This is a genomic window from Leuconostoc rapi (assembly GCF_016908715.1).
Taxonomy (GTDB): domain Bacteria; phylum Bacillota; class Bacilli; order Lactobacillales; family Lactobacillaceae; genus Leuconostoc; species Leuconostoc rapi.
This window is the reverse complement of the sequence record NZ_JAFBEK010000010.1, coordinates 1-53,347: the sequence shown is the minus strand read 5'-3', so window position 1 is coordinate 53,347 and position 53,347 is coordinate 1. Positions and strand designations below refer to the sequence as shown.

General features: G+C 37.4%; 48 protein-coding genes, 1 tRNA gene and 3 pseudogenes. 17 read left to right on the top strand and 35 right to left on the bottom strand.

Features of this window, described 5'->3' with window-relative positions; all coding sequences use genetic code 11:
- From JOD28_RS08585 to recG, 13 genes and pseudogenes are all read right to left on the bottom strand, one after another.
- Positions 1 to 298 (bottom strand): annotated as a pseudogene (locus JOD28_RS08585) (signal recognition particle-docking protein FtsY); the annotation flags it as partial.
- A 1-nt stretch (position 299) separates the two neighbouring features.
- Complete coding sequence (gene smc, locus JOD28_RS08580) at positions 300 to 3,854, bottom strand: chromosome segregation protein SMC (protein ID WP_204770407.1); 3,555 nt, start codon at positions 3,852 to 3,854, stop codon at positions 300 to 302.
- Between the two features lie 3 nt (positions 3,855 to 3,857).
- The gene (rnc, locus tag JOD28_RS08575; protein WP_204770406.1) at positions 3,858 to 4,559 is read right to left on the bottom strand and encodes a ribonuclease III; all 702 of its coding nucleotides are present in this window, start codon (positions 4,557 to 4,559) and stop codon (positions 3,858 to 3,860) included.
- Positions 4,560 to 4,645: 86 nt separating this feature from the next.
- Positions 4,646 to 6,010 (bottom strand): phosphoglucosamine mutase, encoded by a 1,365-nt coding sequence (gene glmM, locus JOD28_RS08570; RefSeq protein WP_204770405.1) that lies wholly within the window; start codon positions 6,008 to 6,010, stop codon positions 4,646 to 4,648.
- A gap of 18 nt (positions 6,011 to 6,028) precedes the next feature.
- Positions 6,029 to 7,099, bottom strand: coding sequence for a CdaR family protein (locus tag JOD28_RS08565; protein WP_204770404.1), 1,071 nt, complete (start codon positions 7,097 to 7,099; stop codon positions 6,029 to 6,031).
- A complete protein-coding gene (gene cdaA, locus JOD28_RS08560) occupies positions 7,096 to 7,911 on the bottom strand; it encodes a diadenylate cyclase CdaA (protein ID WP_204770403.1) in 816 nt (271 codons plus the stop codon). Before cdaA ends, JOD28_RS08565 begins: the two co-directional genes overlap by 4 nt.
- 75 nt (positions 7,912 to 7,986) lie before the next feature.
- Positions 7,987 to 10,080, bottom strand: a complete 2,094-nt coding sequence (locus JOD28_RS08555) for a Na+/H+ antiporter (protein WP_204770402.1) — start codon at positions 10,078 to 10,080, stop codon at positions 7,987 to 7,989.
- A gap of 3 nt (positions 10,081 to 10,083) precedes the next feature.
- A complete protein-coding gene (gene murB, locus JOD28_RS08550; RefSeq protein ID WP_204770401.1) occupies positions 10,084 to 10,962 on the bottom strand; it encodes a UDP-N-acetylmuramate dehydrogenase in 879 nt (292 codons plus the stop codon).
- A 103-nt stretch (positions 10,963 to 11,065) separates the two neighbouring features.
- Positions 11,066 to 11,479: a nucleoside-diphosphate kinase gene (ndk, locus tag JOD28_RS08545; RefSeq protein WP_204770400.1), complete on the bottom strand. Its 414-nt coding sequence runs from the start codon at positions 11,477 to 11,479 to the stop codon at positions 11,066 to 11,068.
- A 64-nt stretch (positions 11,480 to 11,543) separates the two neighbouring features.
- Complete coding sequence (locus tag JOD28_RS08540; protein WP_204770399.1) at positions 11,544 to 12,059, bottom strand: YehS family protein; 516 nt, start codon at positions 12,057 to 12,059, stop codon at positions 11,544 to 11,546.
- Between the two features lie 42 nt (positions 12,060 to 12,101).
- Positions 12,102 to 14,075, bottom strand: coding sequence for a DNA mismatch repair endonuclease MutL (gene mutL, locus JOD28_RS08535; protein WP_204770398.1), 1,974 nt, complete (start codon positions 14,073 to 14,075; stop codon positions 12,102 to 12,104).
- Between the two features lie 28 nt (positions 14,076 to 14,103).
- Entirely contained in the window at positions 14,104 to 16,698 is a 2,595-nt protein-coding gene (gene mutS, locus JOD28_RS08530; protein WP_204770397.1) for a DNA mismatch repair protein MutS, read from the bottom strand.
- Positions 16,699 to 16,738: 40 nt separating this feature from the next.
- Positions 16,739 to 18,769, bottom strand: coding sequence for an ATP-dependent DNA helicase RecG (recG, locus tag JOD28_RS08525; RefSeq protein WP_204770396.1), 2,031 nt, complete (start codon positions 18,767 to 18,769; stop codon positions 16,739 to 16,741).
- Between the two features lie 243 nt (positions 18,770 to 19,012).
- Between recG and JOD28_RS08520 the strand changes: the two genes are divergently transcribed.
- On the top strand, positions 19,013 to 19,582 hold the full coding sequence (locus JOD28_RS08520; protein WP_204770395.1) for a recombinase family protein: 570 nt from the start codon (positions 19,013 to 19,015) through the stop codon (positions 19,580 to 19,582).
- 42 nt (positions 19,583 to 19,624) lie between these two features.
- Here JOD28_RS08520 and JOD28_RS08515 read toward each other — a convergent pair whose 3' ends face one another.
- From JOD28_RS08515 to JOD28_RS08505, 3 genes are all read right to left on the bottom strand, one after another.
- The gene (locus tag JOD28_RS08515) at positions 19,625 to 21,031 is read right to left on the bottom strand and encodes an NAD-dependent succinate-semialdehyde dehydrogenase (RefSeq protein ID WP_204770394.1); all 1,407 of its coding nucleotides are present in this window, start codon (positions 21,029 to 21,031) and stop codon (positions 19,625 to 19,627) included.
- Between the two features lie 171 nt (positions 21,032 to 21,202).
- Positions 21,203 to 21,676 (bottom strand): DUF1440 domain-containing protein, encoded by a 474-nt coding sequence (locus JOD28_RS08510; RefSeq protein WP_204770393.1) that lies wholly within the window; start codon positions 21,674 to 21,676, stop codon positions 21,203 to 21,205.
- A 95-nt stretch (positions 21,677 to 21,771) separates the two neighbouring features.
- Positions 21,772 to 22,590, bottom strand: coding sequence for a VanW family protein (locus JOD28_RS08505; protein WP_204770392.1), 819 nt, complete (start codon positions 22,588 to 22,590; stop codon positions 21,772 to 21,774).
- Positions 22,591 to 23,077: 487 nt separating this feature from the next.
- Between JOD28_RS08505 and JOD28_RS08500 the strand changes: the two are divergent.
- The 3 genes and pseudogenes from JOD28_RS08500 to JOD28_RS08490 all read left to right on the top strand — a co-directional run bounded on the left by JOD28_RS08500 (position 23,078) and on the right by JOD28_RS08490 (position 24,366).
- Positions 23,078 to 23,419 (top strand): annotated as a pseudogene (locus tag JOD28_RS08500) (ribonuclease G).
- Positions 23,420 to 23,497: 78 nt separating this feature from the next.
- Entirely contained in the window at positions 23,498 to 23,749 is a 252-nt protein-coding gene (locus JOD28_RS08495; protein WP_204770391.1) for a hypothetical protein, read from the top strand.
- A 68-nt stretch (positions 23,750 to 23,817) separates the two neighbouring features.
- Positions 23,818 to 24,366 (top strand): ClbS/DfsB family four-helix bundle protein, encoded by a 549-nt coding sequence (locus JOD28_RS08490; RefSeq protein ID WP_204770390.1) that lies wholly within the window; start codon positions 23,818 to 23,820, stop codon positions 24,364 to 24,366.
- Positions 24,367 to 24,591: 225 nt separating this feature from the next.
- On the opposite strand, the gene JOD28_RS08485 is transcribed toward JOD28_RS08490, so the two are convergent.
- Positions 24,592 to 24,840 carry a hypothetical protein gene (locus tag JOD28_RS08485; protein WP_204770389.1) on the bottom strand — a complete coding sequence of 83 codons (249 nt, stop codon included), beginning with the start codon at positions 24,838 to 24,840 and terminating at the stop codon, positions 24,592 to 24,594.
- Between the two features lie 276 nt (positions 24,841 to 25,116).
- On the opposite strand from JOD28_RS08485, the gene JOD28_RS08480 reads away from it, so the two are divergent.
- On the top strand, positions 25,117 to 25,707 hold the full coding sequence (locus JOD28_RS08480; protein ID WP_204770388.1) for a hypothetical protein: 591 nt from the start codon (positions 25,117 to 25,119) through the stop codon (positions 25,705 to 25,707).
- A gap of 116 nt (positions 25,708 to 25,823) precedes the next feature.
- Positions 25,824 to 25,976 (top strand): hypothetical protein, encoded by a 153-nt coding sequence (locus JOD28_RS08475; protein ID WP_204770387.1) that lies wholly within the window; start codon positions 25,824 to 25,826, stop codon positions 25,974 to 25,976.
- A gap of 394 nt (positions 25,977 to 26,370) precedes the next feature.
- Here JOD28_RS08475 and JOD28_RS08470 read toward each other — a convergent pair.
- A tRNA-Glu gene (locus JOD28_RS08470) sits at positions 26,371 to 26,442 on the bottom strand.
- 108 nt (positions 26,443 to 26,550) lie between these two features.
- On the bottom strand, positions 26,551 to 26,760 hold the full coding sequence (locus tag JOD28_RS08465) for a P8 family protein (RefSeq protein WP_204770386.1): 210 nt from the start codon (positions 26,758 to 26,760) through the stop codon (positions 26,551 to 26,553).
- A gap of 149 nt (positions 26,761 to 26,909) precedes the next feature.
- Here JOD28_RS08465 and JOD28_RS08460 point away from each other — a divergent pair, with 149 nt between their 5' ends.
- From JOD28_RS08460 to JOD28_RS08440, 5 genes are read left to right on the top strand one after another with little or no spacing between them, the layout of a single operon-like run.
- Positions 26,910 to 27,119, top strand: coding sequence for a helix-turn-helix transcriptional regulator (locus tag JOD28_RS08460; RefSeq protein ID WP_013103724.1), 210 nt, complete (start codon positions 26,910 to 26,912; stop codon positions 27,117 to 27,119).
- Positions 27,112 to 27,588, top strand: coding sequence for a hypothetical protein (locus tag JOD28_RS08455; RefSeq protein WP_204770385.1), 477 nt, complete (start codon positions 27,112 to 27,114; stop codon positions 27,586 to 27,588). Before JOD28_RS08460 ends, JOD28_RS08455 begins: the two co-directional genes overlap by 8 nt.
- 10 nt (positions 27,589 to 27,598) lie before the next feature.
- Entirely contained in the window at positions 27,599 to 28,492 is an 894-nt protein-coding gene (locus JOD28_RS08450; protein WP_204770384.1) for an ABC transporter ATP-binding protein, read from the top strand.
- Entirely contained in the window at positions 28,485 to 29,711 is a 1,227-nt protein-coding gene (locus JOD28_RS08445) for an ABC transporter permease (RefSeq protein WP_204770383.1), read from the top strand. The genes JOD28_RS08450 and JOD28_RS08445 overlap by 8 nt, the downstream gene beginning before the upstream one ends.
- An 18-nt stretch (positions 29,712 to 29,729) precedes the next feature.
- Positions 29,730 to 30,203, top strand: coding sequence for a substrate-binding protein (locus JOD28_RS08440; RefSeq protein WP_204770382.1), 474 nt, complete (start codon positions 29,730 to 29,732; stop codon positions 30,201 to 30,203).
- A gap of 68 nt (positions 30,204 to 30,271) precedes the next feature.
- Here the strand turns inward: JOD28_RS08440 and JOD28_RS08435 are convergent, their stop codons facing one another.
- The 3 genes from JOD28_RS08435 to JOD28_RS08425 form a co-directional block, all read right to left on the bottom strand.
- A complete protein-coding gene (locus JOD28_RS08435; RefSeq protein ID WP_204770381.1) occupies positions 30,272 to 31,267 on the bottom strand; it encodes an aldo/keto reductase in 996 nt (331 codons plus the stop codon).
- Positions 31,268 to 31,553: 286 nt separating this feature from the next.
- Positions 31,554 to 33,260, bottom strand: a complete 1,707-nt coding sequence (locus tag JOD28_RS08430) for an ABC transporter permease/substrate binding protein (protein WP_204770380.1) — start codon at positions 33,258 to 33,260, stop codon at positions 31,554 to 31,556.
- Positions 33,253 to 34,443 carry a quaternary amine ABC transporter ATP-binding protein gene (locus JOD28_RS08425; RefSeq protein WP_204770379.1) on the bottom strand — a complete coding sequence of 397 codons (1,191 nt, stop codon included), beginning with the start codon at positions 34,441 to 34,443 and terminating at the stop codon, positions 33,253 to 33,255. Before JOD28_RS08425 ends, JOD28_RS08430 begins: the two co-directional genes overlap by 8 nt.
- 183 nt (positions 34,444 to 34,626) lie before the next feature.
- Here JOD28_RS08425 and JOD28_RS08420 point away from each other — a divergent pair, with 183 nt between their 5' ends.
- From JOD28_RS08420 to JOD28_RS08410, 3 genes are all read left to right on the top strand, one after another.
- Positions 34,627 to 35,247, top strand: coding sequence for a GntR family transcriptional regulator (locus JOD28_RS08420; protein ID WP_204770378.1), 621 nt, complete (start codon positions 34,627 to 34,629; stop codon positions 35,245 to 35,247).
- A gap of 183 nt (positions 35,248 to 35,430) precedes the next feature.
- Positions 35,431 to 35,976: a biotin transporter BioY gene (locus JOD28_RS08415; protein WP_204770377.1), complete on the top strand. Its 546-nt coding sequence runs from the start codon at positions 35,431 to 35,433 to the stop codon at positions 35,974 to 35,976.
- Positions 35,969 to 36,271: a CHY zinc finger protein gene (locus JOD28_RS08410; RefSeq protein WP_204770376.1), complete on the top strand. Its 303-nt coding sequence runs from the start codon at positions 35,969 to 35,971 to the stop codon at positions 36,269 to 36,271. Before JOD28_RS08415 ends, JOD28_RS08410 begins: the two co-directional genes overlap by 8 nt.
- 62 nt (positions 36,272 to 36,333) lie before the next feature.
- Here the strand turns inward: JOD28_RS08410 and JOD28_RS08405 are convergent, their stop codons facing one another.
- Entirely contained in the window at positions 36,334 to 37,179 is an 846-nt protein-coding gene (locus tag JOD28_RS08405) for a bifunctional 5,10-methylenetetrahydrofolate dehydrogenase/5,10-methenyltetrahydrofolate cyclohydrolase (RefSeq protein ID WP_204770375.1), read from the bottom strand.
- A gap of 73 nt (positions 37,180 to 37,252) precedes the next feature.
- On the opposite strand from JOD28_RS08405, the gene JOD28_RS08400 reads away from it, so the two are divergent.
- From JOD28_RS08400 to JOD28_RS08390, 3 genes are all read left to right on the top strand, one after another.
- Positions 37,253 to 37,735, top strand: a complete 483-nt coding sequence (locus JOD28_RS08400; protein WP_204770374.1) for a deoxycytidylate deaminase — start codon at positions 37,253 to 37,255, stop codon at positions 37,733 to 37,735.
- Between the two features lie 282 nt (positions 37,736 to 38,017).
- Entirely contained in the window at positions 38,018 to 38,986 is a 969-nt protein-coding gene (locus tag JOD28_RS08395) for a thymidylate synthase (protein WP_204770373.1), read from the top strand.
- A gap of 35 nt (positions 38,987 to 39,021) precedes the next feature.
- Entirely contained in the window at positions 39,022 to 39,519 is a 498-nt protein-coding gene (locus JOD28_RS08390) for a GNAT family N-acetyltransferase (protein ID WP_204770372.1), read from the top strand.
- A 98-nt stretch (positions 39,520 to 39,617) separates the two neighbouring features.
- Here JOD28_RS08390 and JOD28_RS08385 read toward each other — a convergent pair whose 3' ends face one another.
- The 12 genes and pseudogenes from JOD28_RS08385 to JOD28_RS08335 form a co-directional block, all read right to left on the bottom strand.
- Positions 39,618 to 40,475 carry a glycosyltransferase gene (locus JOD28_RS08385; protein WP_204770371.1) on the bottom strand — a complete coding sequence of 286 codons (858 nt, stop codon included), beginning with the start codon at positions 40,473 to 40,475 and terminating at the stop codon, positions 39,618 to 39,620.
- A gap of 81 nt (positions 40,476 to 40,556) precedes the next feature.
- Positions 40,557 to 40,766 carry an accessory secretory protein Asp4 gene (locus JOD28_RS08380; RefSeq protein ID WP_204770370.1) on the bottom strand — a complete coding sequence of 70 codons (210 nt, stop codon included), beginning with the start codon at positions 40,764 to 40,766 and terminating at the stop codon, positions 40,557 to 40,559.
- 17 nt (positions 40,767 to 40,783) lie between these two features.
- Complete coding sequence (gtfB, locus tag JOD28_RS08375; RefSeq protein WP_204770369.1) at positions 40,784 to 42,109, bottom strand: accessory Sec system glycosylation chaperone GtfB; 1,326 nt, start codon at positions 42,107 to 42,109, stop codon at positions 40,784 to 40,786.
- On the bottom strand, positions 42,102 to 43,610 hold the full coding sequence (gene gtfA, locus JOD28_RS08370; protein ID WP_204770368.1) for an accessory Sec system glycosyltransferase GtfA: 1,509 nt from the start codon (positions 43,608 to 43,610) through the stop codon (positions 42,102 to 42,104). Before gtfA ends, gtfB begins: the two co-directional genes overlap by 8 nt.
- 15 nt (positions 43,611 to 43,625) lie before the next feature.
- Positions 43,626 to 44,654 (bottom strand): annotated as a pseudogene (locus JOD28_RS08365) (sugar transferase).
- A gap of 4 nt (positions 44,655 to 44,658) precedes the next feature.
- Complete coding sequence (secA2, locus tag JOD28_RS08360) at positions 44,659 to 47,031, bottom strand: accessory Sec system translocase SecA2 (protein WP_204770367.1); 2,373 nt, start codon at positions 47,029 to 47,031, stop codon at positions 44,659 to 44,661.
- A 15-nt stretch (positions 47,032 to 47,046) separates the two neighbouring features.
- Complete coding sequence (locus JOD28_RS09790; protein ID WP_239531177.1) at positions 47,047 to 47,556, bottom strand: hypothetical protein; 510 nt, start codon at positions 47,554 to 47,556, stop codon at positions 47,047 to 47,049.
- 83 nt (positions 47,557 to 47,639) lie between these two features.
- Positions 47,640 to 48,038 carry an accessory Sec system protein Asp3 gene (gene asp3 / locus JOD28_RS09785; protein WP_239531175.1) on the bottom strand — a complete coding sequence of 133 codons (399 nt, stop codon included), beginning with the start codon at positions 48,036 to 48,038 and terminating at the stop codon, positions 47,640 to 47,642.
- Between the two features lie 7 nt (positions 48,039 to 48,045).
- Complete coding sequence (gene asp2 / locus JOD28_RS08350) at positions 48,046 to 49,587, bottom strand: accessory Sec system protein Asp2 (RefSeq protein WP_204770366.1); 1,542 nt, start codon at positions 49,585 to 49,587, stop codon at positions 48,046 to 48,048.
- Positions 49,580 to 51,166 carry an accessory Sec system protein Asp1 gene (gene asp1, locus JOD28_RS08345; RefSeq protein ID WP_204770365.1) on the bottom strand — a complete coding sequence of 529 codons (1,587 nt, stop codon included), beginning with the start codon at positions 51,164 to 51,166 and terminating at the stop codon, positions 49,580 to 49,582. The genes asp2 and asp1 overlap by 8 nt, the downstream gene beginning before the upstream one ends.
- A gap of 32 nt (positions 51,167 to 51,198) precedes the next feature.
- A complete protein-coding gene (gene secY2, locus JOD28_RS08340; RefSeq protein ID WP_204770364.1) occupies positions 51,199 to 52,467 on the bottom strand; it encodes an accessory Sec system protein translocase subunit SecY2 in 1,269 nt (422 codons plus the stop codon).
- A gap of 103 nt (positions 52,468 to 52,570) precedes the next feature.
- Positions 52,571 to 53,347 (bottom strand): LPXTG cell wall anchor domain-containing protein (locus JOD28_RS08335; RefSeq protein WP_275587495.1); only part of this gene is annotated, 777 nt, incomplete at its 5' end.

Below are 53,347 nucleotides of genomic sequence, written 5' to 3'. Positions count from 1 at the left end.
CTGTTTCTGTTTCTGTTTCTGTTTCTGTTTCTGTTTCTGTTTCTGTTTCTGTTTCTGTTTCTGTTTCTGTTTCTGTTTCTGTTTCTGTTTCTGTTAATTGTGTATTGTGCTCAGATATTTTGTCAACAACTTCTTCTGTTTTATCTGAATAAACTGACGGGGATTCTGCTACTTCAGAATCAGTCTCAGACAACACCGTTTCTGACTCGCTCTCATCTGGTCGTGTATTAGTCGTTGTTTCTGGTGTTTCGCTGGTTACGTCTGCTTTCTTTTTTCGAAAAATATCAAATAATCCCATATCACTCCACACTTTCTGTTGCTTTATCCAAATCAATCGCAATCATTTTTGAAACGCCAGCTTCCTGCATTGTCACACCATAAAGCAAGTTAGCTTTTATCATTGTTCCTTTGCGATGTGTAATCACAATGAACTGTGTATCACCAGAAAAATGGTAAAGATACTTAGCAAAACGATCGACGTTTGCCTCATCCAAAGCCGCTTCTGCTTCATCAAGTACCACAAACGGTACTGGTCGTACATGCAGAATAGCAAACAATAAGGTAATCGCAGTTAGCGCCTTTTCTCCACCTGATAAGAGACTCATTTGCTGGAATTTTTTACCCGGTGGCTGTGCCGTAATATCAATACCCGTCGTTAACAAATGTTTGGGATCTGTTAAATAGATTTCTGCTCGACCGCCACCAAACATTTGGGCAAAAACATCAGAAAACCGGGTTGCAACGGCATCAAATGTTGACTTGAATCGTGTTTGCACTTCTTGATCCATTTCATCAATTGTTTGCAATAATGTATCACGTGCCTGATTCAAATCATCACGTTGTTGTGTAAGAAAGTCAAAACGTATTTTAACTTCCTCATATTCTGTAATGGCATCCAGATTAACCGAACCAATTTCAGCCAAACTTTTCTCTAATAAATGCAATTGTGATACAATTTGTTCACGTTCCGACATATCATGTTTTGCTACAATATCTGTTATATCCACAATATCATACTGTGTCAATAATTGTGTTTGTACATTATCCAATTGTGTTTCTAATCGCGCTAGTTGTGCAGCAGTTTGACTTTGTGAACTAACATTAAGACGTAGCGTTTCCTGCTGCACTGCAAATTGACCTTCTAATGCCATGACGCGTTCAGATAGCACCTTAACTTGTTGGGTATGTTCATCAAATTGTGTTTGGGCTGTTTCCAATTTAGTTGTCATGACATTGACTTGCGCATCATTATTGGTTGTATTTTTGGCTGTAGCTAATTGCGTTTTGAATTGTGAAACTGACGCTTGCGCATCATTTAATTGTTTTTGCGCATCATCACGCTGCCCTTTTAATAATTTAAGCTGCTCAAGCAAACTATCAATTTTAGCCTGAACTGTTGCATACCCAGCCTGCACACGCGAACGCTCATCTTGGCTAGTTTGTGCTTGAATTGATATAGCCTGCAATTCTTGCTTGAAGCGTTCTGCATCAAATTCTTGTTCTTGCTGCTTGCGTTGCGATGTTGCAAGTGCTTGATTATTTATTTCTAATTGTTTGTCAAGGTCGTCTAATTGTTGATTTATATCTTGGCTTTCAAACTGTAGCGACTTTACCACGCGTGCTTGTTGCCTAACAGCATCTTGTTTACGTGATAACTCATAATCTACCTGAGCGGAAGCATTCTTTGCCGTCGACAAGGCCGCTTGAGATTTTTGTAGCGCCTCACGCAAATTATCGGTTTGTCCACGTTGAGTTTGTAATGTGTGCTCTAAATTTTTAGCGAATACCGTTAAACTATCCACGCGTTCATTTAACGCGTGGACCTCAGTTTGTCGTCTCAGTATTGTACTTCCTGATTTCTGATTAGCACCACCTGTCATTGAACCACCAGCATTAACCACTTGCCCATCTAAACTGACAACCCGAAAGCGATAGTGACCAGCGCGAGCAATTTGCGTCGCAGCATTAAGATTATCAGCAATCACTGTACTGCCTAGCAAATTAAATTTAATCCCATCCATCTCTGGTGACATTTCTACCAACTCAGCTGCAATACCCACAAATCCATCAAGTGTTCTCAAAGTTTCAACGCCTGTTAAATGCCTTGGCTTGATCGTATCAACTGGCAATATTGTCACGCGTCCTGCCCGCTTTTTCGTCAAATAACTAATTGCTTGCTTAGCTGTTGTTGTTGTGTCAACCACGACCTGTTGAAGTGCGGCGCCTAACACTGTTTCGATTGCTTGTGTGTAGTGATTCGGAACAATCATTAACTCTGCAACAACACCTTTAATTCCCGTTAATTCTTGTCTGATCTGCTTTTGCATCAAAGCACGCACACCTTGGTAAAAGCCAGCATAGTCATCCAATGATGTTAGTGCGTCACGTTGACTACGCGCTTTGTTTAAATCATCTAGAGCGTGGTACCATTTTTTTTCATCAGCTTGGTACTGTTGTGCAGCTTGATCAACCTGTCGCTGCGCATGGTCAACCTCTATTTGTAACGCATCAATATTTCCAGTCTGCCCCTGCTCTAACGTTTCGTCAGGTACATCAGCTTGACTGTTTGTTAATTTTTGTTGGGCAGCTATCAATTTTTGAGTCAAATTTGACATTTGACTCAATAATAACCGTTTTGTCTTCTCGTCATTTTTAATCGTATTATGTAATGCCGCAATCGTTTGCATGGTTTGAATATAAGCATGTCGATTGTCTTCTATTTTTTGCTGTAATGTCTGTTGTAACGCGTCTTGGCTGACCTTATCATACACCGCCATCTCTTGTTGCAACACTTTTTCTTGTGCCTGAAACACCTTCTTATCGTCAGTTAACTGATTAATTGTTGTTTTGATTCGCTCCAAACGCGATAGCCAGTCAGTCACTTGTGCTTCTTTTTGGCGCAAATTTTGTTCTAATGTTTCAATTTGTTGCGCACTTAAATTTTTAGCCCCAATTAAACGTTCACGTGATTGCGTTAACTGTAAAATATCTTGTTGTAATTCGTCACGTTTTAATTGTGTACTAACGCGCTCTTGTCGTTTTTCAGATAACACTTTATTGAGCTTATCGAGACCAACTTTTGTCTGGTTCACGCGCTTATCTTGTAATTCAACCTGAATTGTCGTATTTTTAATCTGAATTTCCAAATCGCGGTACGTTAGGGCTAATCGAGCCTTATCCAACGTATTAAAGCGTTCTTTTTGCGCAATATAATCCGTTGCTTGGGCCGATTGCTCAGCAAGAGGTTGAATACGACCTTTTATTTCATGAATAATATCAGCAACGCGTGCTAAATTATCACTCGTTTGTAATAATTCTTTTTGCGCACGTTCTTTATTTTGTTTATATTTATAAACACCGGCGACCTCTTCAATGATACCGCGCCGGTCTTCTGGTTTAGCATTAAAAATACCTTCCACACGTCCTTGAGAAATGATCGAAAAACTTTCCCTACCAAGGCCTGTGTCCATAAATAGTTCATGGATATCTCTTAAACGGCTATCAACACCGTTAATTTGATAAGCACTTTCACCAGATCGATAGAGTTTTCTTGTAATCCGAATTTCATTAAAATCTGATTTCACATAATGATCCGAATTATCAAAAGTCATTGAAACCTCAGAACGATTCAAAGCACCACGCTTGCTTGTGCCACCAAAAATAATATCTGCCATTTTCGTGCCACGCAGATCTTTAGCACTTTGTTCACCCATAACCCAACGTATGGCTTCAATAATATTTGATTTACCTGAGCCGTTTGGCCCAACGATGCCAGTCATACCGGGCATGAATTCGATAACTGTTTTATCAGCAAAAGACTTAAAGCCACTGATTTCGAGTGATTTAAGTTTCATAACTTACTTTTCTTCCAATAATTTTAGTGCTGCGCGTGCTGCAGCTTTCTCGGCGTCTTTAATAGACTTACCAGTACCACGCGTTAATTCACGATTATCTACCGAAACACTGGCTTCAAATAATTGTTCGTTACCAGCCATTTGTTTCTCACTTTCAGTACGATAGGCAATATCGACAGCACCGTTTTTTTGCAATTTTTCCTGGAGTCGACTTTTAAAATCAATAAAGCGATCAAAGAAATCAGTATCAATGGCAGCAAATAGTGTTTGATCCAAAAAAGTTCGTACAGCCTCAGGGCCTTTATCTAAATATAAAGCACCAATAAATGCTTCCCAAATATCCTCTAATAATGAATCACGATCACGCGCGCCAGACATTTCCTCGCCCTTACCCAAACGAATCCCTTCGTTCAAATGTGCAACACGTGAAAAATGTGCAAACGAACGTGTTTGCACCATTGCAATTCGCATTTCAGTCAATTGGCCTTCATGCCAACTGGGATAGCGTTTGAAAAGATACTCCGCAACGGACACTTGCATGACCGAATCACCTAAAAATTCAAGACGCTGATAATCACGTCCAGGTTCATCTGGATGTTCATTCAAATAGTTACGTTGCGTTAAAGCTTCTCGTAATAATTCTTCATTTTGGAATTGAATATTGAATTCTGATAATAAATGTTGTTTAAAACTGTCTTGTGGCACGATTTTTTCCTTTTAAATCATAGTTTTATACTCTATTATATCAAAAAAAGTGCCTGATTTTTACTAAACTTAGCACTTCTTTCACTTTATTTATCTGCTTGTTCACGCACAACTTCAGCAATCATCTCAACATACTGCGCCACTAACTCTTTTGTCGGTGCCTCAGCCATTACTCTCAAAATTGATTCTGTGCCCGAAGGACGTACAAGCACACGGCCATCACCTGCCATTAATGCCTCAACCTCTGCTATTTTTGCAACAACATCTTGATTATGTTGAATTGCTATTTTATCAGCAACTTTAATGTTCACGAGCTTTTGTGGATAAATTTGAACGGCTTCAGCTAATTCTGATAGTTTCTTACCGGTCTCTTTCATAACATATAACAACTGTAGCGCTGTTAACAAACCATCACCCGTTGTCGCCCAATCACGAAAAATGATATGTCCCGATTGTTCACCACCAAGATTATACCCTGATTTCAACATTTCTTCCATCACATAACGATCACCAACAGCAGTTTTGATGCTGGTCATATCATTTTCTGACAGTGCCTTATAAAAGCCAATATTACTCATGACTGTAGAAACAATCGTGTTGTGCTTTAATCGACCTTGCTCATTCATAAAATTACCGACAATAAACATAATTTTATCGCCGTCAACAATTTCGCCGTTTTCATCAACGGCAATTAATCGATCGCCATCACCATCAAAGGCCAATCCTGCCTGTACCCCATTGTCTTTCACAAATTCAGCCAGTGCTTCAGGATGCGTTGAACCCACCCCATCATTGATATTTAAACCATTTGGTTCCGTTCCCATTGTCACAAATTCAGCATTTAAATCAGCAAATAAACGTGCCAATAAACCACTAGTAGCGCCGTTAGCACCGTCCAATGCAATTTGCATACCATCTAGATCAGTGGGTATTGTCTTTTGTAAGAAACCCATATATTTTAAGGCGCCTTCGGGATAGTTATTAACCGTGCCTAGTCCTTCAGCACTTGGTCGTGGTAGCGTATCTGTTGGTGAATCTAATAATTGCTCAATTTCATATTCAAGCTCATCGGATAACTTCAAGCCATCCTTACCAAAAAACTTAATCCCATTATCTGCTGCCGGGTTATGTGAGGCAGTAATTTGTACACCAGAATCTGCTTCCAAATTTTGTACCAAAAATGCAACGGCTGGCGTTGTGATCACCCCTAAACGTAAAACATCAATACCAACTGATAGAAAGCCAGCAACAATTGCCTGTTGCAACATTTCACCAGATATTCTGGTGTCTCGACCAACAATAACAACTGGTTTTTGACCTTCTTCTGCATGCCGGGTTAATATTGCGCCGCCTGTTCGCCCTAGACGAAACGCTAGTTCAGGCGTTAACGTTTCATTGGCAACACCACGTACACCATCTGTTCCAAAATATTTTAATTTAATGTCTGACATGATTTCGTCCTACTTTCCTTAGTGACTACTTGAAGTTTCTGTATCGCTACTACTGCTACTGGTTGTACTTTCAGCGCTTTCACTTGTTGCTGATTCTGAAGGAGCGCTCGTACTTGCACTGCTGCTGTTACTGCTAGCGTTTATTTGAGACACCGTAGCCGTCACAGTATCAGTATCATAACGTACAATACCATCAATCTGTGGTAATTTAAGTTGAACACTGGCTTTATCTTTAATATCTTTCACATCTACCGTAACACTAATACTATTCATAGCATTAAGTATATCAGATGAGCCATATACCGTCACATTTTTTGGATCAAAAGTCACTTGATAGTCTTTACTATCACCATTTTTTATACTAGCAGATAAAGCGACTTTTTTCGAGTCTTCTGGCGCAATTGTTATCGTTGCATCAACATTTTGACGTCCTAAATTAACCTCCACTTCTCGACCATTTTTATCCAATGGCACTAATTTAACGGTTTGCGTTAATGACGACTTAGCGCCACTTGGTAGCGACATATGTGCGGCAACTGTTGTCACTGCATCTACGTTTGTTTTAGGACCGCTAATTGTAACACTCTTAGGCGTAGCAGTCGGATCACTGGCTGTGTAGCCCTTAGCAATCTCATCTTTATCGTAGCTGACGCTCACCGGTAATGTTGTGGCTGTTTTTTCAGCGATGGTCACTGTCACTTTTTGTGGGTTAACAGTTGAAGTTAACGACGCATTGACGCCTCGTAACGCAACTGTAACAACATGTTTTCCAGGCTTTAGAGAACGCAAATCTGCACTTGCTTGTATATCATTTCGACTTTGTGCAGCAGATACCAATGCACCTGAACCTTCGATATCCACTTGAACTGTTGCTGGTGCACCAATCACAACATATTTATCATTGTCAAATTGCAGATTGAGTGCCACCTTAAGTGACGCCTTTTTTTCTGGTATTAGCGTTGTAAAGTTATTAGAATTATTAGTCGTTGACGTTGTTGATTTTGTACTTAATACGTAAGATGATAGCAAAATCGCAATCACGAATGAAATGGCAATATTGACGATCTTTGATTGACCTATTCTTTTCATTGCAATCTCCCTCCTTTACGCCACCAATGATTTTTATCCACACTAGTTGCTGGTACAGGCAAAAATTGTCGATCAAAGAAGTTGAGATAACTCTCTTGATCCATATGTCTGAGCAAATCACCATTTTGAGTGATTGAAATTTCACCCGTTTCCTCAGAAACGACGACTGTAATGGCATCACTAGCCTCAGAAATACCAACTGCCGCTCGGTGTCTGGTTCCTAACTCTTTTGGTATTCTTGTGCTTTCAGATAGTGGGAGATAAGCTGCAGCGACAGCCACGCGTCCCTTACTAATAATGACGGCGCCATCATGCAGAGGGGTATTGGGTATAAACGTGTTGATTAATAATTGTCCCGTAATATTAGCATCTAATTTAATGCCTGTCTTGATGTATTCATCTAGCTGAGCATCACGTTGGATGGTAATTAACGCCCCAATTCGTCGTTTTGACATATATTGTAACGCATCATCCAAGCTTTTAATGAGTTGGTGTTCAAGCGCATTGTCAATACGGGCACGACGTATCGTCAAGCGTCTACCAACAGTTTCTAAGCCACGTCTAATTTCTTGCTGGAAAATCACCACTAGTGCAATAGGCGCCCAAGTGATTAATTGATCCATTAACCAAGACAATGTGATTAATCCAAGGTACCAACTGACGACTTTAACTAAAATAACTGTGCCAACACCAAGTAAGATTTGTAGGGCACGCGTGCCTTCTACGAATTGAATAATTTTATACAGCAAAAACCAAATAATGATAATATCCACTGCATGCATTAAATTGTTAGTCGTTAGATACGATAACATAGTTTCCCCTTTGTCTCATTTCATAACAATTAATGAGCTTAACTGTATAACGAAAAAATAATAGCAATATTGTGCTCACGATTCATCTTTTCCGGCTAATGCAGCTGTTTCAGAAAAGTTAATAAACTGCCTAATGTTAATACCAGCTTGTCGCGTAATTAATTTTTGCTCATATAAATTTTGAACTGTCTCACGTTGTGCATTTAACGCTTTTAATTCTAAATCCATTCTTAATTTATCGTCCAACTCACGTTGTTCCGGCGTATCTGCATGCTTTTCATTCTCAATGCGATACCGATAAGTCACTATTAAATTATAAGCATTTTGGCGTTCGACGCGATGTGTAATTGTGTCACCATTATACTTTTCCATATGAGCCGACAAGGCATTAATTGCTGCTTTTGAAGTTTCGCGAATAGACAATGATGTTTCAGCCTTAATTTTTTCACTAGTTTCATCAGAAAACCAAATACGAATACTTCTGAAAAAACGATGAATGAGTATCGCAAACCATTGTGATGAAAATTGATAGTGTGCATCTTCCTTGATTAAATTTTCAAGGCGTTCTAATCGACGTGATTGTGATGAAAATGTGAGCGGCGAAATTTTCTCTTCAACCAACAACTGCTGCAAACGTTCCCGTTGTGCAACCAGACCAATTAATCTTAATTCTGAATCATCAGCATGTGTATACCCTGATGTATCACCAATCAATTGTCTTTTAATATGTGCAATTGTGCCTTGTTTTCTTGTAATCAACTCATAAATAATTGCGCGATTTTCAGTGCGCTGTTGTTCCCTTAGGGTTTGAATACCAACCTGAATAGCAAAAATACGCGCCTGTGATTCTGTCATTTTTGGCTTTTTATTATCCGTATCATCTTCTGATGCATCTAATGTTTGTGGTTGTGTAAAATCGTGAGATGATCGTTCTTTAGTCATAATAGGTAGCATAATTGTAGCAACAAGCAAACTCATGATTACCACGACTGCTGCTACAAAAACTAACAATTCACGTTGCGGAAAAGCAGTGCCATCGTCAATAATCGTTGGTACAGTCATCACAGCAGCCATTGTAACAGCGCCTCTAACACCTGTCAGTCCAGAAGTCACAGCTGTGTTAAACGATGGCTTAACAGTTTTATTTTTAAAATATAAAACAAACTGATTACCATATGCCCAAAAGGTTCGTATCGCAAACACAATAAACCAGACTACGACACCATAAAGAATAGCATATCCCGTGTTCATTTGTGAATTCTGTACAACAGCAACCAATGCTGGTGGTAATTCAATGCCTAATAATACAAAGATCGTACCGTTGAGCAAATAAACAAATATTTCCCATGTTCGAATTGAAGTCACTGATATTTCTGGACTACGTGCATCGATATGTTGATCATTGAGTATTTTTGTTAAAATAGCCCCAGCGACAACGGCAATAACACCAGAAGCATGAAATACATCTTCTGCCACCCAATAAATTAGGAACGGCGCTAACAGGGTCACAACTGTGTGAAAGACAACATCGTTTAGACCGAAACGGTCAAAAAGATCTCGTAGCCAATTAATAATGCTCCCAACTACCAAGCCAACCATTAGGCCAATAATTGTCATCCAAAAAAAGTTACCAATCGCATTTCCTAACAAAAAAGTCCCTGCAACAGTCGCTTTGATTGCAGTATTGAAGCTCACCAAACCACTGGCGTCATTGATTAAGCTTTCCCCAGAAACGATATGTAACACATTTGTAGGCAACTTAACACGCCTAGCAATTGCTTGCACAGCAACAGGATCTGTTGGTGAAACAACAGCTGCTAATGCGATCGCGACTGATTTAGGAAGCTGCGGAATTAATATATGTATGAAAAATCCACCAACTAGCGTTGTCAACAACACTAAGATAATGGCATTACCTAGAATTGGTCCACGTAATTCCCACAACTCATGTTTTGGAAATCGCCAAGCATCGTTATACAGCAACGGCGCAACGAACAGCAACATAAACCAATGTGAATCAATTTCAATAAACACACCAAATGCGAGTGATAATATTAACCCGATTGCAATTTGAAACAAACTCACCGGCACATCTGGCACAAAATGAGACAACACATTTGATATCGTAACGGATATGATTAAGATAACGATTAATTCTAATACAAACATAAATTATCGTTCCCCCATAATACGTACTTCAGTTTCTAGTGTGACCCCAAATTTTATTTTGACCGTTTTTTGTACAAAATGAATCAAGTCCTCATAATCATTTCCTGTGCCGTTGCCAATATTAACCATAAACCCAGCATGTTTTTTGGAAACTTCAACACCCCCAATACGAACGCCTTGTAATTTTGAATCCATAATGAGTTTACCAGCAAAGAAACCTTCTGGCCGCTTAAATACTGAGCCATTTGAAGGATAGTTTAGTGGTTGCTTATTAGCACGTCGAAAATTATTATCGTCCATACGCGATTGTATGCTTTGCTTGTTATCTGGTACTAAGGCAAAGGTTGCACTAACGATTACCCCACCATTCTTTTGAAAAACAGATTGGCGATAGTCAAAGTCTAATGTGTCTGCAGGAAAGGATTTGACTTCACCATTTGGCATGATAGCCGTTGCTGAAGCTGTCACCATAGAGGCCTGACCACCATAGGCACCCGCGTTCATAAAAATTGCGCCACCAACAGAACCAGGGATACCTGCAGCCCACTCAAGTCCAGTTAAGTCATTTTCCATCGCGGCTTCAGCCACTAAAATCAAGTCAGCGCCTGCATCTGCAGTTATCGTATTTTGGTCAACGTGAATATCGCGTAACTCATGTAATAAGATTGATAACCCTTTAAGGCCACCATTGCGTACAACTAAATTAGATAAGCGCCCAAAAATATGAATGTCATGCCCATTTGATTTGGCCCAATCTAATAACTTTTGTAGCGCCAACAGTGTCTTTGGTATGGCTAAATATTCTACCACGCCACCGACTTGCGTGTGTGCATAAGGTGCTAAAGCTGTCTGTTCAAATATCGTTATATCATCTAATTTCATTATTATGCTCCGAGTCTATAGTTACTATTCTACCAAACTTTTAGCTAGACCACTTGAATTGCACAAAAAAAGCTTGATTTTATGAAATCAAGCCAATAAAAAACTAATCAAACCACAGACTGATTTCACGTTGTGCTGATGCAACGCTATCTGACCCATGAACCACATTCATCATAGCTTCTTGAGGCCATTCACGTCCAAAATCACCACGAATTGTACCAGGAGCTGCTTTTGTGGGATTCGTTTCGCCCATCAACGTACGCCATCCCGCTACAATATTTGTCCCTTCGCCAATCATCACAACAACCGGTCCTGAAGTCATATAATCGACAAGTGACGGGTAATAAGGTTTACCAACATGTTCAGCATAATGCACATCTAACAACGCTTTCGTTGGCGTGAGCATTTTCATATCTACAATTTGGTACCCTTTATTTTCAATACGTTGTATAATTTCGCCCACTTTAGCGCGCTGTACACCATCTGGCTTAATTAACATTAATGTCTTTTCGGTCATCTTGTCCTCCAATAAAGTCACTTAACACCTTCATTATACATGATTATGAAGCCACTGATTCGACTTATTTTCGAGCTGTTTTTTTAACATCGGCTGGCCGGTATTCTAATGCCATTCCTTTTAGAATGTTTCGTAAATAGCGATCTCCTGCTGGTTTATAATTACGATGATCTGGTCGGCGTAACACAGCACTCAGCTCGTTGTTTGAAATCACGACACCTGCTGATTTTAGAAAACTCATGTAATCATCACTTGTATAAGACATCGCAATTTTGAGTTTTTTCATGACAACATTATTAATGTCTGTTTCTTTATGCATATCAAATGTTGGTGGTACAGGTTTTAAGTCTGCCCCAAATTTTTGACCACGTTGAGAAATAATCAAGCCATTCATAAATGATTCAAGTTGATGCATGTCGACTTGTTCATCACGAGGACTCTCATCATTTTGTTTGGTCGACAAGGTATGAAGTTGTGTCTCATCAATAGACACCCCACCTAATTGAAAAATTTTAAGCATATCTTCATTCTGAATATTTAATGCGTACCTTAAGCGAATAATAATATCATTGTTGTTCATCTATTGATCTCCTGTGTAAAAAATAGCATTTCTAACGTTTTTTTAATAAGGGTGATTATCATAAGTTTCCCATTTTTCATGAGCATCTTGAATGCGTTTAAACATTTTTTCCATCTCTGTTAGTGTCAACTGTGTCAATACTGGTCGACCATGTGGACAGTTATAAGGGTTTTTAGCCAACGCCAAACGTTGCAGCAATGCTTTAGCTTGAATATCAGATAAATGCATATTTGCTTTTATTGCGCGTTTACAGCTCATCATAATTGCTGCTCGTTCTCTAAATTCCGCAACAGTTAACGAACCATCACGTAGTATCCAATCAATCATTTCACGAATAATCGCTTCTTCTTGACCACTTTCAAACCAAGTTGGGTGTTCACGGATAATCACTGTTGTTGGTCCAAATTGCGTTACCGTTAACCCAACATCAGCTAATTCTTGTTCATGATCTGCAATTTTCAGCATATCCGAAGCCGTGTAATTAATCGTAATCGGTACTAAAAGTCGCTGTTTATCAGCACTGACTTCCCCTATTTTTTGACGATAGTATTCATAATTAATGCGCTCTTGGGCAGCATGCTGGTCAATTAAAAATAGACTATCCGCACTTTGAGCAAATAAAAACGTGCCATGCATTTGCCCAATATATGACAAATCCGGAAAACCACTTGGCCTTTCTGGCGTAACATCTAATGTTTCTTGTTGCGCTACAATCTCATCGTGAGCAGATGATTGGTACGCCGTCACCGGTTCTGTGACATGCGTCGTCTCTTGTTCATTAAAGACTGGTAGGGTAGCTTCATGAGTGTATTTATTAAAAAAGGTCTGTACCGAATTTTGTGATAGTTGCGTACGCTTTGTGATGCTAATACCATCAATTTCTGAACCTGTGTTGGTACTCACATTTGGTCGGTCTTTAACTGTTGATTGCACATCTTTTGGTACCCAAGGTGCTGTTTGTGTTGGGCGTATGGACTGAGGTGCTTGTGTTTTCCCGTATAAATTCTCATAGGCATCAGGAATTAAATTTTCTTCAGCTAGTCGTTCTTGAATGGTTTTAACAATCAACGCAGAAAGTTCAGTTTCTTTGGATAGACGTATTTCTGATTTCTGTGGATGCACATTGACATCAATTAAAAGTGGATCTGTACTGATATTAATCACGCCCATCGGAAAACGTCCAACCATCAACTTTGACCCGTAGCCATGAATAACTGCATTAGACACCGTAAAATTTTTAATAAAACGACCATTAACTAAAATTGTTAGATATTCACGTGATCCACGTGTTAATTCTGGTAATGAAACGTATCCCGTAATATTAAAATCATCATCTTCACCTGTAATTGGCAACATTTTTTGTGCTGATTCACGCCCATAAATTGCAGCAATAACTTGTTGTTGATTACCATTACCAGTTGTTTTGAGCAATGCACGCCCATCAGCAGTAACTGTAAAAGCAATATTAGTATAAGATAGAGCCAGTCTATTCATAATATCGGCAATTTTGGATAATTCAGTTTGTGGTCGCTTAAGATATTTAAGGCGTGCGGGCGTATTATAAAACAAATCACGAACGGATACGACAGTGCCAAAACGACCATTTGCCGGTGTCGCACTGACTTGTTTTCCCCCTTTTATGTGATACATTAAGCCTTCCGGTGCATCGTGCGTCGTTGTGTTTAATGTCACATCAGCAATGGCTGCAATTGAAGGCAAAGCTTCACCTCGAAATCCAAGCGACACAATATTAAATAAATCATGTCGATCGACAATTTTACTGGTCGCATGACGCGTAAATGCCAGTGGAACATCTTCAGGATCAATACCCGCGCCATTATCAACCACGCGAATTAATGCTTCACCAGCATCTTCAACAACCACTTCAATTTGGGTTGCACCTGAATCAATCGCATTTTCAACCAGTTCCTTAACAACACTTGCCGGCCGTTCGATCACTTCACCTGCAGCAATTTGGTTAGCTAATAAATTTGAGAGTTCATGTATTTTTCCCATATTGTCAACGCGCTCAAGCGCTTGCCTCCTAATTTCTCAGCTTTTTTAATGTGTTTAAAGCATTCATAGCATCTACTGGTGTCATCGTTAAAATATCAAAGTTATCCAAAGTGTCAAGTAATGTCTTCACCTCTGGATTGATCGTATCGACATTAAATAACGCGACTTGTTCAGACAATTGATCCATTTTTTGTGCTGGTTGTGATTCTGGTTGATCATGTGTCACAATGATTGATTTTTGCGCTTCCAGTTCAGTTAAAATAACTTTAGCCTGCGTAATTAGCGTCTCAGGTAACCCAGCTAATGCCGCAACATGAATACCATAAGATTTGTCCGCTGGGCCTTTTTTAATTTGGTGCAAGAAATGCAATCGACCCGACTCATCCTCAACAGCGCCAACATGAACATTTTCAATACTATCGTGTTGATCTGCCAGAACTGTTAATTCGTGATAATGCGTTGAAAATAATGTTTTAGCATGCACATGAGCATCTAAAAATTCAATGATTGCCTGTGCCAACGCCATACCATCATAAGTTGCCGTTCCTCGACCTAATTCATCAAATAAAATGAGTGAATGTGCCGTTGCCTCTTGTAATGCGTGATTGGCTTCCGCCATTTCAACCATAAACGTCGATTGGCCCATTGCCATATCATCATTAGCGCCAATACGTGTAAATATTTGATCAAAAATAGGCAACTCTGCTGCATCTGCGGGTACAAAACTACCCATTTGAGCAAGAATGACAATTAACGCTAACTCGCGCATATAAGTTGATTTTCCGGCCATATTTGGTCCAGTAATTAACTGCATCGTGGTATTTTCGTCAAGCAACACGTCATTGGCAACAAATTCGCCTGCTTCTAGTAATGATTCGACAACAGGGTGACGACCTTGTTTAACGAAAACACGATTATGTGTGGTAAATTCTGGGCGAACAAAACGGTGATTATCGGCAACATCAGCCAATGTTGATAACACATCTAAACGTGCAATCTGTTGTGCTAAGTTTTGCACGCGACTAATATTTGCTTTGACACGTTCACGTACCGTCACAAACAACTCATATTCACGTTGCGTACGTTTAGCTTGCGCTTCAATAATTAACCGCTCATGCGCTTTCAGCTCTGGTGTCACAAAACGTTCAGCATTGGTCAATGTTTGACGCCGTTCATAACGATTTTCTTCTAATTTACTAATATTTGCCTTGGTTACTTCAATAAAGTAACCAAAATTTTTATTATAGCCTACTTTGAGAGAATGAATACCAGTAGCTGCACGTTCATCTGTTTCCAATTGTGCCAACCAAGTTTGATTATCTTGTAAAACGCGACGATAACTGTCAATTTTATCGTCAAAGCCGTCGTTGATAATATCCCCTTCACGCACACTAATTGGCGGATCATCAACGATTGCTTCTTCAATTAACCCAGCTACATCTACCATATCATCTAGTGTGTCACTAGCATTTTTTAAAATACTTGTTGTTTGCGCTAAAGCAGACTTGATACTTGGAATAGCTAATAATGACCGTTTTAATTGCACTAATTCACGAGCATTCATTGTTCCCATCGCTGCCCGTGCAGCTAATTTCTCTAAATCATAGACTGATTTTAGCTGGTCTTGCAACGCACCACGGGTAAAGAAATCATCTCGAAAAGCATCAACTAAGTCTAACCGGTCCTCAATGTCATTTTGATCACGCAATGGTTTTAACGCCCACTGTTTGAGCAATCGACTGCCCATAGCCGTGTGCGTGCCATCTATCAAACCAAGCAATGATCCAGCTCTTTTTTTTGTTCTATTATTTTCAACTAAATCTAAATTGGTACGTGTATCTTGATTGAATTTTAAATAAGCTAAACGTTCATAGCTAATAGCCGGAACGATATGATCAAGGTTGCGTCGCTGTGTGTCAAAAATATAATTTAACAGCATAGCCGTCGCTTTTGTTTCTTCTATTTTCAATAATGGTTGCGTCAAAAAACTGACTGTTGCATTTGGTTCAATAGCCACTTGAGTTGAAATGACTAGACCACGTTCACCTAATTGAGTGGCTAACTGTTGCTGTGTTGTCAAACCATCGTTTTGACGCAAGACAACTTCCTTCACTTCTAATGAACTCAATTCATCTAAAATATCCGCTAATCGACGAATGGTTGTCGCTTTGAGTTCGCCCGTTGACAAATCAATATACGCCAAAGCCCAACTGTCTCCATTTGGTAAAAGAGCTGCTAAATAGTTGTTTTGCTTATCTGATTCCGCGCCATCATACATTTTAGTGCCCGGTGTAATCAGTTGCACCACATCACGTTTAACCATGCCTTTGGCAACGGCTGGGTCCTCCATTTGCTCCACAATGGCTACTTTGTAACCTTGATCAACTAGGATATCAATATAATTTTTTGCAGCATGATGCGGAATACCTGCCATAGGGACCGGATTCTCAGAATTTTTATTACGGGCGGTCAGCGTTAGTTCGAGCAGCTTGGCACCCAGAATAGCATCTTCTTCGAAAAGTTCATAAAAATCGCCTAAGCGATAAAAAACAAAGGCATCTGGGTATTGCGATTTAATTTCATGATACTGCACCATCATGGGTGTATCAACAGGCTTGACCATCTAAAACTTCCTCATTTATATAATTTATCTTTGTCTCATTTTAGTCAAAATGACGATAATGTGCCATTGTACGTGACAAATAATCAACTAAAGCGTGATTATCTGCTTGTCGGTCCCAATTTTTCTGGCTGACTAGCGTAATGGCTTCTTGTTGCGCAAATTCCATCATCGTCAAATCTTTGATAGGATCACCCACAACAAACTCTGGTACACCAGATTGCTTGGTGCCTAAAATATCTCCAGATCCGCGTAATTCGAGATCGCGTTGTGCGAGTATGAAGCCGTTAGTTGTTTCAACCATGGCATCTAAACGCGCAGTCCCATAATCCGTTTTGGGATCAGCAACTAAAATCGTATACGATTGGCGATGACCACGGCCAACGCGGCCACGTAGTTGATGTAATTGCGCTAAACCAAAACGGTCTGCGTCTAAAATCAACATCACAGTTGCATTGGGTACGTCGACACCAACTTCAATGACAGTTGTTGCAACTAATAGTTGAATTTTATTTGCTTTAAAGTCTGCCATTAACGATTTTTTTTCATCATTTGATAACCGCCCATGCAGCAATCCAACTGTATATTGCGGAAATTCTAATTGCATGGCCTCATACATCGCCGTTGCATTTTGAACATCAAGCGACTCCGATTCTTCAATTAGTGGCGTAACAACGTAAGCCTGAGCGCCATCATCAATCTGCTTTTTTACAAACGCAATGGCGTTGTCCAACTGATTATGACTCATTCGTTTAGTCTGGATGGCTTTACGACCAGTTGGTAATTGGTCAATCACCGAAACATCCATTTCACCATACGCAGTGATCGATAACGTTCTTGGAATCGGCGTTGCCGTCATCGCTAAAATATCAGGATTCACACCATTTTCGCGTAATGCAGCACGCTGATTAACACCAAATCGATGCTGCTCATCAATAACAGCTAATCCAAGGTGATGAAATGCCACGTCTGGCTGTAATAGCGCGTGCGTACCAACTAAAATGTCAATTTCGCCACTTTCTAAATCTTCCAATAATTGTCGCCGAGCAGCAACTTTAAGCCCACTCGTCAGTAACTCAACGCGCAAAGATATGCCAGCATTTTCAAACAATTGCGCTAAATTTAACGCATGTTGCTGGGCTAAAATTTCGGTTGGTGCCATAATGGCAGCTTGCATCCCCGCTGTAACAACAGCATACATTGCCATGGCCGCAACCACAGTTTTACCCGATCCGACATCACCTTGCAATAAGCGATTCATATGGCGTGGTCTTTTTTGATCTTGCAAAATTTCTGAAATGACTTTTTGTTGTGCAGATGTTAAATCAAACAGTAACCCTGTTTCAAACTTTTCAAGCGCAGAGGTATCATAATTGATGCCTTCCCCAGCAAAATTTTGATCAGCGAGTTTGAGTAATTGTAACCGCATTTGAAAAACAAAAAATTCTTCAAAAGCAGCACTACGACGCGCAGCCTTTGCAGCCGGCATATCCACTGGAAAGTGCATCGCTTCAATTTGACTGTTACGGTCCAGCAAACGATATTTCTCCCGAATCGTTATCGGCACTAATGACTCAAGCGTGCCCCGTACATCAGCCCAAGCGAGTTCAATCAGATGACGGATCGTTTTAGCAGTGATTTGTTTTGAAGACGGGTATATTGGATCAAGTGCATCGGTGCTTGCATTAATCATCTTCATACCAGTCAATGCTGCTTTTGCAGCATTATACGTCCCATAAACAGCAACCTCTTGACCAATATCAATGTTTTGCGCTATCCAAGGTTGGTTAAAAAAAGTCACACGTATATTTTCATGTTCAATTAATAAACCAAACCGTGTTTGATTTTTTTTACCAAATCGTGTCACAACTGCTGGGGCGCTCACAATACCTTTAAAAGTTACTTTTTCACCATCTAATGTTTCAGACGGCAAACGTTCACCCAAGTCTTCATATCGAAATGGAAAATAACCAATTAAATCTTCAATTGTAAATATGCCGAGTTCATGTAAAGCATCAAGTCGTTTTGGCCCGACACCTGGTAGAATATCGACATTATCAACGCGTGTTATCATGCTATTATTGTAACATTTTGGGCAAAAAAAAGGCGGCAGACACTCACATTTGACTCATCTAAAAATTAGAGCGCTCCTAAAGACTGGTCACCTCAATTAAAATACTTTTTTAATCAATCATCGCCTTTTCTGCGCGCCTTTTATTCTATTTAATAGTGTGTTACAATTTCAATATTTTTAATTTGTAATATCACTTTACATTTTAAAAACACACTCACACTCGAAAAGTAAGGAGACAAAGACGTGAAATACGGATACGCTCGTGTGAGCACAATTGGACAACATTTAGAAGGACAAGTCGCTGAACTGCAAGTAGCAGGTGTTGATAAAATTTATAAAGAAACATATACAGGTACAACGGTTAATCGACCCATTTTTGAACATATGTTAACAATTTTAAAACCTAAAGATGTGCTTGTTGTCACTAAATTGGATCGTTTTGCTAGAAACACACATGAAGGACTTGAAGTGATGCAAGAATTATTCGATCGCCATATTGCTATTCATATCTTAAACTTAGGTTTGATAGATGAAAGTCCAACTGGAAAATTAATTTTTACCATTTTTTCTGCGTTTGCACAATTTGAACGTGATCTTATTGTGACAAGAACACAAGAAGGCAAAGCCTTTGCCCGTCTCAATAATCCTAATTTCAAAGAAGGTCGAAAAGAGAAATATACTGATCAAGAAATTATTGCTGCCTATGAAACACATTGCAACGGCGTTGCTTATCATCGTATTTCTCTAGAAACTGGTATCAGTATTTCAACTTTAAAAAGACGTATCAAGAAACTAAATGCCTACGAAAAATGAAACCTTTTCCCAATAAGAAAAAGGTTTCATTTTTAAAATATTTTATACAAAGCCACCAAAAGCATCGTCAAGATCAATTGGCTCATGTTTTGTGACAATAGTCTCCTTATTGACAAACGTGTCAATACCAAGATCGCCCAACTCACGTCCATAACCAGAGTTTTTGACACCACCAAATGGCAATTCTGGTAACGTGCCGCCAAAACTATTGACAAACACAACACCTGTCTCAATTTGAGAAGCAACTTCAGCAGCATGGTTTGCATCTTTTCCAAAAACAACGCCACTCAAGCCATAATTTGAATCATTAGCCACGGCGATGGCCTCTGCCTCATCCTTTACTTTGAACACTTGACCAACTGGACCAAAGAATTCTTGATAATAGGCGGGATTTTCTTTTGTAATATCTGTTAAGATAACCGGTTCAAATAAGGCTGCCGGTTGGTTTTGTTCAACACTACCAAAGACAAGCGTTGCACCAGAGTCCACTGCTTGACGAACTTGTTTCGTTAAATTCCGCTTAGCTTTCGTCGTGCTTAATGGTGCCAAAGTTGTTTCTGGTCGTAATGGGTCTCCCAACTTTGCCTCTCCAAAAACCTGCTTTAACATGTCAAGAATCTGATCATAATTCTTTTCAGTAACAATAAAACGTTTAGACGATGAACAAACCTGACCAGCATTATATAATCTCGCACCACCAATAATTTTTTTAATCTCCGACAAATCTGCGTCGTCTAATACGATAAAGGGATCACTACCACCTAATTCCAGTGAACTTTGTTTCATATGCTTACCAGCTTCAGCAGCTACTAACTGACCGGCACGTTCTGACCCTGTCAAAGCAACCCCTTGCACGCGATCATCAGCAATAACTTTATTAACTTGATCGTAATCTATAAATAAATTAGTAAATGCACCTTCTGGCAAACCAGCTTCTTTAACTATTCTTTCAAAGGTATCAGCCGCCATTGGTGTATTACTGGCATGCTTCAATAACATCGGATTTCCTGCCATATAATTTGGCGCAAAGACCCGCATAATTTGATAATATGGAAAGTTCCATGGCTCTACCATCATAAGCACACCAGTTGGTCGCGAAATGATTTCTGCTGGACCAATGGATGATTGAATCTGACGTGGTTTCAAAAATTCTGCACCATTTTCTGCATAATAACGTGCAATCGCAACCGTAATTGCAACCTCACCTTTAGCTTCTATGAGACGTTTTCCCATCTCAAGTGTTAAAATTTTAGCAAGCTCGTCAGTTTTTGACTCAATCAAATTAGCTACTTTATTTAACGCATCGGCACGACTCACAATGGGGTCATTGCGCCATTTTTTATATAACGCATGTCCCTTACTAATCGCTTCTTCAACATAGGCATCGTCATGATTGTCGTATGTCTTAATGATCTCATCTGTGAACGGATTAACTGTTTGATAACTCATTTTATCCAACCTTTCTTGAAATACCGATTAACTATAACTTACAACCATTTACTATAACACTCGAATAACGATAATAACACTATTTGACTTGTGATTTTCCCATCAAAAAAGCGCCTCAAATTTTACTGAGACGCGCGAATTAATGTGTACGCAATGGCTATATTTTAAAAGTTATTGCCCCATTAAGGCAATAACGACAAGGTAGATTGCCCATGCCCAAATGATATGTCCTAAAATCTCTGAAAAATGTTCAGCAAATGGTTGTTTTGCAGGAGAAGGAACTGTTTTTGATAATGGCATAATAACAATGTGAAAAGCAAACCAGATTACAAGTCCATATAAACTCCCTTGTCCTAAACTCATGATTGGCAAGGCACGGTAAAACAGTGCAAAAGCAACTGCAAAGAAGATAGAAAAGGCAAAGTGCATCATAAGTGCTACATAATAAACCTTTTGGTCTTTCGAATATTGCACATAAGCATGGGTGATACGACGAGACACCCCAAGTTGTTGTAATAACTGTTGAGGCGGATTCGTCTCATCTCGCGCTTGACTTCTTGGAGGCAAAATAGCTTCCCAACCAATTTTCACCATGCCAGAAATTAAACCAGCAGCAATCCCCACAAGCAAATTCATTACTATCATATATAAACCCTCCTAAAATCAAGTAGTTTAATTATACCACAGCGCTTTTGGGTCATCATTCTCATAAACTGTATTCTGTAGGCATCTTATTCAGGCTAATTTTTGACTACATCTAGTTGGCTCGTATCGTATGCCACCTTTGCATGATTCGTTTTTATCAGTTGTTGATCGCGTAGCTGACCATACTTATCATAACGATATTGATAGATATCGCCACAACGATAAACCACATGATTTTCTTCAGAAAAATGCTCGCCAACACATTTAACATCATAGCGATCTGATTGCGGTTCTGACGCATATAGTTCACCGTGTAAATATTTATCGCCAACATATGTCACTAATTGGTAAGTTGTTGATGTATTATTTTTAAATCGGTAATCAAGGTAATTATATACTATAGAAGTGCCACTACCAAATGGCACTTCGCGGTTAGCATCTGGGAACATATCGACTTGTTCATGATGATATTTTTCAACCACATCTAAAGGTGTATGTAAAACCATCCAATGAATTAAGTTACTGAATTGGCAAAGTCCGCCACCGGTTCCCTTTTTAAGCTGCCCATCATTAGCAACCATCAGACCATTTTGATAGCCTCGTTCTGCTGTACACCGACCCACCAAACGCCAAAATGAAAATGTCTCACCTGGCTTAATGATAATGCCATTAACTTTTGGTGCCGCAATTTTCAGGTTCGCCACTTTGGCTTCTTCAACTGGTACGGGCACTTTTCTTAACCCACGTCTCATTAATGATTGATGACTAAACACCAAATAAGGAAGTTTATCCTCTTGTATATGATGTGCTAAATTATTTTTTAAATTATCCGTTAGCTGTCGTTTTAAAATATGTGCCTCATATGAAATCTTATAGGTCAACGGTGATATTTCACAAAACAGCTTTCTTGTCATTATTATTCTCCTAATATATAGGACAATCTTAACACAATAGTAATTATTTTAAAAGACTAGTTGCGCTATTTTTTACAAAATTGACAAGCTACTCACATAGCAAATAAAAAACAGCTCACCCCGCAGCTCATTTACAAGACTCTCATCTGTGTAACATCGTCCGCGCGCTCAAACTTTCCGATACATGATCACATAACATGACCATCACTTCTAGTTCAAACATTGGGTAACCTGTCCTGGATTGAAAGAAATCCATTCCCGCCACCGTTTTTGATGGCCTCAACAACTTAACTTGTTATTAGGACTTCCTCCTAATCTATGTCTAAAGTATAACACTAATATGTCAATCGTGCAAGCGCTTACATAAAAAAACAATTACTTTCTTGTCCTTTATATTTTTTGGCTTGTCTGATATGCTGTACATAAGTATACTACTAGGTAATTAACATACCATTGAATCACGTTAAGAGAATTAAGGAGAGACATTATGGCTGACAATTCAACACATGTTCCTGAAGAAGTTAAAGGTTGGAACTGGGGTGCCTTTATTTTTAATGTTTTGTGGGGTATTGGTAATAAGACCTATTTACCCTTACTATGCCTCATACCCATTTTCAACTTAATCTGAATGTTTGTTTGTGGTTTTAAAGGTAATGAATGGGCATGGCAAGATGGTGATTATAAAGATATTGAGACATTCAAGGCAGTACAAGCAACTTGGAACCGAGCAGGATTAGTATACTTTATTATCACTGCCGCTTTTATTGCCTTATATTTTTTATTCATTGGCGTTATTATCACATCTGTTCTAAATAACAGTCATTATTAACTTAACGCACGCAGATCATACGTACAATAAGAATCGTTAAAAAAAGATTTTTTGAAAAACATATTGTTGGAGATAATCATGACAAAAACAAATCTATTTAGAATTGTCATCACCTTTGTTATGTTGGGCATACTATTGTATCAATTCATCACTAACACGCATAATTTATTCTTACAAATAACACAAACTGTCTTATTCTTTTCCTTCTTGTGCGCTATTGTTGTTGAGCAATATCAACAAAATCGTTCTAAGAAATACTTAGTATGGCATTTGATTTTCATAGGTGTATTAATATTACTTTTAATCGCCATATTGCTTGCATTTAAATAAGCATTGAAGCTAGGCGTAGCTGGTGAGTAGCCTCAAGTAAAAAAGCAGCAAAACAGAAGGGTTTAACAATGCAATCGTATGCAAGCAAAGACGAACTAATCAGGGCTATTAATACGAGTTATCAGAAATATATAACTGAATTTACAGATATTCCAAATAATTTAAAGGACAAACGTATTTCAGAAGTAGATCGTACACCGGCCGAAAATCTTTCTTATCAACTTGGATGGCTTACTGCACTGTTAGAATGGGAAACAAATGAAAAAGCTGGTAAAGACTTTTATGTCCCCGCAAAGGGTTACAAATGGAACAATTTAGGTGAACTATATGACTCTTTTTATGAGACCTACAGTGGTTATTCATTAGAAGCATTAATCACGTTGCTAAACTCACGTGTGGCAGAATTAGACAATTTAGTTGAATCATTGCCTAATGATGTTTTGTTCGAACCAAATAAACGGCAATGGGCAACTACAAATGCGCAATGGCCAATTTGGAAATGGATTCACATTAACTCTGTAGCCCCTTTCAAAACATTTAGAACCAAAATTCGTAAATGGAAGAAGCATGTGATGTCGTGCGACAACTTATCAAGTTCAACACGATTGGACAATTAGAAAGATAAAAGGTTACGTACAACATTTTTGCAACGTTGTATGTAACCTTTTTTGACTTCGTGACTGTTATTTATAAACTCATCGTATCAATGTCTATGCACCTTAATTATCAGCCATTGTAAAACTTTACTAACATGTTGGTTTGTATCATCCCCATATTCATGATAAGGTGCCACAGACAAGTTGTAAGCTATAAATTAGTCGTTTTTGTGCAGTATTTTATTTTTAATTGGCCTTACGCAAAAATGCAAAATATTCATAAAGTGCCAAAGCGATAAACATAACAATTCCGATATAAATCGAACTAGATATTGCTATAACGGCAATTACCGTCAGGCCAATAGCTGATGTTGTGAAGATCAAAGAAAATTTTTGCAAGTTTGTCAACTTGTCAGTGTCGCCTTGAAAAGATACTGCAGTCATAATGACCCCAATCAATATCATTATTCCAAAAAAAACATGTAATGCAATCATAATATATTACCTCCGAATTACATTATACGGTAAAAATCTTATAAATGTACAATTGTTTATATTTTTTCTGTAATTTAGTGGGAAATAATTAACTATCAGAAATAGACTTCACTATTTCAGAACTACAGAAATATATGGATGGCATGACACATTACAAGCGTAAATTCATAATAAAGCAAACGTTTAATAAATTGAATGAAATATGATAAGATTAACCTTATATAGTCCTTAAAAAATTACGACAACTAAGTCAGTGTCGTCAAGAAAGAAAAAAACATGAAATCCTTATCCCCTAAACTCCAAAAATACATTGATGATAATAGTTCCAAAACTCAAAATATTGGTACACTAGTTGCGATTATTGCATTATTCGTCTCCTTGTTTCTCTTGATTAATACCGGAATTCATGTAATGTTTGGTAATCAAAACTTTACAAACTTATTTGTCTATCTAATAGAGATAGCAGTTTTTGTCTTTGTAATTATCGCGCGTGTAAATTATGTTAAGAGTAAAAGCAACGATTTATATCAGTCTATGTATAACGGTACATACGATTATAGCAAAATCAAAGATTGGAACCGATTTGATCATTATTCTAATGTGTGCAGATTAATTGTTAAATTCAAATTAACAGAGCTATTCCCTAGTGATGTGATTTCAACAAGACTTACGGTAACAGGCGTTACGGTAGCAATCACACCTGTAGTAATGATTACTACTGAACAACTACAAGAAAATATTTTGAATGATTTCTCTGTAAATGCAGAAAATATTAAATTTTCAGAAGATGGTTCATCATATCGGTTTGAAATGTCACTTGCTAGATTAAAACTAATCAAACCTCAAGATATTGTTGAGTATCATTAAGCTAAATCCAAAATTTACAGATAGGTACAGCAATCTATATGACTTTATGGCGTATTTTGATATACCTATGTCACTTGAGCGTGCCGTTTTAAAGATATACAACTTAGGAGTATTTTATGTACTTATTAACAGTTTTTCCAATGGCTATAAGTGGCCTAACATTTTTAAGATTAAGTAAAGATGCGAAAAATAAAAATTATCGTGTAGCAGGCATACTGATGTTAGTGGCAAGTTTTATTAACGTTTTGATGTTCTTTTTCTATAAATAAACAGTCAACTATAGGATGGGACGCAAACGAATTTATCCACTCACACCCCCAACATTAAGAACACGCTGAATTGAAACAATAAAATTATAAAACCACGCTCTACTGAATGCTAGAACGTGGTTTTGTTATGTCTATTTAAATGTTATGGCAGCCACTTCGATATTATCGCTATATCAAAAGACAAATCAATATGTACCACGTTGTTACTTATATCCTATTTTTTACCTTTTGTGCAAATAAAAAACGGCTTAAATACCGTTATACTGCTTACTTGCCTATTTAAAATTTTTTCTATTTTGTGTGACATATTATGAAACACAGTGCCACGTTTTCATAAGAAAAGGCGCTACATCAAGGTTTTTGAAACCCAATGCAACGCCATGAAATATACTAATAGCGCTAGAGGGAGTCGAACCCTCGATTTCGGCCTGAGAAGCCGACGTCTTAACCACTTGACCATAGCGCCATAACAAGATATAAGTATACAGAAAAAACAGTGCCACGTCAACTATTTTTTGCGCCAACAACCCTAATCAAAAAGAGCCAACAACTTAATTGTTGTTGACCATCTTTTTCACTTCAAAACTTTCTCAGCTTCCGCCTTAATTTCCTTGTCACTCATGGTTTTGTAAGCTTTTAAGTGTGCCAATGTTGATGATGTGTTTTTATTACTTTCGTCCATGTAATGATTCCACAGTGCATCACGTAATGGGGTTTTGTCCTCACTCCAATCGAATACCTCGTTCATTGCGAGATCTAACGTTTGATACTTTTCGTCTGCCATTTTATGGCCCCCTTATCTATACCCTTGTTATAGTTCTTTTTAAACAAAAATGCAAGTTTGTTGTAAATGTATAGAAAGCTTTACATTTTTAAAAAACTTTGCTACAATATAAATGTAAAGTGTTATATACATTTTTTGGAGGTTGACCATTGAAAAATCGTATTCAGGAACTCAGAAAGGCACAACATATGACACAAGCTGATTTAGCTGATAAGTTAGAAGTCACGCGCCAAACAATCATATCTCTAGAAAAAGGCAAATATAATGCATCGTTATTACTCGCACATCACATTGCAACCCTTTTTCAACTTAAAATTGAAGACATTTTTATTTTTGAGGAGGACAAAACAGATGCTTAAAAAATTATTTGCAACACCAAAAGCTGGTATGAGTGATAAAGAATATGGTGATTTAATACGATACCAGACTAATTTTATCACGATACTTTTCATTACTTTGTCCATTTTTCTATTCGCAGCTAGTATACCAATGTATTACTTTTATGGCCATAAACTCGGTTCATTTACATCTGGTATATACGGCGGTCTAATCGGAGGTGCCATTGGTACAAAATTGGCTAGTATGACCTATTTGTCCAATCCACAGGAATTACATCGCAAAAAGATAAAGGAAATTGATGAACGTGTGCAACAAGTTCGCCAACGTGCTGATGCACTCACTTTGAAAATATTACTTGTTATTGCTTACTTAGCCTTTATTTTAGGCGCAAGTTATTTTACACAATATTTTTGGTACCTCGCTTCACCACTTATTTTGATTCTCATACTACAGCCTAGTCTTCGTTGGTTATTGACTAAACTACTATAAGGAGTAACACATGATTCAACTCACAAATCTTAACAAGCAGTTCGGCAATAAAATTGCCGTTAACGACATGAACATGACCCTAGAACCTGGAAAAGTGATGGGTTTAATTGGTCAAAATGGTGCTGGTAAAACAACCACATTTCGGATGATCTTAAATTTTATTACACCAACCTCAGGTACGATTACTTGGAACGGTCACCCGATTACGCAGGCTGATAAACAAAAGATCGGTTTTTTGCCGGAAGAACGCGGACTTTACCAAAAACTAACAATTGAAGAACAAATCTTATATTTTTCTGAGCTACATGGTATGACCCGCTCAGATGCTAAGATTGCTTTAGCAGATTGGTTAAAACGATTAGATGTCGTTGGTAAAGCAACAGATAAAGTGCAATCTTTATCTAAAGGAAACGCTCAAAAAGTTCAAATGATTGCGTCTCTGATCTTCAACCCTGAATTCATTATCCTTGATGAACCTTTTTCAGGTCTTGATCCAGTTAATACGAGTATTATGATGGCTGAAATCGTGCGTATGCGTGACAATGGTGCCATGATTATTTTCTCGAGTCACGATATGAACAACGTCACTAAAATTTCTGACAATCTCACTATGCTTAAACAAGGTAAAATTGTCTTGCAAGGTGGTGTACAAGACATACGTGAGCAATTTGGTCGTACAAAAGTATATGTTGAAGGACCCTTTTCAATAGATGAGCTCGCCAATATTACTGGTGTAACGCATATCAAACCACAAGGCGCTGGATTTGATATCACAATTAGTAACGAAACTGTTGGCCATCAAATATTTGACTACGTTACGCGTCATGGCTATATTCCTGCTTTCTCACAACAACCGCCTACACTCGATGATATTTTCCGCCAGGAGGTCGCCTACCATGAATAACGGACTCGCTATTGTTATCAAACAAACTTACCGTACCCATTTCAAATCTCGTGGGTATTGGTTACTCGTGTTATCACCTATTATTTTTGCCGTAGTTATTGGCGGTATTATCTTTGGTATGGCTAAAATGCAAGGTAATACAACGCCAACAGTTGCAGTACTTGGGGATCCTCAAGTACGTAAAGTATTTAAAGTTGATGAAAAATCATTAGACATCAAAGTATCAAAAATAACAGATGGTAAGGCAGCTAATAAAGCGCTTACCGCCAAAGACATTGATGGTATTTTAATCATTGAGTCAGATAATGCCACATTAACAACACAACCAAAAAGTAATTCTATTAATAAAGAAGCCATTATCAGTGTACTAGGCAATTTGTCTCGTAGCCAAAAAGCATCAGAATACGGTCTAACGACAGAACAAACACAAGCCTTAATCAAACCTTTTAATTTGAAATCAGTTGTGCAACAGACAAATAATAAATCTACAGACGGTGATAATTCTGATATGGCCAACTATGGTATTGCCGTAGCAATTGGTATCGTGACAACAATGATTGTCATGTGGTACACTTCCATGATTGCTACTGAAATCGCTAACGAAAAATCATCACGTATCATGGAAACACTTTTAGCAGCAACATCTGCTAGTATCCAATATTTCGGTAAAATGCTTGGCATCTTTGCGCTTGCCGTCACTCACTTAATCATTTACATTATTGCCGGCACTATTGGTTATTTATTTTTGCAAAACAATACCTTATTAAGTGGCATTAAACAAACCTTTTCAAATGTCGCAATCGGATTTGCCATCTACGCCGTTTTGTTCATTTTAGTCGCTGTTGCTTTGTATCTCGTCCTCACAGCCATGATCGCGTCTCTAATCAATGATAATGCACAAGTACAACAAGCTGTTCAACCGATCACATTTTTAGCTATGATTGGCTATATGTTCAGCTTTGTGATGACCAACATGCCAAACAATATAGCGATTAAAATATTAAGTTATGTCCCATTTATTTCACAAAGTATGATGCCCGTTCGCTTGGTCACTAAGGTTGAAACGTGGCCAGCAGCAATTGTTGCATTACTTATTTCTCTTGTAAGCGTCATTGCACTCGCTTGGTTTGGCAAGCGTATTTACGCTAAAAATGTGCTATCCTATAGTGATGACAAAATCATGTCACAACTTATCAAAAATATTAAAAATAGACACTAATTTTGGAGCGGTAAAGACATGGATCACACCCCTTTCTTCTTAACAAACCGTAAGTGGTACACTTACGAAGAACGTCAAACATCTACCGGTGTGCCATTTCAACGTTTCGAACTAACTAACAAAGCCACACCAACAGCTATTAAGAGTTTTAAGGAAACGATGATGGTAATTGGACAAGATGCCATGATTGACCCAACAAACATCAATCGCTTTCAACAAGCACTTGGGTATGCTGCACGACAACATTTGCTTCATGAAGCGCATGGATTAGATGATGCCGCAATCGCTCGTGAACTCACGTTTATCAGTTATGCTATTCGGTCATACCAATTGCTCAGTGACGATTTAAACGCACCAAATACGCTTATTTTTAATCAACGTATTGGTTTCTTGTATCGAAAATTTCTCAAAGCTCATACCACAAGAATAAAAGATGATGACCTGAACACTTGGGTTATTGGCCAAGATAGTAAACTTAATCTTTTAAATTAGAAAAGGCGTCACAGTCGTTGAAAAACCAACGATTGTGACGCCTTTTCTTAATCGTTACAAAAACAATGTTAGGCATCCCCACTTAGAATAGCATCAATTTCTTTTTCTTCTACTTGAGTAAATTTTAGCGTGTCAAGCGCTTTAACATTATCAATTAATTGTTCTGGCCGACTAGCACCGACCAAAACACTAACTATTTCTGGTTGACGTAGATCCCAAGCCAAGGCCATTTCAGCAAGTGTTTGTCCTCGTCGCTTAGCAACTTGGTTCAATTGCTTAACAGTATGCAATGTTTTTTCAACCTGATCTACTTTTAAAAATGGGCTTGACGACTTAGCGGCTCGAGAATCTGTCGGAATACCCTCAAGATAACGATCCGTCAATAAGCCTTGCGATAGCGGGCTGAAAACCACTGCCGATTTACCTTCTTGTCTCAAAACAGGCAATAAATCATTTTCAATGTGGCGATCGAACATATTGTATCGCGGTTGATGAACAATAAATGGTGTTCTCAGTGACGTAAATATTTTACTAATAGCCGCCGTTTGAGCGCCATCATAGTTTGAAATACCAATATATAACGCTTTTCCTTCGTGCACCAATGCATCTAATGCCAAGGCTGTTTCTTCAATTGGCGTTTCGGGATCCGGACGATGTGAATAAAAAACATCGACATAATCTAACCCTAACCGTGTCAAACTCTGATTCGCACTTGCAATAATACTTTTACGTGACCCCCAGTTACCATAGGGTCCATCCCACATCTCATAACCCGCTTTACTGGTGATTACCATTTCATCACGATAAGGTTTCATATCATTAGCCATCATACGACCAAAATTTGCTTCAGCGCTACCCGGTGTTGGCCCATAATTATTCGCCAAGTCAAAATAGGTAATCCCTAAATCAAATGCCTGATGCACAATGCGCTTTTGGTTATCATAAGCGTCTACACTACCGAAATTGTGCCAAAACCCTAACCCAAGCGCAGAAATTTTTAGGCCACTTTGTCCGACACGATTATAAAGCATTTTTTCATAACGGTTATTGATTGCTTGATACATATCATCATCACCTCTCCTGATCATAATCAAAGGTTAAATTATTGCTACTGTCACGCCAAAAATAATCTCAAATCACTATTTCAAAGCATGCTTTTTTGCGTTACTTTTAAGTGTAAACACATAACAATCATTTAAAGTTTTTCATTTAGACATACCAATTAACAATTAAAGTTTAACATAGTTTAATCAGATAAGATATTTTTTTGATTGTGGTCACAGTAAAAAAATCAAGACATCTCGATGATACGAGCTGCCTTGATTTCTTCGAAAAATGATGTTATTGATACTACTTGTACCAACTATCAGCAAGTTTGGCATGTGCCTTCAACCACTTATTTGCTGCTTGTTCGGGTGATTGACCCTTTTGAATGTCAAACATGACACTTTCCATGTCGTCCTTCGTCCAATTAAATTTATCCATCACTTTTTCAAATTTAGGATTATCTTGTTTCAAATTCTTACGAGTAATTGTATTAATTGTTTCATTTTTACCCATTGTACCCTTTGGATCTTCTAAATACTTCAACTTGTATTTACTAAACATCCAATGAGGCGACCAACCAGTCACAATAATATCTTTCTTTGACTTATAGGCTTTATCAAGCGCTGTTGTCATGGCACCAGACGATGATGATGACAAATTCCAACCGCTAAGATTAGGATAAGCCTCTAATGTTTGCTTAGCTGTTGTCATCTCACCCGCGCCAGGTTCAATACCAGTCACTGTTTTATTCGCCTCATCTTTCAAATCAGCTATTGAATTAACCTTCATATAATCAGGAACAACAAATCCTGTCTTGGCACCATGTAAATTAGGACCAAGTAATGATATATCATTCTTATACTTTGCATATAATGCTTTATGTGTATATGGTAACCAAGCACTAACAGAAGCATCAACTTGACCATTAGACAACGACTGCCACAATACAGCGTTATCAAGTGGTGTCATGGTAACGTCATAACCATGTTGACGTAATGATTGCGCAAGAACCGTCGTTGAAGCAACTTCTGAATCCCAAGCAACATAACCTAATGTTACTTTTTGACCAGTTGTTTTTTCAGATGTCATGGCATTTACAACACCGCCACCAATCATAACAAGTACCGTTGCTAAGATTGCCCAACGTCGCCAAGGTTTTCTAGTTGCTTTTTGACCAGGTTTTGTGTTCAATTTTTGTGTGAAACGATCAATGATAATAGCCAAAATAACTAAACCAAGACCGTTAACGAAACCAGAACCAACGTCGGCACGTTGAACCGCAGACAAGACACCACGTCCCAGACCAGGTGCACCAATCATAGAAGCTGTAACAACCATTGACAAGGCTAACATAATAGTTTGATTCGCACCAGCCAAAATTGTGTTACGTGCATTCGGTAATTCGAGCTTGATTAACTTTTGCCAAGTCGTTGATCCAAATGAATCAGCGGCCTCAACCAAATCAATCGGTACCTGACGAATACCTAAATCAGTCATTCGTACCATTGGTGGTAGTGCGAAGATAATTGAAGCAAACACACCTGGCACAACACCTATACCAAAGAATGCAACTGCTGGTATCAAATAAACGAACCCAGGCATTGTTTGCATAAAGTCTAATATTGGCTTGACAACTGCTGCTGTTTTAGGTGATTTAGCAGTTAAAATTCCCAAGGGAATACCAATAACAAGTGATATCACGGATGCCATAATGACAAGCGTCACCGTACTCATTAAGTCAGACCATAAATTTTGGTTAGCGATTAACGCTAAACCAATGAAAGTAAAAATTGGAAAACCGTATTTTTTATGTGTGGTTAATATTGCAATAAAAGTTAAACCAGCGATCATTAATGGCATTGGAATGGCTGTTAAGCCATTCGTCAAGGCATCCATGATGCTTTGACCGCCCTTTTGCATCAAATCGAATAATCCTGATAGATGCGTTGTAAGCCAGCTGACAATATTGCTAATCCAGCTTTCTAACGGTATCTTAGGTAAATTAGGCATTCTCTTCTCCCTCCGTATCGGCTAATGCTTCCAAAACAGAGCCTCGAATAATGACACCACGCACACGTTTGTTGGCGTCAACAACAGCCACAGGCGTTTGTGAATCATAAATAATAGGCATAATATCTGCGACTAATGTATCTAAGGCAACAGTTGGCATTGTTGACACGGCTTGAGTTAATGGTTTTTGATTACGACGTGCTTTAACCGCCTCGTCTGATGACAAGTAGCCAAGTAACTCTCGTTTACGATTAACAGCAACTAACCCAGAGACTTCCTCATCTGCCATTTTACGTAATGCAACAGTCGGACCATCAACATCCACATTCGTTGTTAGTGAAGGAATCATAATACTTTCGGCAGTCAGAACTTTCGAACGATCAACACCACCAATAAATGTCTTCACATAATCATTAGCTGGATTGGTCAAAATTTCTTCACCAGTACCTATTTGTTGTAGCTGTCCATCTTTCATAATGGCAATATGATCACCAATATGGAGCGCTTCATTAAGATCGTGGGTAATAAAAATAATTGTCTTTTGAACGTTGGCTTGTAACTCTAACAATTCATCCTGCATTTCGCCACGAACTAGTGGATCTAGAGCTGAGAAAGCCTCATCCATCAATAAAATATCAGGGTCATTTGTCAATGCGCGTGCTAATCCAACACGTTGTTGCATACCACCTGACAACTGACTAGGATATTGGTCCTTATAACTTAACAACTTAGCATTGTCCAAGGCTTGTTCCGCGCGCTTACGTCGCTCTTCCTTCTCGACGCCCTGAATTTCCAATCCATATTCTGTGTTTTCTAATAATGTCCGATGTGGAAAAAGACCAAAATTTTGAAATACCATACTCATCTTTTGACGACGAATATCTAACATTTGCTTTTTATTGAATTTCGTTATTTCTTGACCATCAATAAATAACTGTCCCTCAGTCGGCTCAATCAATCGATTTAACAATCGAATTAAAGTAGACTTTCCTGAACCTGATAGTCCCATAATGACAAATATTTCACCTTCGTCAATACTCATACTAATGTCGTAAACACCAACAGTACTACCAGTTTTTTCAACAATTTCGTCCTTACTTTTATTCTGTTTCACCATCTTCAGCGCGGCCTTAGGTCGCTTACCGAATATTTTCGTGAGATGTTTAATCTCTACTTTAGCCATGAATCCTCCAATTTTTTTGAGAATCATGCATTTGACATGATTCTCCATTGACTCTTTTTGTAATATATCTTATACTTCAAAGTGACAACTCATTTCAAAAAATAGGTTGCCACTAAGTGATGTCTTCTATTTTGTCACAAGTTGTCACTTTTGTCAAACTAACACACGATTTCGGAGAATGTTATGCAAACCATTAGAGAGCCTAGATACCGTAAAATTGCTTATCAAATTGCAAAAAAAATCGCTGATAATGAATACGCCGTTGGTAGTAAACTCCATGCTAGATCAACGTTATCAGTCGCTTTTGGTGTGTCTTCTGAAACAGCAAGAAAGGCCGTTAGTGTCTTGGCTGATCTTCAAATAGTCAAACCAATTCACGGCAGTGGTGTCGAAGTGTTATCACGTGAAAAAGCGAAAACATTTTTAAACCAAGCGCAAGAAACTTCAAATGTACAAACAATTCATACTCAAATTAACCACCTAATTACTAACCAAAAAGAAGAGATTAAAGCATTAGAAAATAACCTGGCACTGTTATTTGAACAAAATCAACGCGTACAACGCCATAGCCCGTTAAGCCCATATGAGCTTGAATTAAATGATGAAAGCCCTAAATTTGGACAATCAATTGGTAGCCTCACCCTCTGGCAAAATACCGGCGCCACGATTGTTGCACTCATGCACAATGATGATTTGGTGATTTCTCCAGGACCTTATGCAGTGATTGAACGTGGGGATACGCTCTACTTTGTCGGAAAAGAAACGGCTGTTAATGCTGTGCAAAATTTTTTCTACCATTATTAGTGAATCACACCTGAAATGTTAAACAGCATTTCTTTTTTTTGGTGTGTCATTTTCTGAGTGCAATCGTTCTCTGACTGCTCAATTTTAATTAACATATCTTGCCGCACTATCATAATATTAATTGACAACAGTAAATTTAAATTGTAAACTTATAAAAAATAAAAGTTTACAAAAGGCGTTGTTATGAAAACTCAAAAATTCACACTTACAGTGGTCATTATTGCTGTAATCGTTGTCATGGCGTATATTCCAACGATTCCACTTAGTTTAGTACCAATCACGATTCAAAACATTGGCATCATGTTAGCTGGTACAATCTTAGGTTGGCGACATGGCTTTTTAGCCATTGTGGTCTGGTTACTATTAGCAATCGTTGGTTTACCAGTTTTAACTGGTGGCGCTGGCGGATTCCCAGCTTTTTTTGGGGCCACAGCAGGTTACATTTGGTCTTACCCCTTCGCTGCATTACTAATAGGCCTAACGGTATCAACACTCGACCGTTTCAATAAGATTAATTTTGTCACAATTTTGTTGCCTATTTTACTCTTTGGTGTGTTACTGATTTATTTTTCTGGTGCAATTGGTCTTAACATTGTCACACATATGCCACTATCAAAAGCCCTGTTACTACAACTCACATTTATCCCAGGTGACGTGATCAAAGCCATAGTTGCTACCGTCATTACCATGACATTACGCCGTCGTTTTGAAGTGGTTCGTCATGCCTGAAATTTTTGGGTTATTAACCGATCAGGCGGGTCGGTGTCAACACTGGCATCAACCAGTTGATATTATTGCTAATAAGTGCCAAATTTGTCAAAAATATTTTGCCTGTTATCTTTGCCACGACGCTTTAACATCACATGATTTCCAACCAATGCCGACATCACAAATCAGCGTTATGTGCGGCATTTGCCATTTTGAAATGAGCGGTAATACTTATGCAGGACAAGAAAAATGTCCCGCTTGCTTGCACGCCTTTAATCCAAAATGTCACCTTCACCACGATATTTATTTTTGTTAAAGTATCATTAAATACAAAAAATAGCTACTAACAAAATATATTTGCTAGTAGCTATTTAAACATTACTGATAATTTTCTGCTAAAGTGACTGTATTTTCTAATAGTGTTGCGATTGTCATTGGTCCAACACCACCTGGAACTGGCGTAATATAGCTAGCAACGCCCTGGGCTGACTTGAAATCAATATCCCCAACTGCTACGCCATCAACATAGTTCATGCCGACGTCTATTACCACTGCCCCCGATTTGAGATCAGACCCCTTTAGAAAATTGGGTTGACCAACACCAACAACAACAATATCTGCTGTTTTTAATTGTGCCTTTAAAACTGCTTCAGGCGTATAACGATGAGCTAGTGTGACAGTTGCATCAGCATTGGTTAATAGTGCAAACATTGGTCGACCAAATAATTGTGAACGGCCAATGACCAAAGCACTCTTCCCAGCAATATCAATCCCATAATGCTGTAACAAGGTCATGACGCCTTGCGGTGTGGCAGCCACCGTATAGTCTTGCAATGCATCACCAAATAACATGCCTTGCACTGTCGCGCCTAGTCCATCTGCATCCTTATGAGGCGCAACAGCAGAAAAGACTTCACGTTCTTTTACCCCTTTTGCTAAAGGACTCTGAACCAAAATACCAGTAATATGTTCATCTGCGTTCAATTTTTCAATTAACTTAATGACACTTTCTGTTGTTGCCGTAGCATCTGTTGGAATATCCATCGTTGCAATACCCACTGTAGCGGCTTTTTTGGATTTCATATTGACATACAAACGGCTACCATCATTTTCTGGATCATAGACAACCGCCAACGTCACCGGTTGTTTCAAATTTGACACACGTTCAGCAGTTTTGGTATTGGTCATTTTGGCCACCGCAGCACCGTCAAGTATTTCAGTCATTAAAAAGCTCCTTCGTTTGCTCGTAGATTTATGTTATATTCTTCTTAACAAAATAAATTAACTGGAGTTCAATATGCCACAAAATCGTATCAGCTGGGATCAATATTTTATCGCGCAAGCAGCTATCTTATCAACACGTTCAACCTGCACACGACTACACGTCGGCGCTGTGATTGTCCAGAATAACAGAATCATCACAAGTGGCTATAATGGTGCCGTATCGGGCACGCCACACTGTACAGATGTTGGCGATCTCATTGTGGACGGTCACTGCATTCGTGCTGTTCATGCTGAACAAAATGCCTTGATGCAGGCAGCGCAGATGGGAATTAGCGTTGATGGTGCTGAAGTTTATGTCACCGATGTGCCTTGCATCCATTGCACAAAATTATTGTTGCAGGCAGGTATCGTAAAAATAAACTTTATGCGCGATTATCATAATGATCCGTTTGCCGAAGAACTGTTGGCACAAAAACATGTTACTTTACAACAAGTGCCTTTTTCACAGCAAACTGCCGAACAAATTGATTTAAAACAATTTATAACACATGAATAATGCGACAAAGGAATTGCTGTATATATCTGTTAATAACGAACTATTTTTATTTTATCACAGTTTATTGTTTTAGAAAACGAATATCAAAAATATATCATCAGAATAATAAGACAGTCCATCGTTCGATAAAAATATTTTAAAAATGGACAGCATAATCATCAAATTCCCCTTGTTTTGTCATTTTTTTTACCTTGATTATTAACTAGCTTTTCGTTACTATTTATAGTAAGGAACACTCTGAAAGGAATGACGTGAAAGCTAATTTTACGTACTAACTATACTATGTCAAAAAATGAACAACAATATCTTGACCTTGCACAAAAAGTCCTCAACGAAGGCGCAATTAAAGGCGATCGAACAGGCACTGGGACACATTCTTTATTTGGAACGCAGATGCGTTTTGATTTGCAAGAAGGTTTCCCACTACTGACAACCAAAAAAGTTTATTTTGGTCTGATTAAATCAGAATTACTATGGTTTCTCCGCGGCGATAATAATATTCGCTTTTTATTGCAGCACAATAACCACATTTGGGATGAATGGGCCTTTAAAAACTGGATTGAATCTGATCAATATACTGGACCCGACATGACCAATTTTGGTCATCGTGCCCAAGAAGATGCTGAATTTGCCGCCATTTATCAAGCCCAGAAAGCCATTTTCGTTGATAAAATTCTAACTGATGACGACTTTATGGAAACATTTGGCTATGTCGGTGATGTTTATGGTAAACTTTGGCGTAATTGGGAAACAACATCTCTAAACGCTGATGCAGGTACAATTGATCAAGTCACTCGATTAGTACATGATATTAAAACAACGCCTGATTCTAGACGACTCATTCTAACAGCTTGGAATGCCGAAACCACACCGCAGGCACCTTTGCCTTCATGTCACGTGCTTAGTCAATTTTATGTTGCTGACGGCAAATTGAGCGTCCAGCTATACCAACGGTCTGGTGACTTTTTCCTCGGCGTACCTTTTAATATTGCATCTTATTCATTACTACTGCATATGGTAGCTGCTCAGACCGGCTACGAGGTCGGTGATTTTATCCATACCATTGGTGATACACACATCTATAATAACCATATCGAACAAATATCCGAGCAACTTTCACGTCCAATGCACAAGCTGCCAAAACTGTGGCTAAACCCTGACGTTAAATCTTTATTTGACTATACAATGGACGATATTAAGATATTAGATTACGATAGTGAACCAGGAATTAAAGCACCCGTTGCCGTGTGATACGATGCGTACCACAAGAAAATGAAAGCCAAAAAATGAAAATCAGACCCCTTGAAAAAAGAGATTTACCTTACATCTATCAACAAGAAAATTCACGTAAAGTCATGGCGTTGTGGTTTCAAGAAGCCTATACTTCTTTTGATGAATTAGAACTTCTCTATGACCGCCATGTGCTCGATCAAACTGAACGTCGTTTTGTTGTTGAAGATGATAATCAATTTATCGGTGTCGTTGAATTAATGTATATCGACGGTCTTCATAGGCATACCGAAATTCAAATTATTATTCATCCTGATCATCAAGGTCATGGTTATGCGCAGATGGCCATTAAAGCTGGCATCGAGTACGCTTTTAAAGTACTTAATATGCATAAAGTTTATTTATATGTCGATGTAGATAACGATGCAGCGATTCATATTTACAAAAAAGTGGGCTTCATTGAGGAAGGTATCTTACGTGATCATTTCTTCGCTGAAGGTAAATACCATGATAGTATGATGATGGGGATGCTCGCTAATGAGTTTATGGGTTGAGACGAAAAAACTTAATTATAAAAAAGACGTAGCACAAAGATAAAAAATATGAGCTACGTCTTTTTATTCATTTAGCAGATCTGCTTTTTAACAAGTCACTAGGATAGTAAGTTCTTTAATTCTGTAGCTGTTTGCCACCAATCACTATCAAAATGGTCTCGAAAACCAATTAATGGACTCGATGGTTTAGGTAACGGTAAAAAATGTTTAATTTTCACCTTTTTTTCAGATGCCGTCAAGGTATTCTTATAATATTCTGGTACATGCCAATGATTCAAAAAAGTACTATTTTCTTGGTAGTTGTACTCATGTGCTAGGATTAAAATATTTGGATTAAATTTTTTATTAATCAATTCTTGATCAGGGAAATGTTTAAATTGCCCATCGTTAATATCATTCACTAACGCTTCAATTGTCCATTTTTGTGCATATTTTTGATTATTATATAATAATACACCAGAATTAATATACTTTGAGGAGTCAGCAATATGATATGTTTCATTATACTGCTTCAGTATTTTGGCGTCTGATGTATTCAAATAATGAAATATATCTAACACGCCAGCTATCGTTTCAGATTTTAGCTGATTAAAAACATCATGAATATCCGTATAAATAAGTGTATCCGCGTCTAAATAAAGCATCGTGTCAAATTCTTGAAATTCGATTGGTATGCCCAATCGCAAAAAAGTTACCGCCGGAAATCGTTTAGAGATATTATTAGTGATGCGATTAATCCAATCCGGAAATCGCCAAAAAGAAATCTTAATTTGCGTTTTGCCGCTTAAACTAGGTAACTTTTTGATTGTTGCTTGCTGATCGTCAAATTTTTTATCTGTGAAAACTAAAATATCAATGCCTTCTTCAGAAATATAATGGTCAATAATTGATTTTATTGACACGGCTACTAACCATTCATAATCGCCACTATATGTATAAAAAATAGCTTTTTTCATTTTAAAGGTGCCTCTCTTAATTGATTAAGTCTGTTATATCTATAAAGTATATAGCAATAGGTTATTTAATTTAATCGACATCTATTTAACAAATAACTGAATCACAATAACCACTAACCCAATAATGATACCCAATGCCATAATCGTAGCTAATAATGTTTGCAGCTTTTCATAGCGGTTTCGTACTTTTTTTGGTTGAGGAACTTTATAACGTGCCTGCTCTAATCGCTCATCGATTTCATGCTGCAATGGATCTTTCTGATACTTATTCCTACCCTGTTGGTCACTCATAAACCACTCCATATTACTTAATTAATACCACTTTTATAATCACTAATACTGCTTTGGTTCGCATGCTGTTGTTGTTGTTGTAATAATGACAATAAGTACTGTCGATCACCAACACACTGTTTCATAACGTTAATTAAGCGCGTTGAATGATTTGTCGCGACAACATATTCCGGTAATGTAAAGTCTTTATTATGGGCAGTATTTTCAAAAGAAAGAACCAATAAGTTGTTCAAAAATGCTTGACGCACGGCAGACAAGATTTCTACACCGTGATTAACATCTAAATAGAAGACACATGTTGCGAACAACTCATTAATGGTATTGTAATTAATATTGGGATATAAAGTCACATTTTGATAAGCTATCAAACGCATAAGCTTACTTGACATTTCAGTCAGTGCACCAATATGAAAATGGATATTTGATAAACTTTCAATCATCTGTGTGATTTGTTCTATATTATCGGAGTTGGTTAATATAAGTGCATTGTTTTGTTGATGTGTATGTGTCTTAATTGGATAAATATAACCAATATATGATATTTGGTTAGCAAATCGTGGATATTTTGTTTGCACTTTTTCATAATCCGCTTTGCTTTGAAAGATTACTTTTTTAGTTCTACCTTGATTTTCTAACAAATTAAGCATATTCCCCGGTAAATCAACATCGTCGCCTAAGGATTCTTGCCAAAATAAGATATCATCTCCAGATTGATTTAACTGATATGAGACAAGGAACGGTACAGATAATGAATTATAAAAAATACGTTCTATATGACCATAAACAGTCTGTAAGTAGTAGATTACAAAATCCGAACGTGATTTAAACATGTAAACATGATCATTTAAATTTAAAATGATATCCTTTGTCACATGATTTTCAACTATCTTTTCATGGTTATCTACACTGTAATAAGTTGTTATTGTTGGCTGATTCATCAAATTATAATTCGTATGTGCAAATCTGTAACCATTTTTACTATAATGATCAACACTACGAATATTGCCAGCCAAATCAAGCCACTCAACCTTTTGAACATACCGCCTATGAGCCATACTTGGTACATAAATGATGTTTGCCATTTTTTTATTTTCATTATATATAGCCGCATTATTATTATTACCACGAATTTCCCAAAATTCAGGACAACGCACTTGATTAAAATATAACGGTTGCCCGTCTTGCTCATACATTCTTGTGTAATAGGAAAAGGGTGAATTAGCATGATCTGGTAAAAAACCATCTTCCGTCACAACAACAGTTGGTTGCATGAAATCAGCTGCTCGTAAAGAATCGAACAGATCTCGACTTGTTTGTGTAAATTCATCAAATAAATTAATCATTTAATACCTCGTTTATCAAGTTGTCCCATTTTTGTTGTACGTCCCCGACAACATAATCTTGTGCAATCTGATAAGATTGCTGTTGAAAATCTGATAATTCATGCTTTTTAAAAAGTTTAACAATATGATCTGCTAACTTGTTAATTTTACTTGTCACATCATCTGACTTGTCATACGCTATTAAATAACCATTCTGTTCATTCTGAATAAAGGTTTGATTACCATAACGTACATCAAACCCCATAATTGGCAATCCTGACCCAACTGCCTCCATTAGAGTTAGTCCAAAACCTTCGCTAGTCGAAGCAGAAATGTAAGCATCATATTCTTGATAAACTTGCGTTAAATCCATATGTCCCATTAATTTTATATCATTTTGAGCACCATTATCATTAATGATTTTCCGAATTTTTTGTTCGTCACCACCTCTACCGTAAATATCAAATGTGATGTCTGGTATAATTTTTTTTGCTTTAATCACTGCACTCACTAACCAATCAACGTGTTTTTCATCTGCTAATCGTGAAGCTGTGATCAATGCATGTTGTTTTCTTGTCTTTACAGGTAACCGTAATTTTTCTAGGTTACCCACAGGAATTGCAACGATACGCGGTGTATATTGTGTATATTGGTCAAAATGCTGTCTCAGTAACTTTTTTTGTGCTATTGTTGCTGTGATAAAGAAATCAACTTTTTTAGCTTGATCAAACTGATATTCATAAAAATTGTTCCATAAAATATTTTGTGCGTCAGTTTGATTATCATTGAAATGCTCTGCATGAACAACAACACCTAATTTAGCCGGTGAACTATATTTAAAAATCGTGTTACCAATATTAGTCGCGCGGTCTAAAATAATCATATCATCTTTTGTCAGATTTAAAGATAGTAACAAATAAGCTATTAAGCCTTGTTTGCCGTAGATCACCTGATCTTTAAAACGAAACATGGTGCTCTTACCATCAACTATTTCTTCGAAAGCTATGGATTCATCTTGATTAAAGAAATGTCTCTCATACACGTAGGCTCGATTGTCTCTGGGCGCATAGTACTCTGAAAACAACTTAGTATGGGTATAGTAATCTTTGCGAATTAATTTACCCCGAGAAGCATACTCTGCTCGCTCGATAACTGCTTTATTTTTTTTTGCAAAATAGGCAGTAATCATCAAATTGTCTTTATCGAATATATACCTTACATAATCTTCATGTTTCTCAACACGATCAAACACCTTACTAAAGCTCGTTTCTAACTGTGTCAATGTGTAAGATGTCGGTTCGATTTTAATATCTGAAAAATATTGATAAATCCAAATAATCTCATCATCAACAAATCCAATGTTTTGTGTTAAATGCTCAATATTGTCGCCCGTTATCAAGTCTAAAAACACAAATTTAGCTCTTTGTTTTAATTTTCTAAAAATTTGTGCGCGATACAATTGTGCGTATTCAACACCACTACTTGCCCAACCAATACCTAAATTAAAATTATAAATTGTCATATATTATTCCCCTCTTTAGCATGTCAATAATCGGTGAATTGTATCAATTAATACTTTTTTAGTAAAATAACCTTGCCGGATTAAATAACCCACTTGTCTAACATGATTAGCCATATCTTGATACTGTTCTTCTGTAGTATGCGCAATAAGCTGATCTATCTCGGACAATGATGACACAATCATGCCCAAATTATTTTCTGTAATAAAGCTTTAGTTCGAAATACCTTTATTCACAATAACTGGTAACCCCGCAGCTAAATAAGTACTTAATTTATAAGATATGTTTCGCTGTGAGTAGGCACGTTCTGATTGGTTATCAATATTTTCACTCCATACCAAACCAAAACCACTTGTTAATTGACGTAATAAGTCATCGTCTGGCAACCAACCTCGATAACTTACTTGCTCATTTAAGCTACTTATCGTGGATCGTGAAAACACCTGAAGTTTAGTTTGACTATGCCAATTTTGAACAAATGGAAAACGTACAGCGGATCCAGCAAAATTAATAAGTGGCTCGAAAATTGGTTGTTTGGGATCAAAATTTGTAACATGATCCCAAACATGTTGCACGGCAATACTATTGACTACTAAACCAGCATGTTTTAGTGTCTTAAGCATTTCATCTGAAGGCACAATAATCGATTCAGCTTTATTATATAAATCAATTGTTCGCTGCATGAGATAGTAATTATTTTCAAACATTAACGGCACAACATCATGTATCAAAACAGCGATTTTAATATCTGAATAACCTAAAAGTTTATTAATAAGCAGCTCATCAAACTCAATACCATTCCAGCTAGGGAGTTGGACTACAACAATGTCATGATTTGAAACACCGGCTAGCATACCATCGATACGCTTACGAATTTCTTGTGGCGTATCGGTATGAATTGGATACGAATAGATGCCAATTTCATTAAAACCAATTGATTTAGCAACCTCGGTTACCATATTTTGTGCAATCATAGCCGTACTTGAGGGCGATTGCCCATAAATATTTGTGATATGCGTTCTCAAAATGTTGTCCTTTCTGACCATAGGGTTATGGAAATGAAACTATGATTTCACCGCTTTTTTCTCGCTTAATTGTACTCAACATGATATTTTTTAGTACCAGTTGATCAACTTGCTGACACATTTTTTGATATGACGCAATAGCCTCTTTTTGATACTCAAAGAGCGGATTTTGTTGTGAAAATTTTCTATCCGTTACAACTTGACGCAATTGTTGTAAATTATCAACTTGCTCAACCCAACCAACATCAATTGCTTTTAAAACACAAAGTCTCTGAAAATTGACTGTCTGTGTCGTGGATTCTAAAATCTTTCTTTTTCTCTGTATTTCCTCGCTTACCATTCCTAACAATTGCGATGACAAATCATCAAATTGATTAGGATTTAGAACATCATCGTCTTGTTTTAAATTATAATTCATGTGATCTAGAATGTATCTTTTCAACAAATTAGGTGTTAATGACATGTTCTGTTGCAAAAAAAGAGTGATTTCTCGATACGAAGCAGCTAAAACTTCTTTCTCTAATGTGCGATTTAATCTGAGTAACTTATTACGTTCCTCATAGACTAATGTACGCTGTATTCTCATACTTTCATCAAACTCTAAGGCATTCAGCCTCGCTATACGCCCTTGGCTTTCTTCGGAAAATTGCGCCTTGTCCACACTGGTTTTGAACCTTTGCTGGGTTAGCTCATGAAGATGTTCCAAATCAATTTGTTCCGCAAATTTTTTATAGTATCGGTGCGTCCGTTCAGAACCACGTTTAATTATAATATCATCCTCTAAACTCACAAAAAACTGGCTAAATCCTGGATCCCCCTGTCGACCTGCACGCCCACGAAGTTGTAAATCAATTCGCATGCTTGTCATACGCTCAGTACCGATAACAGCCAGTCCACCTAATTCCGCAACACCTTTCCCCAACTTAATATCTGTTCCTCTACCAGCCATGGCAGTAGCAACAGTCACTGACCCCAGTTGCCCAGCTTCAGCAATAATTGCTGCCTCTTTAGCGATGTTTCTTGCATTTAAAACATTATGTGGAATACCCTCACGCAACAACATTTGTGAATAAATTTCAGATATTTCTACTGATCCTGTCGCTAACAAAACAGGTTGCTTATTTCGATAGCATGCTTTAACCAAAGCCATAGATGCATATAACTTTTCAGGTAAGCTGACATAAATTTTATCTGGTAAATCTTTTCTGATTATTGGACGATGCGTTGGAATAGCAATGACTGTCATGTTATATGTTTCAATAAATTCTTCTTCGTTAGTTTTACCAGTCCCCGTCATACCAGCTAATTTTTTGAACATCCTAAATAAGTTTTGATAAGTGATTGAAGCCATGGCACGTGTTTGTTGTGTTATAGTAAGCCCTTCTTTAGCTTCAATGGCCTGATGTAATCCGGCCTGTAACTTTGTACCAGACATCACACGTCCGTTCTTACTGTCCAATAATTTAATTTCGTCGCCATTAATCACATAATCTTGATTGATCTTAAATAATTCCTTTGCCTGCAAAGCCAGTTCAATATGTCTGATTAATAAGTAATTATCCGCAGAAAACAAGTCAGACTTTTCAAAAAAACGTTTTGCTTGTTCGATACCTTGAGTTGTTAACCAAACATGTTTCCTTTCATCATCAAGATCATACTCTGAATTTTCAGATAACGTTAAAACAAATTGGTTAACAACATGAAACAGATTCGACTGCACACGAGGCGATCCAGAAATAATCAACGGCGTTTGGGCAGAATCTAATAAGATAGCATCAACTTCGTCTAAAATAGCGTAGTTAAAGGGGCGTAAAAATTGATTATCTTGGCTATCCACTAAATTTTCTTGCAAATAATCAAATCCTACTGCATCGTTAGTTGTATACAATATATCAGCTTGATATATTGCCTTTTTTTCTTCGACAGTATAACGATAATTAGGATCCTCATTAACACCTACCGCAAGGGTTAGACCCAACCATTCATATACTTTTCCGAGCTCATAGGCATCACGACTAGCTAAATAACTATTCGTTGTAATCAACATGACCCCTTTACCAGTTAGAGCGTTTAAATAAATGGGCAACGTGGCTGTTAATGTTTTTCCTTCGCCTGTTTTCATTTCAGCGATGTTTCCTTGATGCAAAACAATGGCCCCTAATACTTGGACATCATAAGGAAATTTTCCAAGTACTCTTTTATCTGCTTCTCTTATTGTCGCAAATGCCTGCGGTAACATATCGTCTAAAGATACGCCTTCACGCAATTGTTGCTTTAACAAACCTGTCTGTTGCTTGAGTTCAACATCTGTCATTTCAGACATCTTACCTGTCCAATGATTGACTTGTCTCAAAATTTTTTTTATTTTTTTAAGACGCATACCATCTATACTGAACATACTAACCTCCAAACACTAATTAATAGTATTGATATAACTTTTTAAACGTGATGATTTATCTAATAAATTAGCCACAATTTGTAAGCTTGAACTCATCGGATCAACATGATGATATATTGTCTTTGGTGTCTCATCAAACGATTTTTTTGCCGTTATAAATTTTTCATAGCCGTCTGTATAAATCATGTTCCTTGATGCAGATAACTGACCATAATCCGAAGAAACATAGGCAAAACCCGAGTCTATTTGGTTTGAATAATATAGCGCCGCAGCACTAGAAATTGGCCCATAGCCAATAAAATTAATGGTTTCAATATCATATAATTTTTGTAATCGATCTAACATTAAAATAATGTCTTTTTCAATTTGTTTACTGAGATAAAATTGACCGTATAGCCGGCTACTCGTTATTTGGATGACATCAGGAATTTGATCGCATATGTCAGCCGGAACAGTCGCAATTGTACCAATCGCTGGTTCAGTAAATATCACGTGTAAATCACGTGATTCTACGGTCTCATTCAAAACATCAGATACATGCAATCCTTGATCATTACTGATCTGCTGTTCATCAAACTTTGCATCATTAATTTCAATATTATGGAAAACTATTTTTTTACTCCCACATTAATCAACTCAACGTCATATGCGTATGCGTTCTCTGGATACCTAAATTTTCCAACCTTGTCCTTGATAGTTATTCTGTCAATTATATTTTCATAGCGATCATAAAATTTAAGTTGAAGATACATGGCTTTTTCAGGTACAATTGACGCGTTAAGTGTTAACTGGTATTCGGTACCTGCTAATAGTAGTGGTAACTGTTTTCCCGAACGTTGCGTTTGATATTGACTTAATGATTGCCAAGAATGTACTATACTCCCGACGGAAAATAAATCATTTTGAAATATAACATGATCTTTGGTTATATAATTTATTGTTGATCCGTACATATATGTCTTACCAATGTTTGATTGCCAATAGATAACAGCGTGCTGGTTAACCATGTTTTGATCACTTTCTTGGAAATTTATCTGCCAATATTCTCTGATATTGCGCAAAAAACCATTTATTAATTGCTGGTGAGTCGTCGTTATGTCGTCCTGCAATGCCCTTACTAATGACAATGGCACGGCTCTGACTTAAACTCGTTAACAAATCATGATATGCTGTCACATCATAATCATCATCTTTCATGTACGCAATGGCCAGAACAGTTTCATCCAAGTTGGCATGATTAAATCGTTCCCAAAACCGTTGATTTAACCTATCAACATGTTCTATAGACGTACCGCCTGTCATTGATAATAGTAGGTCTAAAGAAGTTGGAAAACCGTTCGGACGAACTAATTTTTCATTCGCTGCAATATTTCCTAAGTTTACGAGCGGCTTACCAACAATAATGGCACGGGGCTCTAACTGGTTTGCGTAATAAAGTGCACCAAACGTACCCATGGATAACCCAGATAAAATCAATTGCTTTGTTGTAAATCCCAATTCAGTTATTTTTTGCTGAATAATTTCAACCACATCATTTTCCAGTTCAGCACTACCTACATAAAATGCGCCGCCTTCCAAACGTGGATCAGCTATCAGTAAAAATGGTGCGCCTAGGTTTTTCATCATCCAGTAACCTTCAAATCCTTCAGCAGAACGATAACCAGAAAAATAAACGTTGAGTGGTGGTTGCATGTCACCAGGATGAAAATAAGTCATAATCTCTTCATGATGATTATCAACTAATCGTTTACCACCTAAAAGTAATTGACCGTAATTTTTTCTAGCCAGACGATTGTGAAGATTTCCAACTTTAACATATCCCTCTCCTTGTATTTTTAAAGACACTGACAAATAATAATCAGAGTTAGCATGATTTTCAATCAACAATGGTGCGTACATGTCATGTTCTAGTACTTCCCACTGTTTTAAAATGTGAGATGTTCCTGCCGCAATCATTTGTACATTCAACGCAATCATGGCATCCTTACTCGCTTCATATTCCAACCATATTTCATGATTATATTTTGAATCTGCAGCAATGTTATACTGCCATGATAGTATAGGTATTAATTGCCTGCCGAAATTACCGGTTAATTGTAAATTAGTATTACCATTATACTGAACCTGTCCAGTATAATTGGGTGATATTTGCACTTGGCTAATATTAAGTTTCTCACCATATTGCCCAACAAAAAAATATTTACTTAAATCATAAATTACTTGATCAATATTTTTCATATCAATTTTTTGTGCGTGATATATCGTTAATAAGTTCAGTAACTGTGAATCCTTCACAATCTGATTTTCATCAATTAAAATCGTATAGGGGTCGGCTATTTTAAAAATAACTTCATAATTTTTAAGTCCGTCACTCTCAGTCAATAAAATAGCTTCAAATTCAGGCTTTTCATTGTCATCTTTTAACAATTGTGTGATATAGTTAGACACATTTTCATTCGTTACAAAATGCCACTCAACTGATTGATCGGCTAACTTGACCTGATCTAACCAGTTATAATCGCCAACCTGTAAAATACGAATTATCTTATCATTCATTATGTTCACCTAGCAAACGTTGCCATTGATTAACAATTGCGCCATCTGTATACTGTCTAATTTGCCGCACTGAATAGACGAGTGATTCATTCCAATGTCGTAACCCATTAAAATAATAGGTAATTGCTTGATTTAATTCGGATATTTCTTGTAGGATGAGCCCATTTTTCTTATCAACAATGTAGGGTGAAGTAGTTAAGTTAATTTGTGGAATACCCGCACTAATTCCGGCTATTTGAATGTAAATATTTGGTCTCCTACTCACATCAATAATTAAACGCACGGTTTTAAACGCTTGAATAATAGCATTTTCCGTTTCAAAGGTTTCGATCCGAACACGTTTGTACAAATCAACTACCTCAGATTTCTGATCCGTATTGCTTTCAGATGTCTCAAGTTGATTTTCACCAGTTTCACTATCTAGTGGGATATCAGTTAACACGTCATTCATTTCTAAATGAAAATATTGAGCCAATGCTTTTTTTAGATACACTTCGAGGCTTTTGATATTATTTTTCTCTGAACTGGCAATACATAATTCAATTAAAGGATTATGTGTCATAGCTGCTAGTATGGTTGTTAACACAAAAACAATTTGATTTTCTGGCATTTCTTGGACAGTCAAAAAAATTTTGAGCCCCTTAACTTGCTGACTATTGCCTAACTGAAATCTAGTATCATAGGGTGATATGTGCTGTAACTTAGTCACAAGTTGACTATTATTATTTGACAACACAATTTGTTTGATATCTTCTAATTGGCCTTGCGTATCTGTAATCGCAAAGTTGGCTACTGATAGTTCTTCTATTAATAATTGGTCGTTTTTTTTATAATCGTATCTATTTCTAAAAAAAGAAAGCACTAAATTTTTAGGACGATGTGCTAATTTTAGTAATTTTTGATTGTATTTTTCATGTGCTGCAATCACTAAAGTTGACTGACCTAAATCAGATGCACTATTAAAATGATCATTAATCACCTCTTGAATCAAGTTATTTAAATTTTGGTAACCACGCTTATCAAATCGTTCATAAAATAATGGGTTCACAACCACTGCTTCTCCTTCGGATAAATATGTCACCCGAATTTGCCATAAGCCAGCACGGTCTAGATATTCTTGAGTAGTTTTTTTACCCATCTCAAAATGAACAATACTAGACAAAAATCCTCTATCATCAAAAATCAAAGCCTTGCTTATTTGATCATTATCAAAATAATTAATAGTTGATAATTGGGATTCTATACCAAATGACACATCTGCATATATTTTCCCCTTAACAACCACATTAATGCGGAATGGTGTGTAGACAAACTCTGCTGCTGCTGGCCAATCTAAGTCATTAAAATCAATTATTTTAGCATACATATCTGTTACATTTTGTATCGTATCAAAAACTGACCAAGATGTTTCCAATGACAACCCTTGTTGATGCAGAAAACACCTCATTTGTGGTGCATAATCCCAAATAATTGTTTCCGACTTTTCATGGGCAGATTCAAACATTCTGATTTGATTGACCGTATCATCAAAAGCCGTTGTCTTGTTTTCACCATACCAATAAGGTACAAAATAAAACATACTTTAATCCTCAGTTCTAAATAAATCATTATTTATTTTTCAAAAAACAGCGCACTGTAGTTATTTTTTGTGATTAATGCCTTCATTTGATCAGTGACATTAATCACTAAGCTGACCAAAATAATGACAGAACCAGCTGTAAGTGCATACTGCGTATATTGCTCATCAATGGCACCCAAATACAAGGGAAATCCAGCAATTAGACTCATATATAGTGCACCAATGCTTGATAAGCGTAAAACAACGTTAGTTATGTAAACTCTCGTTGCGTCACCTGGTTCAACATGGTCAATATAATCTCCACTTTGTTGCAAATCCTCAGCAATTTGATCTGGGTTAATATTAATAAACGCGAAACCAATAGACAATACGATTAGAATGACAATATATGCTGTAACACCTAAAGGCTGAGTAATTGCTATATTATGTAAGACACCCTCAACTATGCCATTATTTGGCAGCCAATAATTGAGTGCTTGTAAGAGATACTGTGGTAAGACCAACAACGTCATACTATACATCAACGGCATGCCCCCGGCTGGATTAATTTGAATTGGTAAATATGATTGATGATAAAAACTGTTATTGATCATAATTCTTCTCACGGGTATCTGACGTTGAGCTCTTTGCATGGTCACAGTGATTAACACTAGAAATATAATGCCAATTATCACAACAAAAGTTAAAATTACTGAATTAACATCAAAACCCGAACGTATATTTTCTATCACATATCGTCCCACTTCTGTGGGCCAATTAATTATCAGACTTGCGAGAATCAACACTGTAGGTCCACCGATTCCCAGTATGTCATTGACATTTGATAACCAGATTAGAAATAACGATCCTGTTACCATAATCAGACTGATTGTAACCATTGCACCGGTTTTTGTTTGCGCGAAAATGCTTATTCTCGGATTAATGTCAATGTTACTAATGATGGCAATCGATTGTATAAAGGCGATACTAATAGCTATGCTTATTTTATAAAAGTAGGTGCGTTCCATAGGTATTTTCTTGAGATCAAACTTTTTAATCAGGGTGAGCACACGCCATAAAATCATCGCCGACATCCATGGACCCAACCCTAAAGCAAAAAGTGACATACGACTCAAATCACCACCCGTTGTGCCACTAACAATTTTCAGTAAATATTGATTATTTAAAAATCTTGTTACCTGGTTAACGTTTACACCCGGAATAAGTATATTTCTTCCAATTAAAAATATAAAAATAATTAAACTCGTCCACAATATTTTTTTTAGTAATAACTGGTTATTGTTGACACTTGTCCCCTTCAATATATGCTCCTATTTTTACAAAATTTACTATATGTACTGCCAAAACAGCGTGTATCGATCACACGTTGTTTTAACACTGTCAAATCGAAATTTGGATAAATTTCTACTTTTTATTTCTCTTTGATTTTTTAACTACTACAGTTGTTGCTAATAGTCCAAGCCCAACTAATGCTGCACCATTAGTTGTTATATTTTCTGAATTTCCTGTATTTGGTAATACAGCATCTTTAGAAACTTTTTGATTTTTAAATCCATTTTCTGATGATGATTCGCTCGTTGACTCTGATCCAGATACAGATTCACTCGTACTAATTGATTCTGAGCCTGATACGGATTCACTCGTACTAATTGATTCTGAGCCTGAAACTGACTCACTTGTACTAATTGATTCTGAGCCTGAGATTGATTCACTCGTACTTACTGACTCTGAGCCTGATACGGATTCACTCGTACTAATTGATTCTGAGCCTGAAATTGATTCACTCGTACTAATTGATTCTGAGCCTGATACGGATTCACTCGTACTGATTGATTCTGAGCCTGATACGGATTCACTCGTACTAATTGATTCTGAGCCTGATACGGATTCACTTGTACTAATTGATTCTGATCCTGAGATTGACGCACTCGTACTTACTGATTCTGAGCCTGAGATTGATTCACTCGTACTAATTGATTCTGAGCCTGATACGGATTCACTTGTACTAATTGATTCTGATCCTGAGATTGACGCACTCGTACTTACTGATTCTGAGCCTGAGATTGACGCACTCGTACTAATTGACTCTGAGCCTGATACGGATTCACTCGTACTGATTGATTCTGAGCCTGATACGGATTCACTCGTACTAATTGATTCTGAGCCTGATACGGATTCACT

Bases quoted from the DNA above. Each gene is read 5' to 3' on its own strand.
- smc (WP_204770407.1), bottom strand. From the start codon at position 3,854: ATGAAACTTAAATCACTCGAAATCAGTGGCTTTAAGTCTTTTGCTGAT.
- glmM (WP_204770405.1), bottom strand. From the start codon at position 6,010: ATGTCAGACATTAAATTAAAATATTTTGGAACAGATGGTGTACGTGGT.
- JOD28_RS08565 (WP_204770404.1), bottom strand. From the start codon at position 7,099: ATGAAAAGAATAGGTCAATCAAAGATCGTCAATATTGCCATTTCATTC.
- cdaA (WP_204770403.1), bottom strand. From the start codon at position 7,911: ATGTTATCGTATCTAACGACTAACAATTTAATGCATGCAGTGGATATT.
- JOD28_RS08555 (WP_204770402.1), bottom strand. From the start codon at position 10,080: ATGTTTGTATTAGAATTAATCGTTATCTTAATCATATCCGTTACGATA.
- murB (WP_204770401.1), bottom strand. From the start codon at position 10,962: ATGAAATTAGATGATATAACGATATTTGAACAGACAGCTTTAGCACCT.
- ndk (WP_204770400.1), bottom strand. From the start codon at position 11,479: ATGACCGAAAAGACATTAATGTTAATTAAGCCAGATGGTGTACAGCGC.
- JOD28_RS08540 (WP_204770399.1), bottom strand. From the start codon at position 12,059: ATGAACAACAATGATATTATTATTCGCTTAAGGTACGCATTAAATATT.
- mutL (WP_204770398.1), bottom strand. From the start codon at position 14,075: ATGGGAAAAATACATGAACTCTCAAATTTATTAGCTAACCAAATTGCT.
- mutS (WP_204770397.1), bottom strand. From the start codon at position 16,698: ATGGTCAAGCCTGTTGATACACCCATGATGGTGCAGTATCATGAAATT.
- recG (WP_204770396.1), bottom strand. From the start codon at position 18,769: ATGATAACACGCGTTGATAATGTCGATATTCTACCAGGTGTCGGGCCA.
- JOD28_RS08515 (WP_204770394.1), bottom strand. From the start codon at position 21,031: ATGAGTTATCAAACAGTTAATCCGTTCACAGATGAGATCATTAAGACA.
- JOD28_RS08510 (WP_204770393.1), bottom strand. From the start codon at position 21,676: ATGATAGTAATGAATTTGCTTGTGGGGATTGCTGCTGGTTTAATTTCT.
- JOD28_RS08505 (WP_204770392.1), bottom strand. From the start codon at position 22,590: ATGACAAGAAAGCTGTTTTGTGAAATATCACCGTTGACCTATAAGATT.
- JOD28_RS08495 (WP_204770391.1), top strand. From the start codon at position 23,498: ATGACAAAAACAAATCTATTTAGAATTGTCATCACCTTTGTTATGTTG.
- JOD28_RS08490 (WP_204770390.1), top strand. From the start codon at position 23,818: ATGCAATCGTATGCAAGCAAAGACGAACTAATCAGGGCTATTAATACG.
- JOD28_RS08485 (WP_204770389.1), bottom strand. From the start codon at position 24,840: ATGATTGCATTACATGTTTTTTTTGGAATAATGATATTGATTGGGGTC.
- JOD28_RS08480 (WP_204770388.1), top strand. From the start codon at position 25,117: ATGAAATCCTTATCCCCTAAACTCCAAAAATACATTGATGATAATAGT.
- JOD28_RS08475 (WP_204770387.1), top strand. From the start codon at position 25,824: ATGTACTTATTAACAGTTTTTCCAATGGCTATAAGTGGCCTAACATTT.
- JOD28_RS08465 (WP_204770386.1), bottom strand. From the start codon at position 26,760: ATGGCAGACGAAAAGTATCAAACGTTAGATCTCGCAATGAACGAGGTA.
- JOD28_RS08455 (WP_204770385.1), top strand. From the start codon at position 27,112: ATGCTTAAAAAATTATTTGCAACACCAAAAGCTGGTATGAGTGATAAA.
- JOD28_RS08450 (WP_204770384.1), top strand. From the start codon at position 27,599: ATGATTCAACTCACAAATCTTAACAAGCAGTTCGGCAATAAAATTGCC.
- JOD28_RS08445 (WP_204770383.1), top strand. From the start codon at position 28,485: ATGAATAACGGACTCGCTATTGTTATCAAACAAACTTACCGTACCCAT.
- JOD28_RS08440 (WP_204770382.1), top strand. From the start codon at position 29,730: ATGGATCACACCCCTTTCTTCTTAACAAACCGTAAGTGGTACACTTAC.
- JOD28_RS08435 (WP_204770381.1), bottom strand. From the start codon at position 31,267: ATGTATCAAGCAATCAATAACCGTTATGAAAAAATGCTTTATAATCGT.
- JOD28_RS08430 (WP_204770380.1), bottom strand. From the start codon at position 33,260: ATGCCTAATTTACCTAAGATACCGTTAGAAAGCTGGATTAGCAATATT.
- JOD28_RS08425 (WP_204770379.1), bottom strand. From the start codon at position 34,443: ATGGCTAAAGTAGAGATTAAACATCTCACGAAAATATTCGGTAAGCGA.
- JOD28_RS08420 (WP_204770378.1), top strand. From the start codon at position 34,627: ATGCAAACCATTAGAGAGCCTAGATACCGTAAAATTGCTTATCAAATT.
- JOD28_RS08415 (WP_204770377.1), top strand. From the start codon at position 35,431: ATGAAAACTCAAAAATTCACACTTACAGTGGTCATTATTGCTGTAATC.
- JOD28_RS08410 (WP_204770376.1), top strand. From the start codon at position 35,969: ATGCCTGAAATTTTTGGGTTATTAACCGATCAGGCGGGTCGGTGTCAA.
- JOD28_RS08405 (WP_204770375.1), bottom strand. From the start codon at position 37,179: ATGACTGAAATACTTGACGGTGCTGCGGTGGCCAAAATGACCAATACC.
- JOD28_RS08400 (WP_204770374.1), top strand. From the start codon at position 37,253: ATGCCACAAAATCGTATCAGCTGGGATCAATATTTTATCGCGCAAGCA.
- JOD28_RS08395 (WP_204770373.1), top strand. From the start codon at position 38,018: ATGTCAAAAAATGAACAACAATATCTTGACCTTGCACAAAAAGTCCTC.
- JOD28_RS08390 (WP_204770372.1), top strand. From the start codon at position 39,022: ATGAAAATCAGACCCCTTGAAAAAAGAGATTTACCTTACATCTATCAA.
- JOD28_RS08385 (WP_204770371.1), bottom strand. From the start codon at position 40,475: ATGAAAAAAGCTATTTTTTATACATATAGTGGCGATTATGAATGGTTA.
- JOD28_RS08380 (WP_204770370.1), bottom strand. From the start codon at position 40,766: ATGAGTGACCAACAGGGTAGGAATAAGTATCAGAAAGATCCATTGCAG.
- gtfB (WP_204770369.1), bottom strand. From the start codon at position 42,109: ATGATTAATTTATTTGATGAATTTACACAAACAAGTCGAGATCTGTTC.
- gtfA (WP_204770368.1), bottom strand. From the start codon at position 43,610: ATGACAATTTATAATTTTAATTTAGGTATTGGTTGGGCAAGTAGTGGT.
- secA2 (WP_204770367.1), bottom strand. From the start codon at position 47,031: ATGTTCAGTATAGATGGTATGCGTCTTAAAAAAATAAAAAAAATTTTG.
- asp3 (WP_239531175.1), bottom strand. From the start codon at position 48,038: ATGGTTAACCAGCACGCTGTTATCTATTGGCAATCAAACATTGGTAAG.
- asp2 (WP_204770366.1), bottom strand. From the start codon at position 49,587: ATGAATGATAAGATAATTCGTATTTTACAGGTTGGCGATTATAACTGG.
- asp1 (WP_204770365.1), bottom strand. From the start codon at position 51,166: ATGTTTTATTTTGTACCTTATTGGTATGGTGAAAACAAGACAACGGCT.